This window comes from Paracoccus denitrificans (assembly GCF_900100045.1).
In the GTDB taxonomy this organism is placed as follows: Bacteria; Pseudomonadota; Alphaproteobacteria; order Rhodobacterales; family Rhodobacteraceae; genus Paracoccus; species Paracoccus denitrificans.
Window position 1 is genome coordinate 166661 of record NZ_FNEA01000006.1, and the last position, 57511, is coordinate 224171.

A 57511-nucleotide genomic window follows, 5' to 3' on the forward strand; every position below is an offset into this window, starting at 1 on the left:
CGCGACGATGCGGCGGTGGCATCGCCACCAGACCGCCTCCGAGCACATGATCGCCGAGCGCCGCTCGCGCCCCATCTCGATCAGGCGGCCAAGGCCCTCGCGGAACCGTTCCGTAAGCGCATAATCCGCGTAGTTGCGAAAGCTCCGATTCTTCCACAGCCCGTTAACCTCGGGGGCCGATGCCGCGGCCTTGCCCCGAAGGCCGCCAAGCGCGGCGATATGCTCGTAGCCGATCCGAAGATTGGACAAGACGGTGGGCAGCACATCCTTGTTGAACTGCGGGTTGGCCCTCGACATCGGGATTTTCCGGATATCGACGACGAGTTCCACCTGCGCCTCATGCAGAAGCCCGGCGAAGGTCGCGATGCTCCGGTTGGAATGGCCGATGGTAAAAAACGGCAGTTCCACGCGTCACCTTTGTCAGGCAAGGTCGAGGGCGCTACCCTTATGTGCGGCGATATGATCGGTCTTGTCGCTCTTGATCTCATATTGAGGGTCGTCTGCGGTCGCGCGATGGGTGTGGCCCTTGTAATCGAAATCGCTGGCATGGACCGCGATGATGGTGCCCGAGACCCGGCCAGCTTCGGAATTCCATCTGACGTGATCTCCGACCTTGAACCGCCTTGCCATCTTGGGACTCCTCTCCCGGGAAGGATCGCACAACGCCATCGCCCGGCTTTCCGCCGTCGGTTGCGACCGGCACGCGGATCGGGTCGCGCCCCCGGTTCGGCATGGGGCCTGAACCGGCCGCAACGAAATGAAGGCATCCGGCTTACCTTCACCGCATGAAGTCTGGTTTTGGCGAAGACGGTTTGCAACGGTCTTTTTTGCCGGTGCCGGCAAGGACGGCCCGATGCCCGCCGCAGCAATCGAAAAGCCCGGCCGGTCCGTCCGCGGCGGGATGGGCAAGTCGCCCTGTCGATGGCCCCAATGGACAAGCTGTCCCGCCAGAAAGACAGATTGTCCATTGAAATCAATATCCTGAATTCTACAGACTACCGCCACGACCCGAGAGGACGGGTCGTCCGACAAGCGTCCATGTCCGGCAAAGGGCAGGGCGGCGCGGATTTCGCGACCAGCTTTGCAGGTCGCGTGCGCATCCATTTCAGGGGAGGGGAATGATGACGGCCATAGAAGACGTTCCAGAATTCCGGACACCGTTGCTGTCTCGCGAACGCACGATAGCCCGGCCGGGCTTCAACCGATGGCTGGTGCCGCCTGCCGCCCTGGCGATTCACCTGTGCATCGGCATGGCCTATGGCTTCTCGGTGTTCTGGCTGCCGCTGTCGCGCGCCATCGGGATCGCCGATCCGGTCGCCTGCGAGGGGATGAGCCTGCTTTCGGCCCTGTTCACGACCAGCTGCGACTGGCGCATCGCCGATCTGGGCTGGATCTATACGCTGTTCTTCGTGCTGCTGGGATCCTCGGCCGCGATGTGGGGAGGCTGGCTGGAGGTCGCAGGACCACGCAAGGCAGGCGTCGTCGCCGCCTTGTGCTGGTGCGGTGGCATGGTCGTCTCGGGGATCGGGGTGATGACCCATCAATTGTGGCTGATGTGGATCGGCTCCGGGTTCATCGGGGGCGTCGGACTGGGCCTTGGCTACATCTCGCCCGTCTCGACCCTGATCAAGTGGTTCCCCGACCGGCGCGGCCTGGCGACGGGCATGGCGATCATGGGCTTTGGCGGCGGCGCGATGATCGGAGCCCCGCTGGCGGATCGGCTGATGAACCACTTCCAGTCGATGAGCGGCGTCGGCGTCTGGCAGACCTTCTTCGTCATGGCCGCGATCTATTTCGTCTTCATGATGGCCGGCGCCTTCGGCTATCGCGTTCCGCCGGCCGGCTGGAAGCCCGAAGGCTGGCAGCCCAAGGTTTCCGCCAGGCAGGCCGCGATGATCACCCAGCATCACGTCCATCTGCGGGATGCGCACAAGACCCGGCAGTTCTGGCTGATCTGGCTGGTGCTTTGCCTGAACGTCTCGGCCGGGATCGGGGTGATCGGCATGGCGTCGCCCATGCTGCAGGAGATCTTTGCCGGCCGGCTGGTCGGACGGCCGGAGTTGAGCTTTACCGAGCTGGACCCCAGCCAGAAGGCAGCCATCGCGGCCATTGCAGCCGGCTTCGCGGGGCTTTTGTCGCTGTTCAACATCGCGGGACGGCTGTGCTGGGCGTCGGCCTCGGACCGGCTGGGGCGCAAGACCACCTATTTCATCTTTTTCGGCCTGGGGATCGTGCTTTACACCCTGGCGCCCAGTGCGGCGCATACGGGCAACCAGGTTCTGTTCGTGGCGATGATCTGCGTCATCATCTCGATGTATGGCGGTGGATTCTCGACCGTGCCGGCCTATCTGGCGGATGTCTTCGGCACGCAGTTCGTGGGCGCGATCCATGGCAGGCTGCTGACCGCATGGGCGACGGCGGGGATCGTCGGCCCGGTCGTGGTCAACTATCTGCGCGAGGCGCAGATCGCGGCGGGCGTGCCACGGGCGCAGGCATACGACTACACGATGTACATCCTTGCGGGCTTTCTTGCCGTCGGCCTGATCTGCAATGCCCTGGTGCGGCCGCTGGATGAGAAATGGTTCATGAAGCCCGAGCAGGTCGCGGCCTTGCGGGCCAGCGATGCGACGGCGGGGCAGGTCCAGAGCGGTTCGTTCGGCATCGACCGCGGCCGGTTCGACTTGCCGGCGATGCTGGCCTGGGCTGCGGTCGGCATCCCGCTGGCATGGGGCGTGTGGACGACGGTGATGAAGACGGCGGCATTGTTCGGGTAAGGTGGCGATCCCCCATCGGCGGCCATGTCGGATGCGTGGCCGCACGAGCTTCTGCCCGTCATGCGGCCGGAAGCCAGATGCGGAAGGTGCTACCCCCGTTGTCGCTGCTGACGGCGATGGTGCCGCCTTGCCGCTCGATCAGCCTGCGGCAGATCGACAGGCCCAGGCCGGTGCCGCCGCTGCCGGCGCGGCTGGTGACGAAGGGTTCGAACAGGTTCTTCAGGATCGCGGCGGGTATCCCTTCGCCATCGTCGGCGACCTCCAGCAGCACGCCTGCCGCGCCGGCGCGATCCTCGTCCTGCCCGGCAATGCGGATCTCGCCGCCTTTCGGCATGGCGTGGACCGCGTTGACGATCAGGTTGACCAGCACCTGCTGCACGGCGATGCGACTGATGCGGACCGGACGATCCGAGCGGATGTCCTGGCGCAGCGAGACCGAGGAGCGCGCCAGCATATGCCCCACCAGCGGCACGCATTCGGCCACCGCCTGCGCAAGATCGGTGGCGGGATGGTCCTCGCCCGCCTGGTCCGCCCGCGCGAAGTCCAGCAGTTGCGTCACGATCAGCGAGATGCGCCGGATCTGATCGTCGATCAGCCGCAATTCGGTATCGGCGGGCGTGGCAGCATCGCCCAGCACTTCGCGCAGCACGTCCAGATTGCCCTGGATCACGGCCAGCGGGTTGTTGATCTCATGCGCGATGCCGGCCGATATTTCGCCAAGAGCGGCCAGTTTTTCGGACTGGACCAGCTGATAGGTCGCGGCCTCAAGCTCTTGCGCGGCCCGCCGCAGCGCCGCGGTGCGGTCTTCCACCTTCTGGTTCAGCTCGTCATTCCAGGCCCGCATCTGCCGGTCGTGGTCCTGGAGCTGCGCCAGCACGCCATCAAGGGCCAGGGCAAGTTCGGCGATTTCGTCGTCGCCGCGGCTGATGCCGGTGCGTGCCGCAAGATCGCCCGCGCCGACCTTTTCGAAGGTCGCCCCGATACGCTCAAGCGGACGAAAGATGCTGCGCGCCCAACGCAGGAACAACGGCACCGTCACCAGCGCCACCGACAGGAAGCCGATCAACACCCATCCCACCGTGCGGCGTTTCGCGGCGGCGAACGGATGTTCGAGGATGCCGACGTAAATCATCCCGACCGGCCTGCCGGCGCCGTCGCGAAGCGGGGCATAGGCCGAGACATACCAGTCGTCCAGAACCTGCGCGCGGTCCAGCCAGACCTGGCCCTGTCCGATCACGCGGTCGCGCACCGCGGTCGAGGCACGGGTGCCCAGGGCGCGGGCACCGCCGGGCACGGTCACGTTGGTGGCGATGCGAAGGTCGTCGAGAAACAGCGAGGTGGTTCCGTGACTGCCTTCGGGCAGGCTGTCGGAGCGATAGATCAGGGCGTTGATGCTGTCGACGACCGACAGGTTGCGGTTCAGCAGGATGCCTCCGACCATGGATGCGGCGGCATCCTCGCCGGGCAGTTTCGCCGCGACGATCGACTGCGCCACGATGCCCCGGGTCTCGATCGAGGACCGGCTTGCCGCCGCGCTGCCCGGCCGCTCCATTTCGGCGCGGACGGCAAGGGCCGGAGCGATGGCGTAAAGCTGGTCGCGGTCGAAAACCTCCAGCGTGTTCCATGCGCCTTGTGCGGGCGCCGGGTTCCGGGGCGGGACGGGATGGGCATCTTCCGGGCTCGATGCCACGATCCGGCCATCCGGGGCGGCCAGATACAGGTAGTCCAGCCCCAGCCTGTCGCGATATGTTTCCAGCAGCGCGCCCGGATCGGTCGTGCGGGCGAATTCCTCGGAGCGGGCCAGCATCTCTATCCGCTCGCCGGTCGTATCGAGGATGCGGCCCAGATATTGCCGGGCCACGGTCAGGTCGCTGTTGACCTTGACCAGCAGCAGCCGGTCCAGCTTGTGCGACCATTGATACAGGGTGACGCCAAGGAACAGGGGCAGGATCACCAGGACGGGGATCAGGGCGATTGCCAGCAGCTTGTGGCGCACCGAGCGGCGAAGCAGGGGCGCCGCTTCAGGCATTCCAGTCCGCCAGCCTGCGGTCGATGGTCTTGCGCGAGATGCCCAGCCGGGCGGCCGCCGCCTCGCGGTCGCCGTCGAAGGCCGCCACGGCGCCAAGGATCGCGCGGCGTTCGATCTCGGCAAGGGTGTGGCCGTCATTGTTGCCCACGGTGGCCGTCAGCGGGGTGAAGCGGCCCAGAATCAACGCGCGCTCGATGGCGTTGCGCAACTCGCGCACATTGCCCGGCCAGTCATAGGTCGCCATGGTTGCGCGCACCTCGGGGGTGATCGGGATCTTGGGCATGGCCAGGTTCCGGGACAGGCTGTCCATGAACATCGCCGCCAGGTCGAACATGTCGGCGCCGCGCTCTTTCAGCGCCGGCATGTGGATATGCAGCACGTTGATGCGATAAAGCAGGTCCGCGCGCAGCCGGCCCTCGGCCACGGCCCGGTCCAGATCGGTATTTGCGGCAAAGATCAGGCGCAGGTCGACCGTCGTTTCGCGTTCCGATCCCAAGGGCCGGATGCGGCGATCGTCGATCGCGCGCAAGAGCTTGGCTTGCAGGGCGACGGGCAATCCGGCGATCTCGTCCAGAAACAGCGTCCCGCCGCGCGCAGAGGTGAACAGCCCCTCGCGATTCCTGTCGGCGCCGGGAAACGCGCCCTTGATATGGCCGAAAAGTTCGTCCTCCAGCATGTCGTGCGGGATGGCGGCGCAGTTCACCGCGACAAACGGCATCTGCGCGCGCTCGGACAGCGTGTGGATCATCCGCGCCGCCACCTCCTTGCCCGAGCCCGAGGCGCCGGTGATCAGCACCGAGGACGGCGCCGGCGCCACGCGGGCGATCACCTGCCTCACGCGCTCGATGGCGGGCGACGTGCCGATCAACTCGTTCCGCAGCCGGCCCAGATCGACGTTGTTGCGCAACTCCTGTTGCAGGATCAGGTTCTCGCGCCGCAGCCTTTCGCCCTCCAGGCAGCGGTTGATGGTGTTCAGCAACTGATTGGCGCGAAAGGGCTTCAGCAGGAAATCCGAGGCGCCGGCCTGCAGCGCCTGGATGGCGGTTTCCAGATCGGCATAGGCGGTCATCAGGATCGCGGGCGGGAAAAAGCCCTGCGGGCGCTGTTCGCGCAGCCAGTCCACGCCGCGCTGACCCTCCATCAGATTGTCGAGGATGACCAGATCGAAAGCCGTCTCGGCGATCAGGGCGCTGGCTTCCGCCGTATTCGCGGCCAGCCGGATGCCGCGGCATTTCGAGGCCAGGATCCGTTCCAGAAAGTTCCGCATCCCCGGCTCGTCCTCGATCACGAGGATGGTGGCTTGCGCAAGTGCGTCATCGGGGGCGCCCTGGGGTGCGGGCACCGAGTCGGCTTCGGTTCGCATCGATGCTCTCCCTTGGCGGAAACAGTGGCACTCTCCCGTCTTGCTTTGCAAGCTTGGGATGGCATCGGATGCCGGGGAAGGGCCGTCGGTCAATGGACAGATTGTCCAAATCGGGCGGACAAACTGTCCATTGAAATCAATGGCCTTGTCTGTTGCGATCCAAGGGCAAGGCCAATCTGACCCTTCAGGAGAAACGCGCCGATGTCCGATCGCAAACCCGTCTACAAGGCCTATCACCATCCGGCCGGCGGCTGGGGGGCGGCGGCGGCGACGGCCAAGGTGCTGATGGAGCAAAGCGTGCTGACCAAGGGGTCGCGCGCACTGCTGTCGATGAACCAGCCGGGCGGGTTCAAATGCCCCAGCTGCGCCTTTCCCGATGCCGATTGCCGCAAGAAGCTGGAGTTCTGCGAGAACGGCGCCAAGGCGCTGGCGCATGAGGCGACGAAATTCCGCGTCACCCGCGATTTCTTCGCCCAGCACAGCGTCACCGAGCTGATGCAGCAATCGGATTACTGGCTGGAGATGCAGGGCCGACTGACCGAGCCGATGCGCTATGACCCCCGGACCGACCATTACGTCCCGATCGGTTGGGGCGATGCCTTCGCGCTGATCGGGCAGCACCTGCGCGCGCTGGAAAGCCCCCACCAGGCCGAATTCTATACCTCTGGCCGCACGCCGAACGAGGCGGCATTCCTGTATTCCGTCTTCGTGCGCGAATTCGGCACCAACAATTTCCCCGACTGCTCGAACATGTGCCACGAACCGACCAGCCGCGGCCTGCCGCCCGCCATCGGCGTCGGCAAGGGCACCGTGGTCATGGCCGATTTCGAACATGCCGAGGCGATCTTCATCATCGGCCAGAACACCGGCACCAACAGCCCGCGCATGATGACCAACCTGGTCGAGGCGCGCAAACGCGGCGTGCCCATCGTCACCATCAACCCGATGCCGGAACGCGCGCTGATCCAGTTCACCGAACCGCAGGACGTGATCCAGATGGCGACCTTCGGGTCCACGAAGATCTCCAGCGAATTCGTGCATGTGAAGATCGGCGGCGACCTGGCGATCCTGAAGGGCATGATGAAGGTGATCTTCGAGCGCGACGCGGCGGGCGAAGCGGCCATCGACTGGCCCTTCGTCGAGGCCCATACCACGGGCCTGGACGCCGTGCGGGCCGAGATCGTGGCGCTGGACTGGGCGGCGCTGGAGCAGCATTCCGGCATCGAAGAGGCGCAGATCCGGCGCCTGGCGGAAATCTACATCCGCTCGAACGCGACGATGATCTGCTACGGCATGGGGGTGACGCAACACCAGCAGGGGTCGCAACTGGTGCAGCAGATCGTCAACCTTTTGCTGCTGCGCGGCAATTTCGGCAAGCCGGGGGCGGGGATCTCGCCCATTCGGGGGCACTCGAACGTGCAGGGCGACCGCACCGTGGGCATCGACGAAAGGCCGTCGCAGGACTACCTGGACCGGCTCGCCGCCGTCTTCGGCTTCGAGCCTCCGCGCAAGTACGGCCATCATGCCGTCGAATCCGTCGAGGCCATGCTGCGCGGCGAGGCCAAGGTCTTTATCGGCCTGGGCGGAAACTTTGCCCGGGCCATGTCGGATACCGAGCGGACCTATGCCGCGATGCGCAAGCTGAACCTGAGCGTCGGCATCGCCACCAAGCTGAACCGGGGCCACCTTGTCCACGGCAGGGACGCGCTGATGCTGCCGGTGGTGGCGCGCTCCGAGATCATCCGCACCCTGGCCGGCGAACAGTTCGTCACCATCGAGGACGCCATGTCCAACGTCACCGCCTCGCGCGGGGTGCTGGAGCCCGCCGGCCCCGACTGCCTGCCCGAGGTCGAGATCGTTTGCCGCATGGCCCAGGCAACGCTGCCGGACAGCCGCACGCCCTGGGGTGAATATATCAACGACTACGGGGCGATACGCGACAGGATCGCCGATGTCTATCCGGCGATCTACGCGGATTTCAACAGCCGCATCAAGAATCCCCACGGCTTCCATCTCGAGGTGCTGCCGCGCCGGCGCATCTGGGCGACGCCGAACGGAAAGGCGAATTTCCTGTTGCTGCCGGGACTGGCGGTCAACGATCCGGTGGACGATCCGCAGATGCTCCGGCTGTCCACCATCCGCTCGCACGATCAGTTCAATACCACGATCTACAGCTACAACGATCGCTATCGCGGCATCTACAACGACCGGATGGTGCTGTTCATGAACGCGGGCGACATCGCCGCGCGCGGGTTGCGCGACGGCCAGCAGGTCGCGCTGGACACGATCAGCCCGGATGGGTTGCCGCGGCGCGTCGCGGGGTTGACGGTGGTGGAATATCCGATGCCGCGCGGGTCGGTCGCGGGATATTATCCGGAACTCAATCCGCTCCTGCCGCTTGACTACTACGACCGGATCAGCGGCACGCCCGCCGCGAAATCCATTCCCGTTCGCATCGCCACCTGATCCCCCGGAGGGGCAGCCATGTTCGAACATCTGGATGCCGTCATTCTGGCCCGCGTGCAATTCGCGTTCACGGTCTCGTTCCACTTCGTCTTTCCGGCCTTCTCGATCGGGCTGGCCAGCTATCTCATGGTGCTCGAGGCGCTGTGGCTGCGCACGGGCAGGGGGGTCTATGCCAACCTGTTCCGCTACTGGCTGAAGATCTTCGCGGTGGTCTTCGGCATGGGCGTCGTCTCGGGCGTGGTGATGTCCTATCAGTTCGGCACCAACTGGTCGGTCTTCTCGGAAAAGGCGGGGCCGGTGATAGGGCCGCTGATGGCCTATGAGGTGATGACCGCCTTCTTCCTCGAGGCGGGCTTCTTGGGCGTGATGCTGTTCGGGATGAACAAGGTCGGCAGGGGACTGCATTTCCTTGCCACCTGCATGGTGGCCCTGGGCACCATGATCTCGGCCACATGGATCCTTGCGGTAAACAGCTGGATGCAGACGCCGGCGGGGCACCTGATCAACGAACAGGGACAGTTCGTGCCGGGACCGTCCTGGTGGGCGATCGTCTTTACCGCAAGCTTTCCCTACCGGCTGGTGCATACGGTCATCGCGGCCTACCTGACCACGGCGCTGGCGGTGGGCGGGGTCGGCGCATGGCACCTGCTGCGCGACCGCGCCAATCCCGGCGCGCGCAAGATGTTTTCGATGGCGATGTGGATGGCGGCCGTCGTCGCGCCGATCCAGATCTTCGTCGGCGATGCGCATGGGCTGAACACGCTGGAGCACCAGCCCGCCAAGATCCTGGCCATCGAGGGCCATTACGAGCCCAGTCCCGACGGCGCCTCGCTGATCCTGTTCGGCATCCCCGACAGCGAAGCGCGGCGCGTGGACTATGCCATCGAGGTGCCGAAGCTCGGCTCGCTGATCCTGAAGCACGACCCGAACGCCCCCCTGCCGGGGCTGAACGATTTCCCGCGCGAGGACTGGCCGCCCGTCGGCATCGTGTTCTGGTCCTTCCGCATCATGGTCGGGCTGGGCTTCGCCATGCTGGGGCTGGGGCTCTGGAGCCTCTGGGCGCGCTGGCGCGGCACCCTCTACGACCGGCGCTGGCTGCATCGGGCGGCGCTTGTCATGGGGCCTTCGGGCTTCGTCGCCGTGATCGCGGGCTGGATCACCACCGAGGTGGGACGCCAGCCCTTTACCGTCTACGGCCTGATGCGCACCGCGGAATCGCATTCGCCGCTTGCCGCGCCCGCCGTGGCGGCCTCACTGATCGCCTTTGTCGTGGTCTATTTCTTCGCCTTCGGGGCGGGGATCTATTACCTGCTGCGGCTGATGGCAAAGCCGCCGCAGCCCGGCGAAACCCAGCCGCCCAGCCGACCGCAGCGCGCCGCCGGCATCACGCCCGCCGCGGTCGGCGCCGGCACGGAGCATTGACATGGAAAGCATCGATCTGACCGTCGTCTGGGCGCTGATCATCGGCTTCGCGGTCTTTGCCTATGTGGTGATGGACGGGTTCGACCTGGGTATCGGCATCCTGTTCCCGACGCTGAAGGTCGGCGAGGAACGCGACCAGGCGATGAACTCGATCGCACCTGTCTGGGACGGCAACGAGACATGGCTGGTGCTGGGCGGCGGCGGGCTGTTCGCGGCCTTTCCGCTGGCCTATGCGATCATCCTGCCGGCCACCTATCCGCTGATGATCGCCATGCTGCTGGGCCTGATCTTTCGCGGCGTCGCCTTCGAGTTCCGCTGGCGCGACCCGCGCCACCGCGCCTTCTGGGACCTGGCCTTCACGGGTGGTTCGGTCGTGGCGGCGCTGTCGCAGGGCATCGCGCTCGGCGCCATCCTCCAGGGCATCCGGGTCGAGAACGGGGCCTATGCCGGGGGCTGGCTTGACTGGCTCAGCCCGTTCAGCCTGCTGACCGGGATCGCGCTGCTGACGGGCTATGCGGCGCTTGGCGCGGCCTGGCTCAACTGGAAGACCGAAGGCGGCGCGCAGAGCCACGCCCGCCGCATGGTGCATCTGCTTGCGCCCGCCATGATCGCCATGCTGATCGCGGTCAGCGCCGCGACGCCCTTTCTCAACTACGACTATTGGCGGCGCTGGTTCGACTTTCCAGGGGTGCTGCTGACGGCGCAGGTGCCGCTTCTGGTTGCGATCTGCGCCTTGGTGCTGTTCCGCAGCCTGATCGCCGGCGCCGAGCGGCTGCCCTTCCTGATGCTTCTCGCCCTGTTCCTGTTGTGCTTCATCGGGCTGGGCATCAGCATCTTTCCCTATGTCGTGCCCCGCTCGGTGACGATCTGGGATGCGGCGGCACCGCTGCGCAGCCAGTCCTTCATGCTGGCAGGCGCGATGTTCATCATCCCGATCATCCTGATCTACACGGGATGGGCCTATTGGGTGTTCCGCGGCAAGGTCGGAACACACGGCTATCATTGATGGCGGGCGAGGCACCCCTGTGGAAGCGGCTGGCCTGGATGGCCGCGATCTGGACCGCCAGCGTTCTGGCCCTCGGCCTTGTGGCCATGGCCATCCGATGGGTGCTCGCGCCGTAAGCTCCCGCACCGACACCCGGCAAGAAACCGACACGACTCGCTGAACCAACGAGGAGGAACCAATGGCGACCGAAATGTGCCAGATCTGCGGCATCCGCCCCGCAGCCTATCATGTGACCGTCATGCAGGACGGCGAACGCAAGCAGATGGATATCTGCGAATACGACTATGCCCGGCTGACCCGGCAGCAAAGGCGCGCCTCGCCGCTGGAATCGCTGTTCGGCGGCGATCCCTTCGACGGCTTCTTCGATCGCGCCCGCGGCCTGATGGGCGACGCCAATGCCCCCGCCGGCCGGGCCGCCATGACCGATGCGCCCAGCGAGCGGCAATATGTGGACAGCTTCAGCGAGCAGACCAAGGCCATGCTGCAAAAGGCCGCCGAGCGCACGCAGGAAAGCGGCCGCCGCGACATCGATACCGAGCAGTTGCTCTATGTCCTGCCCGACAGCGAGGCGGTGCAGGCGATCCTGAAGCAGTTCAAGGTCAGCCCCGCCGACCTGCGGGCCGAGATCGACAAGCGTGCCCCCGAGCTGCCCGGCGCGGGACCCGAGGGCAGGGACAAGGATGAGGTCGGCGTCTCGCCTCGCGTGAAAAGCGCGCTGAACCGCGCCTATACGGCCGCGCGCGAACTGGGGCACAGCTATGTCGGTCCCGAGCATCTGCTGATCGGGCTGTCCGAGGTGCCGGACAGCCATGCCGGCACGCTGCTCAGGAAATACGGCATGACCCCGCAGGCGATCCGCCAACAGGTGGTCAAGGTGGTCGGCAAGGGTGCCGAGGACGGCCGGGTCGAAACGCCCACGAACACGCCGAACCTGGACAAGTTCAGCCGCGACCTGACCAAGCACGCGCGCGAGGGCAAGCTGGACCCGGTGATCGGCCGCGCGCAGGAGATCGAGACCACGATCGAGATCCTCGCCCGGCGCAAGAAGAACAACCCGGTGCTGATCGGCGAGCCCGGCGTCGGCAAGACCGCCATCATCGAGGGCCTTGCGCAGCGCATCGTCAACGGCGAGGTGCCCGAGGTCCTGCGCGACAAGCGGCTGATCGAGCTGAACATCAACTCGATGGTCGCGGGCTCCAAGTATCGGGGCGAGTTCGAGGAACGCGTCAAGCAGTTGATGGACGAGATCACCGCCCGGAAGGACGAGCTGGTGCTGTTCATCGACGAGGTCCACACCATCGTCGGCGCGGGGCAGGGCGGGGGCGAGGGCGGGCTGGACATCGCCAACACCTTCAAGCCTGCCATGGCGCGCGGCGAAATGAATCTGATCGGCGCCACCACCTTGGCCGAATACCAGAAGTACATCGAAAAGGACGCCGCGCTGGAGCACCGCTTCCAGCCGGTGCTGGTGCCCGAGCCGAGCGTCGATCAGACCATCAACATCCTGCGCGGCCTGCGCGACAGCATGGAGGCGCATCACAAGGTCACCATCCTTGACGAGGCGCTGGTGGCGGCGGCGGAACTGTCGGATCGCTACATCTCGGGGCGGTTCCTGCCCGACAAGGCCATCGACCTGATCGACCAGGCGGCGGCGCGGGTGCATCTGTCCACCACCTCGCGCCCCGCCGACCTGCAAGAGGCCGAGGCCGAGATCGCGGGCTTGAGACGCGAACAGGCCTATGCCACCTCGCGCAAGAATTTCGACAAGGCCAAGGAATTCGAAGCCCGGATCGGCGAGCGCGAGAAGGACCTGGAGGAAAGGACCGATGCCTGGAAGGCCAGGGTCGGCTCGTCCAGCGCCGAGGTGCAGGTGGGCGACATCGCCGACATCGTCTCGAAGCTGACCGGAATCCCGGTGAACGAGCTGACGCAGGAGGAAAAGGAAAAGCTGTTGCAGATGGAGGAGCGGCTGCATCAGCGCGTCATCGGCCAGGACCGCGCCATCGAGGCGGTCTCGGACGCCGTGCGCCTGGCAAGGGCCGGGCTGCGGCAAGGCAGCCGCCCCATCGCCACCTTTCTGTTCCTGGGGCCTACCGGCGTCGGCAAGACCGAGCTTGCCAAGGCGCTGGCCGAGGTGATCTTCGGCGACGAGGATGCCGTGATCCGCATCGACATGTCCGAATACATGGAGCGCCACGCCGTCGCCCGGCTGATCGGCGCGCCGCCCGGCTATGTCGGCTATGACGAGGGCGGGCAGCTGACCGAGCGGGTGCGGCGCAAGCCCTATTCGGTGATCCTGCTCGATGAGATCGAAAAGGCCCATGCCGATGTCTACAACGTGCTGTTGCAGGTCTTCGACGACGGCCGGCTGACCGACGGCAAGGGCCGGGTGGTCGATTTCAAGAACACGCTGATCATCGCCACCTCGAACCTTGGCTCGCAGGTGATCATGTCGGGCGGGGGCGAGATCACGGCGGCGGTCAGGGAGGGCGTCCAGGAGGTGCTGCGCCAGCATTTCCGGCCCGAATTCCTGAACAGGATCGACGAGATCATCATCTTCGACAGCCTCAAGAAGAACGAGATCGGCAATATCGTGCAACTGCAGCTCGACGGCATCCGGCAGACGGCGCTGGAGAAGGACATCGCCCTGCGTTTCGACGACAGCGTGGTGAACCATCTGGCCGAAGAGGGCTACCAGCCCGAATTCGGCGCGCGGGAATTGCGCAGGCTGATCCGGCGCGAGATCGAGGCGCCGCTGGCCAAGGAGATGCTGGCCGGGAAGATGGGCGAGGGGGATACGGTGACCGCCAACTGGAGCGACGGGGACGGCATCGGATTTGCGGTCGGGAAAGCGGCGGAGGACAAGCCCGCCGCGGCCGCAACCACCGCCCCCGCCGGCCCGACGACGCTGGACGCCGCCACGGCGACCGATGTGGTCGAGGACGAGGAGCGCAAGTTGCAGGGCGGCGCCGGGCAGGCTGCCGAGGCGACGAAGCTGATCGAGGACAAAGAGGCGGCAGGCGACAAACCCGCCTCCTGATTCGCTTGTCACGGAAATACCCCGGCGCCCCGGTGCCCCGGTGCCGGGCCAAGGCAACAGGAGCATGCATGGCCGACGACATCCGGTTCGCCGTCAAGGTCTTCGCGGCCTTGTTCGCGATCATGAACCCGATTGCGAATGTCCCGATCTTCCTGCCCCTGACCGAAGGCGGCAGCGACGCCCAACGGCATCGCACCGCCGTCGTGGCGATCATCGCGGTCGGCATCGGCTGCGTGGTCTCGGCGCTGGCCGGGGGTGCGGTGCTGTCGGCCTTCGGCCTGACGGTGGATGATTTCCGCCTTGCGGGCGGGCTGATGGTGCTGCTGATCGCGCTGTCGATGCTGAACGGGTCCGCCAGCGCGCAGCACAAGCCCGCGGATCACGAGATCGACGGGACCGCTCCTTCGGTCGCGATCTATCCGCTTGCGGTCCCGCTGCTGGTCGGACCCGGCACCATCGCCACGCTGATCGTCTTTGGCCATGCCGCGATCTCGCAGGGGCTCGAGATCGGGCTGGCGCTTGGCCTTGGCGGTTTCCTGGTGGTTCTGGCGGCGGCGCTTCTGACGGCGCCGTGGCTCGGCCATCATCTTTCCGCACAGGCGACGGCCGTCACCCGCCGGCTGATGGGCATGCTTCTGGCCGCCATCGCCGTCGAGATGATGACGACCAGTATCAGGGCCTTGTTCCTGTCGGGGCGATAGCGGATGCTTTCGCAAGCCGCCCGGACAGGCTTTACCGGACCCGTGCCAGCAAGGGAATGCCAATGACTCCGATCGCCAGCCAGCCCGCCGACGGGTCCCTGACCGCCAACGCCATCTTCCTGACCCTGTCGCTGCATGGGGAGGATGCCGCGCTGGACGGCTTTCGGGACCTCTGCGCCGACTTGCCCTCGCTGGTCAGGGCGGTGGGGTTTCGCAGCGCCGCCGCCGGCCTGTCCTGCGTCATCGGCATCGGTTCTGCCCTGTGGGAGCGTCTGGACATGGGCGCTCGGCCGCAGGGCCTGCATCCGTTCCGCGAGTTGGCGGGCGTCCACCACGCCCCCGCCACGCCCGGCGACATCCTCTTTCACATCCGTGCCGAGCGGCCGGATTTCTGCTTCGAACTGGCCAGCCAGATCCTGCGCCGCCTGGGCCCGGTCTCTTCCGTCGAGGACGAGACGCAGGGTTTCAAGTTCTTCGACAACCGCGACCTGCTGGGCTTTGTCGACGGCACCGAGAACCCGAACGGCGCCGACCGGACGGCGGCGGTGCTGATCGGTCCCGAGGATGCGGCCTTCGCCGGGGGCAGCTACGTGATCGTGCAGAAATACCTGCACGACCTTGCCAGATGGGAGGCGATGACGGTCGAGGCGCAGGAGCGGGTGATCGGCCGCCGCAAGCTGTCGGATATCGAGTTCCCGGAGGCCGAGAAGGCCAGTTTCGCCCATAACGTGCTGACCAACATCAACGACGACCGGGGCAACCAGTTGCAGATCCTGCGCGACAACATGCCCTTCGGCAGCCCGGCACGAGGGGAGTTCGGCACCTATTTCATCGGCTACGCCCGCGAGCCGGGGCGGATCGAGACGATGCTGGAGAACATGTTCGTCGGTCTGCCGCCCGGAAACTACGATCGCCTCCTCGATGTCTCGACCGCGGTGACGGGGGGCCTGTTCTTCGTGCCCGGTGCCGATGTGCTGGATGCGATCGGCGCGGGCCGGCCCGTGCAGCAACCGGCAGCAAAACCGGAACCCGCCGTGCGGACGGATGGCTCGCTCGGCCTTGGATCCTTGAAACAGGGGAACTGACATGGACAATCTTCATCGCAAACTGGCGCCGATCAGCGATGCGGCCTGGGCCCAGATCGAGGACGAGGCGGCGCGGACGCTGAAACGCTATCTCGGCGCGCGGCGGGTGGTGGATGTGCACGGCCCGGAAGGGTTCGGCCTGTCGGCGGTGGGCACCGGCCATCTGCGTCCCGCCACGGCGCTGGCCGAGGGCGTCGAAAGCCACCGGCGCGAGGTGAACCCGCTGCTGGAATTGCGCGTGCCCTTTACCCTGACCCGCGCCGCCATCGACGACGTGGCGCGCGGCTCGAACGACAGCGACTGGCAGCCGCTGAAGGACGCAGCGCGCAAGATCGCGCTGGCCGAGGACCGGCTGGTCTTTCTGGGCCATGGCGATGCGGGCATCAGGGGCATCCTGCCGGAAACCAGCAACCCCATCGTCGCGCTGCCCGCAAATGTCGCCGACTATCCCGAGGCGGTGGCCTCGGCGGTCAGCGAGTTGCGGCTGGCAGGGGTCAACGGACCCTATGCGCTGATCCTGGGAACGACGGCCTTCACCGCCGCCAATGGCGGCGCCGAGGACGGCTATCCGGTGCTGAAGCATCTGGAGCGGCTGGTCGATGTGCCGGTGGTCTGGAGCCAGGCGCTGGAGGGCGGGGCCGTCGTCACCACCCGCGGCGGCGATTTCGACCTGTGGCTGGGGCAGGACATCTCGATCGGCTATCTGTCGCACGACGCTGCATCCGTCACGCTTTACCTGCAGGAATCCCTGACCTTCCAGATGCAGACATCCGAAGCCGTGGTGGCGCTGAAGGCCTGACCACCGATGACGCCACGCTCGCAGCCCAACCTGCGCGATATCCTGCTTACCCTCAACGGTTCGATCATTCCGGTGATCCTGGGCCGCCTGACGGTGATCGGGGTGGTCTGCATCGCGGCCATCCTGGCGGCGCGGATGCATCCCGGCATCTTTGCCCGGATCAGCGCCATCCCCTTTACCCTGATCGGCATCGCGCTTTCGGTGTTCATGAGCTTTCGCAACAGCACCTGCTATGCGCGCTGGTGGGAGGGGCGCCAGCTTTGGGGGCAGGTGATCGTCGCTTGCCGTGGCATCGCGCGGGCCAGCGCCGGACTGGAATCCCAGACCCGCATGCGGCTGTTGCGGTCGCTTTGCGCCTTTGCGGGCGGGCTCTCCGCACGGTTGCGCCATCAGGACGAGATCGCTGCGATCGCCCGCTGGATACCGGCCGAGGATATTCGCGGATGCCGCAATCCCTCGGATCGCGTCTTGCGGATTGCCGGCGAAGAGCTCATCGCGGCGGTCGAGCACGGTCGGCTGGGCGACATCCGCTGGTCGGTGCTGGAGGGATATCTGGACCAGCTCTCGGCGGCGCAGGCGGCCTGCGAGCGGATCGCCTCGACCCCGGTGCCCTTCGCCTATTCCCTGCTTTTGCACCGCACCGCGCTGGTTTTCTGCCTGCTGCTGCCCTTTGCATTGGCGGGAGCACTGGGCTGGTGGACGCTCCTCCCCGTGCTTCTGGTGGCCTATACCTTCTTTGGCCTCGATGCCCTGAGCCATCAGCTGGAGGATCCCTTCGGCGGTTCGCCGAACGCCCTCCCGCTGGATGTCATGCGCCAGAACATCGAACGCGAGATGATGGATGCATTATCCGGCCCAAGGCCGCCCACCGTGCCGGAAGCCGTCGACGGCCGGTAGATCCGCCGCGGCCGCATGATGCCGACCGGCCATGCCGGAACCGGGGGGGGGGGGCGGATCAAGCCTTGCCGTGTTCCATCGCCGCCCGGTTCCTTGGCCCGGAAAAATTATCCGACGCGCCCCACCCACGGCGCTGCAAATTGGTCGGGGTCTGCCCGATTTGCGGGAAATTGTCGGACGAACTGCCTGAAGTTTCGCCAGTTCATGCCGCCCCATGATGGTCGGGGGCGCAGGAATTGGCGGCGTGCCGCCGATGTCCTCTAGTTCCCCTGAACCCGACGGCAACGACACAAGGGAAGACAGGGATGAACAGGATTATCAGCGCAGCCGCCGCTCTGGCGATTTCGACCGGGCTTGCGGGCATCGCTTGGGCGCAGGAAGGCGAGCCGATCAAGATCGGCGTGCTGCACTCGCTCTCGGGCACCATGGCGATTTCGGAAACCACGCTGAAGGACACCGTCCTGATGATGGTCGAGCGCCAGAACGCCAAGGGCGGGCTGCTGGGCCGCCCGCTGGAGGCCGTGGTGGTCGATCCGGCCTCGGACTGGCCGCTCTTCGCCGAAAAGGCGCGCGAACTGCTGACCGTCAGCGATGTGGACGTGATCTTCGGCGCGTGGACCTCGGTTTCCCGCAAGTCCGTGCTGCCGGTCCTGGAGGAGCTGAACGGGCTGATGTTCTATCCCGTTCAATACGAAGGCGAGGAAAGCTCGAAGAACGTCATCTATACCGGCGCCGCCCCGAACCAGCAGGCGATCCCGGCGGTCGATTACATGACGGAGGAACTGGGCGTCGAGAAATGGGCGCTTCTGGGCACCGATTACGTCTATCCGCGCACCACGAACAACATCCTCGACGCCTATCTGAAGGACAAGGGCGTCGCCGCAGGGGACATCTTCGTCAACTACACCCCCTTCGGGCATTCGGACTGGTCCAAGATCGTCGCGGACGTGGTGGCGCTTGGCGCGGACGGCAAGAAGGTCGGCGTCGTCTCGACCATCAACGGCGATGCCAATGTCGGCTTCTACAAGGAACTGGCGGCGGCGGGCGTCTCGGCCGAGGACATTCCGGTCATCGCCTTCTCGGTCGGCGAGGAAGAGCTTTCCGGACTGGATACCGCGAACCTCGTCGGGCATCTGGCCGCCTGGAACTATTTCCAATCCGCCGACACGCCCGAAAACGCCGCCTTCATCGAGGAATGGCACAAGTTCATCGGCGACGACAAGCGCGTGACCAACGACCCGATGGAGGCGACGATGATCGGCTTCAGCGCCTGGGTCGCGGCGGTCGAAAAGGCGGGCACCACCGATGTCGACCCGGTGCTTGACGCCATCGTGGGGATCGAGGTGCCGAACCTGACCGGCGGCACCGCGACGGTTCTGCCGAACCACCACCTGACCAAGCCGGTGCTGATCGGCGAGATCCGCGCCGACGGCCAGTTCGACATCGTCAGCCAGACCGAGCCGGTGCCGGGCGACGCCTGGACCGACTATCTGCCCGAATCCGCCGTGCTGGACGCCGACTGGCCGGGCAAGCAATGCGGCATGTTCAACACGCAGACCAACAGCTGCGTGCAGGTCCAGTCGAACTACTGACCGGCTTTCGGGGGCGGTGCAGCCGCCCTCTTTCGCCTCAAGACGGAAATGCCCATGACCTGCCGCCTGATCGCCTTGCTGCTGAACCTGTTCCTGGCCTTGCCCGCCGCCGCCAATCCGGCGCTGGAAGCGGTCATCGCCGACAACCTGGACCAGATCGAGCGCCCCTCGCGCCGCACGGTCGAGCCGGTGGTGGCCCGGATCGCCGCCACCGGACCCGAGGGGATGGCGCTGCTGTCGGCATGGGCGGGCCGCTCGCTTGGCCTGGCCGACGGGCGGCTGGTGATCGTCACGGGCGACGGCGCCACGGACGCGGTGACCGGGCAGGCCGTCACGGGCGCGGACCCGAAGATGCTGCGCCCCAATGCCGGGGTGCGCGGCGTGATCGAATCGGCGCTGGTCGCGGGCGAGATTGCCAGCCCCGACCGGGCGCGCCGCGCCGCCGCGCTGGCCAGCATCGCCCGCGACGGCACCGCCGAGCATCTGGCCGCCCTGCGCGCCGCCGCGCCCGAGCCGGACCCCGCTCTGGCCGCCCGCCGCGCCCGGATCGAAAAGCTGCTGACCATCCGCTTCGACGCCGACCCCGCCGCGCGGGTGACCGCCATTCAGGACATGGCGGGCGATGTCGGCCTTGATTTCCGCGCCGCGCTGAACCCTTTGCTCGCGACCCGGCGCGTGGCCTCGGCCGATGAGCCGCAGGGCGCCAACATCGCCCGTGAGTTGCGCGTGGGGTCGGACGATTTCCCGCGCGAGGCCGCCATCGCCCTGCTGACGGCGCAGGGGCTGGTCCAGCCGCGCCTGACTGCTGCCGACCAGCGCAATGCACTGGCCGCGCATATCGTCGATGGCAGGGTAGGCGGCGTTTCCGTCGCCGAACTGTCCGACCCGCAAGCCCGCGACCGCGCCTATGAGGCGCTGGAGGGGGCGGGAACCGTCCCGCCCGCCGCCACCGAGGCCGAGACCGAGGCGGCGCTGGCAGGCATCCGCTTCTTCGATGTCTATGCAGAGCCTGAGGCGGCCGTGACCGACGCCGCCCGCGCCGCGCAAAGGGGTGCGGAATGGCGGCTGGGGGCGATGAAGGGGATCGACCTTGGGCTGGACGCGCTGTCTCTTGCCTCGATCTACTTCCTGGCCGCAATCGGGCTGGCGATCACCTTCGGGGTGATGCGCGTCATCAACATGGCGCATGGCGAATTCATCATGATGGGCGCCTATACCGGCTATGTCGCGCAGACCTTGATCGCGGATCGCACCCTGTCGCTGGTGGCGGCGCTGCCGCTGGCCTTCGCGGTGACCTTTGCCGCAGGCGTGGTGCTTTACCGGCTGGTGATCCGGCACCTGGCGCATCGGCCGCTGGAGACGCTGCTTGCGACCTTCGGCGTCTCGATCGCGCTGCAGCAGCTTGCCAAGAACATCTTCGGCACGCAGGCCCGGCCGCTGACCGCACCCGCATGGCTGGAAGGCGCGATCACGGTGAACGACGTGGTCTCGATCTCGACCATCCGGGTGGCGATCTTCGTGCTGGCGCTGCTGTTCCTGGGCCTGTTCCTGTTCATCATGAAGCGCACGAGGCTGGGACTGGAGGTCCGCGCGGTGACGCAGAACCCCGGCATGGCCGCCAGCATGGGGATCAACCCGGACCGCATCGCCATGATGACCTTTGGCCTCGGCTCGGGCATCGCGGGGATCGCGGGCGTCGCCATCGGCCTTTTCGCCCAGGTCACCTCGGAACTGGGCCAGCAATACATCGTGCAAAGCTTCATGACGGTTGTGGTCGGCGGCGTCGGCAACATCTGGGGCACGCTGGCGGGCGCCGGGCTGATCGGGGTGCTGTCCAAGGTGATCGAATCCTTCAATCCCTCGAACACGCTGGCGGCGCAGACCTTCATGATCCTGTTCATCGTGATCTTCATCCAATTCCGGCCGCGCGGCATCATCCCGCAGCGCGGCCGTGCGGCGGAGGCGTGACATGACCCGGCAACCCTTCATCCTGCGCAATCCCTCGGTCCTGGTCGTCCTGGCATTGCTGGCCGCCTTTACCCTTGCCGTCACGCTGATGAGCACGGCCTACGGGTCGGGCGCCCTTCCGACCTCGACCGTCAAGGTGCTGGGCAAGACGCTGTGCCTGGCGCTGGCCGCCGTGGCGATGGATCTGGTCTGGGGCTATCTGGGCATCCTGTCCCTGGGGCAGATGGCCTTCTTCGCCCTGGGCGGCTACATGATCGGGCAATGGCTGATGTATGCCCGGACCGAGGCCATCGTCGCCGCCTCGCTTTCCGGCAACCCGATCCCGCCCACCGTGCAGGAGTTGCGCGAGGCCGTGGCCAACCAGATCTTCGGCGTCGTCGGCTCGGCGGACCTGCCGCTGGTCTGGACCCTGGCCCATTCGCTGACGGCGCAACTGGTCCTGGTGGTCGCGGTGCCGGGGCTGCTGGCGCTTGTCTTCGGCTGGCTCGCGTTCCGGTCGCGGGTCAACGGCGTCTACCTGTCGATCCTGACGCAGGCGATGACGCTGGCGCTGGCGCTGTGGCTGTTCCAGAACGACAGCGGCTTTCGCGGCAATAACGGGCTGTCGGGATTGCAGAACATCCCCGGCCTGGACGGGGTGGGGCAGGCGCGGCTGTCGGTCTGGTTCCTCTGGGCCTCGGCCGCCGCCCTGGCGCTGTTCTACGTCCTGGCCGCATGGGTGGTCGGCGGCAAGTTCGGCAGCGTCATCCGCGCCATCCGCGACGACGAGACCCGCGTGCGCTTCCTGGGCTATCCGGTCGAGGGCTTCAAGCTGGCGGTCTTTACCCTGGCCGCGATGATCACCGCGATTGCGGGCGCGCTCTATTACCCGCAGGCGGGCATCATCAACCCGGCGGAACTGATGCCCATCGCCTCGATCTACCTGGCGGTCTGGGTCGCCATCGGCGGGCGCGGGCGGCTTTACGGCGCGATGATCGGCGCCATCGTGGTCTCGCTGCTGTCCAGCTGGTTCACCGGCGGGCGGGCGCCCGACCTGAACCTGCCGGGCTATGCGGTCAAATGGGTGGACTGGTGGCAGGTGGCGCTTGGCCTGTCCTTCGTGCTGGTGACGCTGTTCGCCCCCAAGGGCATCGCGGGCATCTTCGACCGGTTGGCGGGCATCCTGCCGCCGCGCCGCCATGGCCGCGACCTTGGCCCCGACCAGGGCGCATTGCAGGAACAGGAGGCCAAGGCATGACCGCGCTTCTTGAAGTGGACGGGATCTCGGTCAGCTTCGACGGGTTCCGGGCGATCAACAACCTGTCCTTCAGCATCGGAGCGGCGGAACTGCGCGCGGTGATCGGCCCCAACGGCGCGGGCAAGACCACCTTCATGGATATCGTGACCGGCAAGACCCGGCCCGATTCCGGCGATGTGAAGTTCGGCGAAAGTTCGAAATCGCTGCTGAGGATGAACGAGGCGCAGATCGCCCGCGCCGGCATCGGCCGCAAGTTCCAGCGTCCCACCGTCTTCGAGGACCAAAGCGTCGCCGCCAACCTGACCATGGCGCTGAAGGCCAGCCGCGGCCCCTTTGCGGTGCTGTTCTGGAAACCCTCGGCGGCGTCGGCCGCGCGGGTGGCGGAACTGGCGGCCGAGGTCGGTCTGGCCGAGCACACCCACCGCAAGGCGGGCGAGTTGAGCCACGGCCAGAAACAATGGCTGGAGATCGGCATGCTGCTGGCCTCGGCCCCGCGCCTGCTGCTGGTCGACGAACCCGCGGCCGGCATGACGCTGGCGGAACGCGAGCAGACCACGGCGCTGCTGGTCCGGCTGGCGCAGACGCGCGCCGTGGTGGTGGTCGAACACGACATGGACTTCGTGCGCCGTCTGGATTGCAAGGTGACGGTGCTGCATCAGGGATCGGTGCTGGCCGAGGGCAGCCTGGACCATGTGACCCGCAATCCCGACGTGATCGAAGTCTATCTGGGGCGCTGAGACATGCTGGAAGCCAGAAACCTGACCCTTCACCATGGCGGCAGCCAGATCCTTCACGGCATCGACATCGACGCCCGGCCCGGTCGCGTGACCTGCGTGATGGGCAACAACGGCGTGGGCAAGACCTCGCTGCTGAGCTTGCTGGCCGGGCGGCATCCCCGCTCGGGCGGCACGATCCGCCTTGACGGGCGCGAACTGGGCCGGGTGACGGCCCAGCAGATGGCGCGGATGGGCGTGGGCTATGTGCCGCAGGGCAGGGCGATCTTTCCCATGCTGACCGTGCGCGAGAACATGGAAACCGGATTCGCCTGCCTGCCCCGCAACCAGCGCAGCATCCCGGACGAGATCTTCGACAGCTTTCCCGTGCTGGCCGAGATGGCGCATCGGCGGGGCGGCGACCTTTCGGGTGGCCAGCAGCAACAGCTTGCCATCGCCCGCGCCCTGATCACCAGGCCGCGCGTCCTGCTGCTGGACGAACCGACCGAGGGCATCCAGCCCAACATCATCGCCCAGATCGGCCGGGTCGTCGCCACGCTTCGCGAGCGGGGCGACATGGCCATCGTGCTGGTCGAGCAATATTTCGACTTCGCCTGGGATCTGGGCGACGACTTCCTGGTGCTGGAGCGGGGCAGGGCGGTGGCGCATGGATCGAAAGCCGATCTGCGACGCGAGGACCTGCACGCGCGCCTTGCGGGCCACGCCGCGGCATGAGGGATTTCCTTGCTCTTGGCCGGGAAAGAGAAACAGCCGGTCACAAGGGCTTTCGCTGCGGCACGCCCTGACGGCGCGTCCGCACCAACAGATCGCGGACGGAAGCACTGCCGGGTTGGATCTTCTGTTTCAGGTGGGAGCAACGATGCCCGGGGTCCGGGGTCCGGCCGAATGGGTGCGGATCGGCAGGTGTTGCGAGGCTGCGGTCCAGAGCGAAGCCGGCCAACAGATCCGCCCATTGCTGGACTGGTCGCGCAACCTGACACGATGGCGATCCGCTAAGATCTTCAGAATCCGCGGTTATCCTGGCGGCCGGGGCATCTTACAGTTGAATAATACCGATAACCGGGATTATGTAATATATCGAACATCAACCGCCAACCAATCATCCCACCCGGGCGCAAGCACTTCCTTTCCTCTGTCCCACAGCATAGTCTGCGAAACGAATCCACCGCAATTTCCGCAGCCACCACCCGCAAGACCAAGCGGCAATCACGAGCAAGGAGATTTCATGGCCGTTCGTCCTCCGGTTTGCGATTTCGGCGCCAAGGCGCCGGACTTCACATTGCCAGATCCCGATGGGCGCATGTTCTCGTTCAGCGACATCGCCGGGCCGAGCGGCACGCTGGTCATGTTCATCTGCAACCATTGCCCCTATGTGCAGGCCGTCATCGACCGCATCCGGCGCGACGCCGCCGAATTGCAGGGGCTGGGCGTGGGCGTCGTGGCGATCTCGGCCAACGACGTCGCCGAATATCCGCAGGACGCGCCCGAACAGATGAAGCTCGAGGCCGAAAGGCACGGCTTCACCTTTCCCTATCTCTACGACGAAAGCCAGGATGCCGCGCGCGCCTATGGCGCCGAATGCACGCCGGATTTCTTCGGCTACAATGCCGCGGGCGAATTGCAGTATCGCGGCCGGCTGGACGCCTCGGGCCGCAATCCGGCGCCGCCGGACGCCCGGCGCGAACTGTTCGAGGCCATGGCGCAGATCGCCCAGACCGGGCAGGGTCCGCGCGAACAGGTGGCCTCGATGGGCTGCTCGATCAAATGGAAGGCGTGAATGAACATCTGCTTTGCCCCCTGCCCCGTGGTTTTCGATCTTGACGGCACGCTGATCGACAGCGTGCCCGACATCCATGCCTGCGTGAACGCGGTCTTGCGCCTGCACGGCGTGGCTCCGCTGACGCTCGATCAGGTGCGCGGCTTCGTCGGCGGCGGCGTCGATCTGCTGTGGCGGCGGGTGATCGGCACGACCGGGCTGCCGGCCGAGGCGCATCGCGACCTGGTCGCCTCGTTCATGACCCGCTATCACGACGCCACCGGCCTGACCCGGCTTTATCCCAATGTCACCGAGGCGTTGGGGATACTGGCCGACCGCGGCTATCCGCTGGGGCTCTGCACCAACAAGCCGCTGGGGCCGACGCGGGCGATCCTGGACCATTTCGGCATCGCGCACCTGTTCGGCATGGTGATCGGCGGCGATTCCCTGCCCCAGCGCAAGCCCGATCCGGCGCCGCTGCGCGCGGCCTTCGCCGGGCTGGGCGCCGATCCCCTGAAGCCGCGCGGGGTCTATGTCGGCGACAGCGAATTCGACGAGGAATGCGCCAGCAATACCGGCGTGCCCTTCCTGCTGTTCACCCACGGCTATCGCAAGACTCCGGTCGAGCAGATGGCGCATCATGGCACGTTCGACGATTTCGCCCACCTGCCCCTGCTGGTCGAGGAGACTTCGGCCGTCGGCTAGCTCCGTCCGGGCGCGGCAACGCTTGACAGCCAGGCGAAACGGAACGATCCGTCGCCCCATGCCGCCATCCCGGCGCGACCCGAAGTCCAAGGAGTTCCGCATGGACCTGCGACAACTGACCCCCGATCTGGCCGTTGCGGCCCAGATCCGTCCCGAGGATCTGCCGGCACTGGCCGAGGCTGGCTTTCGCGTGCTGATCAACAACCGCCCCGACGAGGAGGTCGGCCCGGACGAGGATCACGAGGCCATGCGCGCGGCGGCCGAGGCGGCGGGACTGGAATACCACTTCAACCCCTTCACCCCGGGCCAGATCACGCCGCAGATGATCACCGCCCAGGCCGAGGCGCTGGCCTCGCCCGGCCCCAAGCTGGCCTATTGTCGTTCGGGCAATCGCTCGACCGTGCTTTGGGCGCTGGCGCGCGCCGGGCAAGAGCCGGTCGAGGAGTTGCTCCAGACCGCGGCGCGGGCCGGCTACGACCTTGCGGGGGTGCGGCCGCTGCTCGAATCGCTGGCCCGGCAGGACGGCTGACCGGCGCCGGGCCGGAACCTTGGCGGCCCTGGCGGGTTTTCCATGCGCCAGACCGCGACCGGACGGATTTCCCGCTTCGGCAGGCCCAGGGGAGGAATTGCCATGAACTCGATCATCTATCTTGTCGGCCTTGTCGTCGTGGTGCTGTTCATCCTGGGCCTTCTGGGCCTGCGCTGACGTCATTTGCGATTGACGCTGGCCTTTCGCGCCCCTCTGCGTTACCGGAGGCGCAAATTCTGAAAAAGGCCCCATATGGACATCCGCAATATCGCGATCATCGCCCACGTCGACCATGGCAAGACCACGCTGGTCGACCAGCTATTGAAGCAGTCGGGCAGTTTCCGCGAAAACCAGGCCGTGGCCGAGCGCGTGATGGACAGCAACGACATCGAGCGCGAGCGCGGCATCACCATCCTGGCCAAGGCGACCTCGGTCGAGTGGAAGGGCACCCGCATCAACATCGTGGACACCCCCGGCCACGCCGATTTCGGCGGCGAGGTCGAGCGCATCCTGAGCATGGTGGACGGAGTCTGCCTGCTGGTCGATGCGGCGGAAGGTCCCATGCCGCAGACCAAGTTCGTGACCTCCAAGGCGCTGGCCCTGGGGCTGCGGCCCATCGTGGTCCTGAACAAGGTCGACAAGCCCGCCGCCGACCCGGACAAGGCGCTGGACGAGGTGTTCGACCTGTTCGCGAACCTGGGGGCCAGCGACGAACAGCTTGATTTCCCGCATCTTTACGCCTCGGGCATCGGCGGCTGGGCCGACGAGACGCTGGAGGGACCGCGCAAGGACATGTCGGCGCTTTTCGACCTGGTGCTGCGCCATGTCGAGGCGCCCCGGCAGATCTCGCGCCAGGACGAACCCTTCCAGATGCTGGCGACCACGCTGGGCGCCGACCCCTTCATCGGCCGCATCCTGACCGGCCGGGTCGAGGCCGGCCGCGCCAAGGCCGGCGACACGATCAAGGCGCTGTCGCGCGACGGCGAGCGCATCGAGCAGTTCCGCGTCTCGAAGGTTCTGGCCTTCCGCGGCCTGACCCAGCAGCCGATCGACGAAGCGGTGGCGGGTGATATCGTCACCATCGCCGGCATGTCCAAGGCCACGGTGGCCGACACGCTCTGCGCGCTCGAGGTCGAGACCGCCCTGCCCGCCCAGCCCATCGACCCGCCGACGATCAGCGTCACCTTTGGCATCAACGACAGCCCGCTGGCCGGCCGCGACGGCAACAAGGTGCAGTCGCGGGTGATTCGCGAGCGGTTGATGAAAGAGGCCGAGACCAATGTCGCGATCAAGGTCGAGGACACGCCGGGCGGCGACGCCTTCGTCGTCTCGGGCCGCGGCGAATTGCAGATGGGCGTGCTGATCGAGAACATGCGTCGCGAGGGATTCGAGCTGTCGATCTCGCGCCCGCGGGTAATCTTCCGCGATATCGACGGCGTGCGCCACGAGCCGATCGAGGAAGCCATCATCGATGTCGACGACGAATATACCGGCGCGGTGATCGACAAGCTGACCGGGACCCGTAAGGGCGACCTGGTCGAGATGAAGCCCGCCGGCCACGGCAAGACCCGCATCGTCGCCCATGTCCCCTCGCGCGGGTTGATCGGCTACCAGGGCGAGTTCATGACCGACACCCGCGGCAACGGCGTGCTGAACCGCATCTTCCACAGCTGGGCGCCCTACAAGGGCGCGATCCAGGGTCGGCGCCAGGGCGTTCTGATCTCGATGGAGGACGGGGTTTCCGTGGCCTATGCGCTGTGGAACCTGGAAGAGCGCGGCAAGATGTTCATCGGCGCGCAGGAGCAGGTCTACCAGGGCATGATCATCGGCGAGCATTCGCGCGACAACGACCTGGAGGTGAACCCGCTCAAGGGCAAGAAGCTGACCAACGTGCGTGCCTCGGGCACGGACGAGGCGGTGCGCCTGACGCCCCCGGTGCGCATGTCGCTGGAAGAGGCCATCGCCTATATCGACGATGACGAACTGGTCGAGGTGACGCCCAAAAGCATCCGCCTGCGCAAGCGCTATCTGGACCCGCACGAGCGCAAGCGCCAGTCCCGCAGCGAAGGCTGAACTAATTTCAACGCCGATGGATTGCAGACTTTCGCATTGGCGAAACTCTGCTAGGCTTGGGACGAATTGGCTTTGGGAGCGGCTGATGGAAGGCCGGGGAAATATTTATCAGAGCGTGATTTTTGCCGCCCAGAAGCATCTGGAGGAGACTGGGCGGCTTCCCTCTGACCCGGGCGAACTTGCCCGATACGTCGAGGCGAACGAGGATGAGATCAGCAGCATGTTCAGCTCGACCGAAGAGCTGCATGAGGGCTTGGTCTATCACGCCGTCACGCTGCTGAACGATGCGCTGCGCCAGGGCGTGATCGCCGCCAATACCAGCGACCCGATCGAGCAGATGCATTCGATCGCGCACAGCTATCTGGACTGGGCTGAAAGCAACCCGACGCTGTTCCGGTTTCTGGTCGACGGGCTGAACGGCCCGATCCGGCCCGGCGGCACGCTGCACCGCTATGCCAGTTCGATGCGCGACCTCTATCACCGCAAGCTGACCGAGGCGCAGCGGCTCGGCATCCTGTCCGAAGATACCGATATCGACATCTCGACCATGATGCTGCATTGCCTGGTCAAGGGCGGAAACATGATGTTCCTGACCCGCAGCACCGACCCGTGGTTCGACGGCGATACCCGCTCGACCCGCGAACTCGCCGAACGGATCTTCGCCAAGTTCATGGACAACCTGGTCCGGGCCAATACGCCCACGGCCAAGGAAAAGGCCTGAGCGCCGCCCCGCTCAGATCTGGCGTTCGGGCAGGTTCACCACCAGCCCGTCGAGTTCCGGCGTCACCTTGATCTGGCAGGTCAGCCGCGAGCGCACCGGATCGGGCTGCCAGGCGAAATCCAGCATGTCCTCTTCCATCGGGTCTCGGGTCGGCAGCCGGTCCACCCATTCCGGGGCCACATAGACATGGCAGGTCGAGCAGGCGCAGGCGCCGCCGCAATCCGCATCGATGCCGGGCACGCCGTTGTCGCGCGCGCCCTCCATCACGGTCATGCCGGGTTTGACGTCGATTTCGTGGACGGTGCCGTTGTGCTCGATATAAGTGATCTTGGCCATGGGTGCCTTCCTTGCGCTTCCCGTCGCAGATAGGTCATTGCGCCGCGAGAGAAAAGCCCCGGCCAAGCGGCAGTTTCGCGCAGCCCGCCCAAGCCGGCAACGCCCCGCCCTGCGGCGGGACGGCCTAGAAAAGCGATTTCTGGCCCTTGGGCTCGCGCGGCTTGCGGGCGGGCTTGGCCGGTGGCGCGTCGGGACGCGCAGCCATGCGGCCATCCAGGAACTCGATCTCGAAGCGCGGGGTCTGCGCCGCCTCTGCCGCATGGGTCAACAGGCCCGAAGGTCCGTGCACGACGGCAAAGCCCCGACGCAGGGTTTCGCGATAGCCCAGCGTCTGGCGCAATCGGTCGAGCCGTTCCAGCGCATCGCGCCGTGGTGCCAGCAAGCGCCCCCCCGCGGCGGAAAGCCTTGCCGCCAGCCGGTCCAGCGTGCCGCGGTCGCGGACGATCTGGCGCGCGGCATCGGCCAGCATCCGCGCCCGGGCGCGCTCCAGCCGGCTGCCCAGGTCGGTCAGCCGCTCGGACCGGCGCTGGCCCAGCCGCGCGAGGCACAGCGGCAACCGCTGCGCCTGCGCCTGCAGTGCATCGCGCCGGTTGCGCAGCATGGCGCGCAAGGCCGACAGCGACAGCGGCAGCGCGTTCAGCCGGTCGCGGCGGGCGCGCACGAAACCGCGCAGCGCCGGTTCCAGCCGCTCGGCGAACAGGTCGAACCGCTGCCGCGCCGGGGCGGTCAGCGCCTGCGGCCGGCCAAGCGCGCGGCCCAGATCGCTCAGCCGCTGGCGCTGGCGCTGGTTGCGGGTCTGGGCGGCACGCATCATCCGGGCCTGGATCTCGGTCAGGCGTGCGGCGAGTTCGGCGCGCACCGGAACCGCCATCTCGGCGGCGGCGGTGGGCGTGGGCGCGCGGCGATCCGAGGCAAAGTCGATCAGCGTCGTGTCGGTCTCGTGCCCCACGGCCGAGATCAGCGGGATCAGGCTGTCCGCGGCGGCACGGACCACGGCCTCCTCGTTGAAACCCCAGAGATCCTCGAGGCTGCCGCCGCCCCGCGCGACGATGATCAGGTCCGGGCGGGGCAGCGGCCCGTCGGAAGGCAGCGCGTTGAAGCCCCGGATCGCGGCAGTGACCTGCGACGCGCAGCCCTCGCCCTGCACCGCCACCGGCCAGATCAGCACATGCGTCGGAAAACGGTCGCGCAGCCGGTGCAGGATGTCGCGGATCACCGCGCCCGAGGGCGAGGTCACCACGCCGATCACCCGCGGCAGGTAGGGCAGCGGGCGCTTGCGCGATTCGTCGAACAGCCCTTCGGCCGCCAGCGCCTTGCGGCATTTCTCCAGCATCATCATCAGCGCGCCGGCACCGGCGGGCTCGATCTCCTCGACGATCAGCTGGTATTTCGACTGGCCGGGGAACGTGGTCAGCCGGCCGGTGGCGATGACCTCGATCCCCTCCTCGGGGCGGGTGGACAGGCGCGCGGCCTGCCCCTTCCAGGTCACGGCGGCGATCACGGCGCGGTCGTCCTTGAGATCGAAATAGAGATGCCCGGACGAGGGGCGCGAGACACGGCCGATCTCGCCGCGCACGCGGACGCGGCCGAACTCGCCCTCGAGCACGCGCTTCACCGCCCCCGAGATCTCCGAGACGGTGAATTCATGCGCATTGCTGGCGGGCGTGTCTTCGAAAAGCTCCATGCCATCGGTTGTGGCGCGGGGGGCGGACGGGATCAAGGCCGGATTCTTGGGGATTGATCCGGGCCGGGCCAGTTCCTAGAAGTCGCCAGACATTCGCAAGGGGGCCTTTTCCGCATGAACATCCTGATCCTCGGCAGCGGCGGGCGCGAACATGCGCTGGCCTGGGCGATCCGGCAGAACCCGAAATGCGACCGGCTGTTCGTCGCGCCCGGCAATGCCGGGATGGAACCCCTGGCGCGACTGGCGGATCTGGACATCCTGTCCGGCCCCGCCGTGATCGGCTTTTGCGAGGAGAACGCCATCGACCTGGTGGTGATCGGCCCCGAGGCGCCGCTGGCCGCCGGCGTCGCCGACGAATTGCGCGCAGCGGGCATCCTGGCCTTCGGGCCGTCCAGGGCGGCGGCGATGCTGGAGGCATCGAAAAGCTTCACCAAGGAGGTCTGCGACGCCTGCGGCGCCCCCACCGCCGCCTGGGCGCGTTTCGATGCGGCCGAACCGGCGCGGGCCTATATCCGCGCGCAGGGCGCACCCATCGTCGTCAAGGCCGACGGGCTGGCCGCCGGCAAGGGCGTGACCGTCGCCATGACCGAGGCCGAGGCCATCGCCGCAGTGGACGACGCTTTCGGCGGTGCCTTCGGCGAGGCCGGCGCCGAGGTGGTGATCGAGGAATTCATGGCCGGCGAGGAGGCGAGCTTCTTCGTCCTTTGCGACGGCAAGGACTGCCTGCCCATCGGCACGGCACAGGACCACAAGCGCGCCTTTGACGGCGATACCGGGCCGAATACCGGCGGCATGGGGGCCTATTCCCCTGCCCCGGTGCTGACCCAGGCGATCCAGGACCAGGTGATGGAGCAGATCGTGCGCCCCACCGTGGCCGAGATGGCGCGGCGCGGCACGCCGTTCCAGGGCGTGCTCTATGCCGGGCTGATGATCGAACACGGCCGGGCGCGGCTGGTGGAATACAACGTCCGCTTCGGCGATCCGGAATGCCAGGTGCTGATGATGCGGCTGGGCGCGCAGGCGCTGGACCTGATCCTGGCCTGCGCCGAGGGCCGGCTGGGCGACATGGCGGTCAGTTGGGCCCAGGACCATGCCCTGACCGTGGTGCTGGCCGCGAAGGGTTATCCCGGCGCCTATGAGAAGGGCAGCGCGATCCGCGGGCTCGATGCGCTGCCCGAGGACAGCTTCCGCATGGTCTTCCATGCCGGGACGGCGCGGCGGGACGGGCAGATCGTCGCCACCGGCGGGCGGGTTCTGGCGGCGACCGGGCGCGGCGCGACGCTGGCCGAGGCGCATGCGCGCGCCTATGCGCTGGTGGATGCCATCGACTGGCCCGAGGGATTCTGCCGCCGCGACATCGGCTGGCGCGCGCTTTGAGTCGCCCCGCCGCCGGCACGGTCGCATGAGTATTTGAAGAACGAAGAAGTCCGGGGGGCGGTGCGGGGCGGCATCGCCCCTGCGGATTTCGGGGCGGGAAATTGCTTCGGCAGCGTGTTTTTCGTCTTTTCAAGCCGGTGGCGCGGGTCTTATAGTCCGCGCCATGACTCGGATGCAGCAGATCATTGCCACGGCCCGGCACGCGCATGACGGCGCGCGCCCTGCCGTGAATCCCCGCGGTCTCCTTCTTCTTACGCTGCGCTGAGCGGGTCTCCGGGCCGCCGCTCAGTCAGGTTCGTGCCCGGACCCCTGCGAGCATGAAGAAGGATTCCCCAAAATGACCGATCCGAACCGCGTATTGATCTTTGACACCACCCTGCGCGACGGCGAGCAATCGCCCGGCGCCACCATGAGCCATACCGAAAAGCTGGACATCGCCGAGATGCTAGACGAGATGGGCGTCGATATCATCGAGGCCGGTTTCCCCATCGCCTCGGAAGGCGATTTCACCGCCGTCTCCGAGATCGCCAGGCGCGCCAAGAACTCGGTGATCTGTGGCCTGGCACGGGCGCAGTTTCCCGATATCGACCGCTGCTGGGAGGCGGTGAAGCATGCGCAGAAGCCGCGCATCCACACCTTCATCGGCACCTCGCCGCTGCACCGCGCCATCCCCAACCTGGACATGGACCAGATGGCCGAGCGCATCCACGACACCGTGACCCATGCCCGCAACCTGTGCGACAACGTGCAATGGTCGGCCATGGACGCCACCCGGACCGAGCACGACTATCTGTGCCGCGTGGTCGAGATCGCGATCAAATGCGGCGCGACCACCATCAACATCCCCGATACCGTCGGCTATACTGCGCCGCGCGAATCCGCCGCGCTGATCCGCATGCTGCTGGAACGGGTGCCGGGCGCCGATACCGTCGTCTTCGCCACGCATTGCCACAACGACCTGGGCATGGCGACGGCGAACTCTCTGGCCGCGGTCGAGGCGGGTGCGCGCCAGGTCGAATGCACCATCAACGGCCTGGGCGAACGCGCCGGCAACACGGCGCTGGAGGAGGTGGTGATGGCGCTGAAGGTGCGCCACGACATCATGCCCTATACGACCGGCATCGACACCACCAAGATCATGGGCCTGTCGCGGCGCGTTTCGCAAGCCTCGGGCTTCCTGGTGCAACCGAACAAGGCGGTGGTCGGCAAGAACGCCTTCCTGCACGAATCCGGCATCCACCAGGACGGCGTGCTGAAGAATGTCGAGACCTTCGAGATCATGAAGCCCGCCGATATCGGCCTGAACGAGGCCAATATCGCCATGGGCAAGCATTCCGGCCGCGCCGCGCTGCGCGCCAAGCTGAAGGATCTGGGCTATGAGCTGGGCGACAACCAGCTGAAGGATGTCTTCATCCGCTTCAAGGCGCTGGCCGACCGCAAGAAGGAGGTCTATGACGACGACCTGGTCGCGCTGGTCCAGGATGCCGCGACGAATACCGAGGACGACCATCTGCAGGTCAAGCATCTGCGCGTCGTCTGCGGCAGCGACGGGCAATCGGCCGACCTGACCATGCTGGTCGGCGGCGAGGAGCAGACCGTCCATGCCGAGGGCGACGGTCCGGTCGATGCCTGCTTCAACGCCGTCAAGGCGATCTGGCCGCATCGGGCGCGTCTGCAGCTCTATCAGGTCCATGCCGTGACCGAGGGCACCGATGCCCAGGCCACCGTCAGCGTGCGCATGGAGGAAGAGGGCCGCATCGCCACCGGCCAGGCCTCGGATACCGACACCATCCTGGCCAGCGTCAAGGCCTATGTCGGGGCGCTGAACCGGCTGAAGGTGCGCCGCGACATGGTCGGCGAAGGCGCCGATGCCAAGCAGGTCAGCATGTATTCGCACTGATCCCCTGCGAAACCACGGACAAGGGGCGGCGCTCAGGCCGCCCCTTTGCGTTCCACGAATCCAAGGTCGATGCCTTGCAGGAAGGGGAAGTCCTCGGCCAGTTCGCGCTGGAATTCGGCCGGGCCGAGCTGCTGGAACCATTTCGGGAACCTGGCGACGATGGTGGCGACGGAATCGCCCTCGTCCCAGCGGGTCTGCACATAGCCGAGGCCGTCCACATCGGTGAAAGCCGGGAAATACCTGGGCAGCTGGAAATGGTTGTAGGCATAGATGCAGCGCCCCGGCCCGCGCATGCGCACCGCCGCCCCCGCGCCCAGAAACGGCTGGTGCGCGCGCCAATAGCTGATCGGCTCGCCTTCGTAGCTGCCCATGACCAGCCCCTGCGGATAGCTGATGGCGAAGGCCGGCAGGTCGGAAAAGCGCCGGGCATGGCGGCGGATGCGGGCGACGTGATGGCAGCTGAAGGCATCGTCGTCGTCGACGCGGAACTGGATCACCGGCCGGCCCGCGGCCTCGGCCGCCTCGCGCAGGGGCTCGCGCAGCGCGTTCACCGTCTCGCGCTTGTCCGAGACGATCAGCCGGATCTGCGCCAAGCCCGCGCAAAGATCGCGCAGCCGGTCCAGCCATGGGCGCGGCATCTCGGGCGAGGTCAGCAGCCAGAAACGGAAATCCGGGTCGGTCTGCGCCCTGACCGAAGGCAGGCAAAGCGCCTCGAACGCGGCAAAGCGGCGCTCCAGCCGCTCGGGCGCGTAAAGCATGGCGCGGCGCCGTGCCATCAGATCGGCAATGTCGCCGCCCTGCGCCGCGGTTCCGGCCCAATCGCAGCGGCCCAGAAAGGAAAACCGGCAGATCCCAACGATTTCGTCCCGCAAACCCTGCACCTTTCACCACGACCAGAACCGGCGGCAGCCTAGCAGGCCGCAGCATCCGGTCAAGCGGCGGGGCCTGTGTCCCGGATCGCCGGCCCGCAGGACGGGACGCATCATTTTTCCGGTTTCCCCGCGCCCGGGCTCGGCCTATATGTCCAGCACCTTCGACGGGGCGACTCGCCGGGGCAATCGGGCAATGGCCGTTCGCAAAAGGACGGCAGAAACGGCCGTCATGGCAGGGACGGCGGAAGGGGTAGTTCACATGGCCTTTGGCGGGTTGTTTTCCACCGATATCGCGATCGACCTCGGGACCGCGAACACGCTGATCTATGTCAAGGGCAAGGGCGTCATCCTGAACGAGCCTTCGGTCGTCGCCTATCACGTCAAGGACGGCAAGAAGCAGGTGCTGGCCGTGGGCGAGGACGCCAAGCTGATGCTGGGCCGCACGCCCGGCAGCATCGAGGCGATCCGGCCGATGCGCGAGGGCGTCATCGCCGATTTCGACAGCGCCGAGGAAATGATCAAGCATTTCATCAAGAAGGTGTTCAAGCGCACCAGCTTCTCGAAGCCCAAGGTCATCGTCTGCGTGCCCCATGGCGCCACGCCGGTCGAAAAGCGCGCCATCCGCCAGTCGGTGCTGTCGGCCGGGGCGCGCCGCGCCGGGCTGATCGCCGAGCCGATCGCGGCCGCCATCGGCGCCGGCATGCCGATCACCGAGCCGACCGGCAGCATGGTCGTCGATATCGGCGGCGGCACCACCGAGGTCGCGGTGCTGTCCTTGGGCGACGTGGTCTATGCGCGTTCGGTCCGCATCGGCGGCGACCGCATGGACGATGCGCTGATCAACTACCTGCGCCGCAACCACAACCTGCTGATCGGCGAATCCACCGCCGAGCGGGTCAAGACCAGCATCGGCACCGCCCGCATGCCCGACGACGGGCGCGGCGCCACGATCATGGTGCGCGGCCGCGACCTCCTGAACGGCATTCCCAAGGAGATGGAGATCACCCAGGCCATGGTCGCCGAGGCGCTGGCCGAGCCGGTGCAGCAGATCTGCGAGGCGGTGATGGTGGCGCTGGAGGCGACGCCGCCCGACCTGGCCGCCGATATCGTGGACCGGGGCGTGATGCTGACCGGCGGCGGCGCCATGCTGGGCGAGCTGGACCTGGCGCTGCGCGAGCAGACCGGGCTGATGATCAGCCTGGCCGACCAGCCGATGAGCTGCGTGGCGCTTGGCACCGGCAAGGCGCTGGAGTTCGAAAAGCAGCTGCGCCACGTGATCGACTACGACAGCTGAGCGGGTTCGGCCCATGGCGCGCAAGGGCCCAGATTACGCGGCTCCGGTCCGCCGCATCCTGGTTTCGCTGCTGGTGCTGGTGCTGCTGGCGGTGTTCCTGTTCTGGCAGATCGACAGCCCCAGGGCCGAACGGATGCGCGCGGCCTTCATCGACCGCTTCGTGCCCAGCTTCGACTGGGTGATGGCGCCGGTGACCAAGGTCTCGCGCATGGTGGCGGGGTTCCAGTCCTATGCCCGGCTCTACGAGCAGAATCAGGAATTGCGCCGCGAGTTGCAGAAGATGTCGGCCTGGAAAGAGGCCGCGGTTCAGCTCGAGCAGGAAAACGCCAAGCTGCTGGCGCAGAACAATGTGAGGATCGACCCGGCGCTGACCTCGGTCTCGGGCGTGGTGCTGACCGACAGCGGCACGGCCTTCCGGCAATCGGTGCTGCTGAACGTGGGCGCGCGCGACGGCATCGTCGACGGCTGGGCGACCATGGACGGGCTGGGGCTGGTCGGGCGCATCTCGGGCGTGGGGCAGACCACCAGCCGGGTGATGCTGCTGACCGATCCCTCCAGTCGCATCCCGGTGACCATCCTGCCCTCGGGGCAACATGCGCTGCTGACCGGGGACAACACCACCCTGCCGGCGCTGGATTTCATCGAAAGCCCGGAAAACCTGCGTCCCGGCGACCGGGTGGTCAGCTCGGGCGACGGAGGCGTGTTCCCGCCGGGCCTGCCGGTGGGCCAGGTGGCGCTGGCCAGCGACGGCCGGCTGCGGGTGCGGCTGGCCGCCGATTACGGCCGGCTGGAATTCCTGCGCGTGCTGCGCAGCCATCCGGCCGAGCAACTGGCCGATACCGGGCTGCTGATCCCGCCCCCGGCGACCGAGTTCATCGGCCCGCCCATGCCGCCGCTGGCCGATCCGCAGGACGCCGAGGCCGGGAACGGGGACGCAGATGATTGAGCCCGCCGGCCGCCAGCGGATCGTGGGACAGGCGCTGTTCGTGGCGCTGTTCCTGGCGATCCTGTTCTGGCGGCTTCTGCCGCTGGCGCCGGGCCGCATCGGCTGGCCGGGACCGGACCTGGCGTTGTGCCTGGTGCTGGTCTGGGTGCTGCGCCGCCCCGAACAGGTGCCGGTCCTGACCATCGCCGCGCTGTTCCTGATCGAGGACATCCTGCTGATGCGGCCCATCGGCCTGGGCGCCGCGCTGGCCGTGATCGGCACCGAGGCCGCAAGAAAGCGCGAGCAGCGTTGGCGTGAACTGCCTTTCATGGTTGAATGGCTGCGGGTGGCGATGCTTCTGGCGTTGATGATGGTGGCGAACCGCGTCCTGCTGGCGATCTTTTTCCTGCCCCTGCCGCCGCTTGGGCAGGTAATCCTGCAATTCATCGCGACGGTTGCCGCCTATCCGCTGGTCGCGGGACTTGCCGGCTGGGCGCTTGGCCTGCCGCGGGGCCGCGTCGAACGAGACACGAGGCATCGCTGAGCCATGCGCAAGTCGGAACGCGAAATCGTCGAAAGCGGCCGCCTGATCACCCGCCGGGTGCTGATGCTGGGCGCGATCCAGGCGGCGGTCGTCTCGGCGCTGGGGCTGAAGCTGCGCTCGATGCAGGTCGAGCATGCCGACGAATACCGCATGCTGTCGGACGGCAACTCGATCAAGATCCGGCTGCTGCCACCGGCGCGCGGGCTGATCCTGGACCGCCACGGCACCATCATCGCGGGGAACGAGCAGAACTATCGCGTCACCCTGACCCGCGAGGAGGCGGGCGACGTCTCGGCCGTGATCGCGCGGCTGCGTCACATCATCCCGATGAGCGACCGCCAGATCGCCGATATCCTGGAAGAGATCCGCAAGCGCAGCGCCGTCACCCCGGTTCTGGTCGCCGACCGGCTGAGCTGGGCCGAATTTTCCTCGATCGCGCTCAACGCCCCTGCCCTGCCCGGCGTCACGCCCGAGGCCGGGCTGTCGCGCAGCTATCCGCGCGCCGGCGATTTCGCGCATGTGCTGGGCTATGTCGGCCCGGTCTCGGATTACGACCTCTCGAAGATCGAGAACCCCGACCCGGTGCTGCGCCTGCCCGAGTTCCAGCTGGGCAAGGTCGGCATGGAGGCGAAGCTGGAGGAACCTCTGCGCGGCAAGGCCGGTTCGCGCCGGGTCGAGGTGAACAGCGCCGGGCGCGAGATGCGCGAGCTGTCGCGGCAAGAGGGCCAGCAGGGCGCCACGGTTCAAACCACGCTGGATGCGGGCCTGCAGAATTTCGCCACCCAGCGGCTGGGCAGCGAAAGCGCCGCCGCGGTGGTGATCGATGTCACGAATGGCGACATCCTGGCGATCTCCTCCTCGCCGGTCTTCGATCCGAACAAGTTCGTGCGCGGCATCTCGGGGCCGGATTACCGGGCGCTGATGAACCACGACCACCGGCCGCTGGCCGACAAGACCGTGCAGGGCGTCTATCCTCCCGGCTCGACCTTCAAGATGGTGACGCTTCTGGCCGGGCTGGAGGCGGGCGTGATCAATGCCGGCTCGCGCTTCTATTGCCCCGGCTATACCCAGGTCGCCGGGCGGCGTTTCCATTGCTGGAGCCGCGGCGGCCACGGCATGGTCGACGCCCTGGGCAGCCTCGAACATTCCTGCGACGTCTATTATTACGAGCTGGCGCAGCGCGTCGGCATCGACCGCATCGCTGCCATGGCGCGCAAGCTGGGCATCGGCGTGCGCCATGAGTTGCCCATGTCCGCCATCGCCGAGGGCATCGCCCCGGACCGCGCCTGGAAACGGGCCCGCTACGACCAGGAATGGCAGGTCGGCGATTCATTGAACGCCTCGATCGGCCAGGGCTATGTGCTGGCCTCGCCGCTGCAACTGGCGGTGATGACGGCGCGGGTCGCGACGGGACGCGCGGTCTCCCCGCGGCTGGTGCGCGCCATCGACGGCCAGCCCGAGCCGGTGCCGGAATGGCCCGAACTCGACATCAACCCGCTGAACCTGCGCACGGCACGGGCAGGCATGGATGCGGTGATGAACGGCAGCCGCGGCACCGCGCGGCGGGCGCGCATCATCGCGCCGGAATGGCAGATGGCGGGCAAGACCGGCACCAGCCAGGTGCGCAACATCACCGCCGCCGAACGCGCGCGCGGCGTGATCTCGAACGAACAACTGCCCTGGAACCGCCGCGACCACGCGCTTTTCGTCTGTTTCGCGCCCTATGACATGCCGCGCTATGCGGTTTCGCTGGTGGTCGAGCATGGCGGCGGCGGCTCGGCCGTGGCTGCGCCCATCGCCCGCGACATCCTGCTTTACGCACTGGCGGACGGGCTGCCGCCGCTGACCGCCTATCCCGAGAGCGAACGCGCCAAGGTCCAGGAAATATGGTCGCGCATGAACCTGACCCCCTCGGCCCGCAAGGGCGAGGGCCGCGCGAGGGCCTGACGCATGAGCTATCTGAACTATCACGTCGCGCAGGTGCCGACGGGCTGGCGCAAGATCCTGCACCTGAACTGGCCGCTGGTGTTCCTGGTCACCGCCGTCAGCTGCATCGGCTTTCTGATGCTCTATTCCGTCTCGGGCGGCGATATCGACAGATGGGCCGGCCCGCAGATGGAGCGCTTTGCCGTCGGCATGGTGCTGATGTTCGCGCTGGCCTTCGTGCCGATCTGGTTCTGGCGCTCGATCTCGGTGGCCTCCTATGTGATCTGCGTGGGCCTGCTGGTGCTGGTCGAGGTGATCGGCCATGTCGGCATGGGCGCGCAGCGCTGGCTGGTGCTGGGGCCGGTGCGCATCCAGCCGTCCGAGCTGACCAAGGTCGCCTTCGTGATGACTCTGGCGGCCTATTACGACTGGCTGCCGGTCGAAAAGGTCTCGCGCCCGTTCTGGGTGCTGATCCCGGTCATCCTGATCCTGCTGCCGACCGGGCTGGTGCTGATGCAGCCCGACCTGGGCACCTCGATCATGCTGGTCGCCGGCGGCGGCATCGTCATGTTCGCGGCGGGCGTCAGCCTGTGGTATTTCGCCGGCGTCATCGCCATCGTCGTCGCCGGCGTCACCACAGTGATGGAAAGCCGCGGCACCGACTGGCAATTGCTGCACGACTATCAGTTCCGCCGCATCGACACCTTCCTCGACCCGGGCTCGGACCCGCTGGGTGCGGGATACAACATCGCGCAGGCGCAGATCGCGCTGGGATCGGGCGGCTGGTCGGGGCGCGGCTTCATGCAGGGCACGCAATCGCGGCTGAACTTCCTGCCCGAAAAGCACACCGACTTCATCTTCACCTCGCTGGCCGAGGAATTCGGCTTCGTCGGCGCCTTCAGCCTGCTGATGCTCTATGTGCTGATCCTGGGGTTCTGCATGTATTCGGCGCTGACCAACCGCGACCGCTTCGCCAGCCTGCTGACCATTGGCATCGCCGGGACGTTCTTCCTTTACTTTTCCATCAACATGGCCACGGTGATGGGCATGCTGCCCGCCAAGGGCTCGCCCCTGCCCCTGGTCAGTTACGGAGGAACCTCGCTGATGATCCTGTTGATGGCCTTTGGCATCGTCCAATCCGCCCATGTCCATCGCCCCCGGGGCTGAGGCGCGGCGATGAAGGTCCTGTTCGCCGCCCCCGCACGGCTGTGGGATGCCTGGTCCCCCGCCCTGCGCAATGCCTGCTCCGAGATGGAGCTGTGCCGCGAGGGCGATCCCGCCGGCTTCGACGCGCTGATCTATGCGCCGGGCTATCCCGAGGACGGCACGGTGCTGGATTTCACGCCCTTCACCCGCGCCCGGCTGGTGCAAAGCCTCTGGGCCGGGGTCGAGCGCATCGTGACCAATCCGACCCTGACCCAACCGCTCTGCCGCATGGTCGATCCGGGGCTGGCGCAGGGCATGGTGGACTATTGCGCCGGCTGGGCGATGCGGGCGCATCTGGGCATGGACCGCTATGCCCAGGACGGCATCTGGCGCAACCACCTGACCCCACCGCTGGCACGCGAGCGCGGCGTGACCGTGCTGGGCATGGGCGAGTTGGGCCGGGCGGTGGCATCGGCGCTGACGGGTCTGGGCTTTCGCGTTACCGGCTGGTCGCAATCGGGGCGCCCGGTGCCGGGGATCGAGGCTCTGGCCGGCGCGGCCCTGCCCGAGGCACTGCGCCGCGCCGAGGTGCTGATCTGCCTGCTGCCCGACACGCCCGAGACGCGCAACCTGCTCGACGCCGACCGGCTGGCGCTGCTGCCGCAGGGCGCGACGGTGATCAATGCCGGGCGCGGCACGCTGATCGACGAGAGGGCCTTGCTGGCCGCGCTGGACCAGGGCCGGCCGGGCCATGCCGTGCTGGACGTTTTCCGCAGCGAGCCCTTGCCGCCCGACCACCCGTTCTGGGCCCATCCCGGGGTCACCGTCACGCCCCATGTCGCGGCCGAGACCCGGCCGGTCAGCGCCGCCCCGGTCGTGGCCGAAAACCTGCGCCGCGCCATGCGGGACGAGCCGCTTCTGCATCTGGTGGACCGGACGCGCGGCTATTGACGACCCGGCGCGGCATATTTTGCGGCCGCAATCCCGGGCATCCTGACGTTTTGCGCAACTTGCGCGCGCAGGGAAGCCGCCGGATAACGAAAGCGTATGGTAACGGCCCCGTGCCGATGGAGCGATTTTCATGACGATCACCCCTGTTCTTCTGGCCGGAGGCTCGGGCACCCGGCTTTGGCCCGTCTCGCGCAAGAGTTTTCCCAAGCAGTTCGCCCCGCTGGTGGGCGATGACAGCCTGTTCCAGGCCTCCGCCCGCCGCCTGTCAGGTCCGCGCTACGGCGCGCCGCTGGTGATGACCAATGCCGATTTCCGCTTCATCGTCGCCGAACAGCTGGACCAGATCGGCATCGCGCCGGCGGCGATCCTGATCGAGCCCTCGGGCCGCAACACCGCCCCCGCGATCCTTGCCGCGGCGCTTCGCGCGGCCGAGACGGACCCCGATGCCGTGCTGCTGGTCGCGCCGTCGGATCATGTCGTGCCCGATACCGAGGCATTCGGCCGCGCCGTCGATCTGGGCCTGCCCGCGGCACGGGCCGGCCGCATCGTCACCTTCGGCATCACCCCCACCCGCCCCGAGACCGGCTATGGCTATATGGAGGCCGAGGGCGGCAACGGCGGCGAAGGCCCGCTGGTGCTGAAACGCTTCGTCGAAAAGCCGGATGCCGAGAATGCGGCACGGATGATCGCTCAGGGCGATTTCCTGTGGAACGCAGGCATCTTCCTGTTCGCCGCCCGCACCATGGTCGAGGCATTCGAAACCCATGCGCCGGAATATCTGGGCCCCGTGCAGGCGGCGCTGACCGAGGCGCGCATGGACCTGGGTTTCCTGAGGCTTGCGCCCGAGCCCTGGGACGGGCTGCCGGACCGCTCGGTCGACTACGCCGTGCTGGAAAAGGCCGGCAACCTGTCGGTGGTGCGCTATTCGGGCCATTGGTCGGATCTGGGCGGCTGGGATGCGGTCTGGCACGAGATCCAGCGGGACGAACCGGCCGAGCGCGGCGCCGTGGTGGATGGGCGCTCGACCGCGATCGACTGCGACAACGTGCTGTTGCGGGCGCAGGACGAGGGGATCGAGGTCGTCGGCATCGGCCTTAGGGACGTGATGGTCGTGGCCACCGACGACGCCGTGCTGGTGGCCGGCATGGACCGCGCGCAGGAGGTGCGCAAGGCGGTCAGCGCGCTCAAGGCCAAGGGCGCCCGCCAGGCCGAGCATTTCCTGCGCGATCATCGCCCCTGGGGCTGGTTCGAGACGCTGGCGCTGGCCGACCGCTTCCAGGTCAAGCGCATCGTCGTCAATCCCGGCGCGGCGCTGTCGCTGCAATCGCATTTCCATCGGTCCGAGCATTGGATCGTGGTGTCCGGCACTGCGCGGGTGACGGTTGACGAGACGGTGACGCTGCTGACCGAGAACCAGTCGATCTATGTGCCGCTGGGCGCGGTCCACCGGCTGGAAAACCCCGGCAAGGTGCCGATGGTGCTGATCGAGGTGCAGACCGGCGTCTATCTGGGCGAAGACGATATCGTGCGCTACGAGGATGTCTATTCGCGCGGCTGACCGCCGCTCGCGGCATCGTGCAGGGTGCGACGGCTTGCGGTGCCGACACCGGCCGTCTAACCATGGCCGGCGATGAAATGGATGACCAAATCGCTGATCCCGGCCGCAGTGCTGCTGATGCTGGGCTCGCTGGCGGCGCGCGCCGAGCAGCTGACCGTGCAGTTGCGCGGCCCGGCGCTGGCCGAATCCGCCGGATTCCTGATCGCCAAGGCGCGCGGCTATTACGCCGAGGAAGGGCTGGCCGTCCGGCTGCGCCCCGCCGACCCCGCGGCCCCTCCCTTCGAGGCGCTGGCGCGGGGCGAGGCGGATCTGGCGGTGGAATGGATGCCCACCGCACTGGTCGCGCGCGAGAACGGCCTGCCCGTGGTCAATATCGCACAGATCTTCGCCCGGCCGGCGCTGCGGCTGACCTGTCGGCGCGAGGCGGGCATGGCAGGCGCCGCCGATCTGCGCGGCAAGACCGTCGGCAGCTGGTTCGGCGGCACGGAATATCCGCTGCTGGCCTGGCTGAACCGGCTGGGATTGGTGGCCGATGACAGCCTGTCCGGCGTGGCGTTGCCGGCGCAATGGCCAGGGACCGAGATGCTGCGCCAGAAACAGGCCGCCTGCATCAGCACGCTCAGCTATGATCCGGCCCCGGACGAGGGGCTGGTCGAACTCGACCCGCAGGACCAGGGCGCCGCGGTGCTGGAGGACGGGCTTTACGTCCTGGCCGGCACGCTTGCCGCCCCCGAGGCCGAGGAACGGCTGGCAGGGTTCCTGCGCGCCAGCATGCGCGGCTGGCGCGAGGCGGTCGCGCAGCCCGAGGACAGCGCCCGGCTGATCCTTGGTCCCGATCCCGACCCGGGCGCCTTGCAACGGCAGGCCGGGATGCTGCGTCGCATCGGCGGGCTTCTTGCCGCCGACGGTGCGCTGGATGAGGCCGGATACCGCCGCACGGTCGAGACCCTCCGCACCGGCGGCCCGCGCTCGGTGCTGCGCCGCGAACCGCGCGGCGCCTTCACCCATGCGATCAGCGACCGCGCCACCCTGCCCGAAGACGCCGCCGCGACCGCAACCGCCGACCCTACAACCACCGGACCCGACGTCGCGCCGCTGCGCTGATCTGCCCCGGGCAGCCCCCCTTGCCGGTCCCGCCCGGCGCGGGCAAGAGAGGCGCATGAGCGACATTCCTTCCAAACGCCACAGCCGGATCGAGGACGCGCAGGGGCTGGCCTATGGCAGCTTCATGGCCGCGACCGGCGTGCTGCTGCTGACCCATATGGGCTTCGTCACCGGCCAGACGGCTGGGCTGGCGATCCTGATCTCCTATGCCACGGGCTGGAGCTTCGCGCCGATCTTCTTCGTGGTGAACCTGCCCTTCTACTGGCTGGGCTATCGCCGGCTGGGGCTGGGCTTCATGCTGAAATCCTTCATCGCCGTGGCGGCCATGTCGGTGCTGGTCACCATCCTGCCGCCGGCATTGCAATTCGGCCATGTCCATCCGGCCGTGGGGGCGCTGCTGGTGGGTTTCCTGACCGGCTCGGCGCTGCTGGCGCTGTTCCGGCACGGCGCCTCGCTGGGCGGGATCGGCATCGTCGCGCTGTATTTGCAGGATGCGACGGGCTTTCGCGCCGGCTGGACGCAGCTGATCTTCGACGCCTGCATCTTTGCCTGCGCCTTCATGCTGCGGGACTGGCAGACGGTGGCCTGGTCATTCCTGGGTGCGCTGGTGCTGAACCTGGTGATCGCGATCAACCACCGCCGCGACCGCTATGTGGTCTAGGGGCGGCGCTCAGGCCGCCACCCCCAGCGCGCGTTTCACATTGGCGGTCCAGCCCAGCAGCCGCTTGTCGCCTTCGACGATCGCCGGGCGCTTCATCAGCGAGGGCTTGGCCGAAAGCATCTGCAAGGGCGTGCCGGCGCGCTCGTCCTCGGACATGCCGCGCCAGGTCAGGCTGGCCCGGTTCACCAGCTTTTCGCCGAATTCGGCAATCATGCGCCGCCATTCGTCCTGATCCAGCGGCGCCTTGGCCACGTCGCGGAAATCCACCTGCCAGCCCGCGGCCTCCAGCTCGGCCTGCGCCTTCTGGCAGGTCGAGCAATGGCCGAGGCCATACATCTCAAGCCGCCCCGCCATCAGACGAAGGGCACCAGCGGCACGCCGCAGGCCGCAAGGGCCAGAAGCGCGCAAAGGGAAAGGGTATGTCTCACGATTCGCTCCTTCTTCGGGGTTCGCGGCTTTATCGGCGAGACGCGCGGCCGGCGCTAGTGGCCGCCGTCATGCAGCCGCGCCCGGATGCGCCGCATGCCCAGCCAGACGCCAAGCACGGCGATGGGGGTCAGTGCGGCGACCAGCACCGCCTTGTCGATATGCAGCGCATGGGCCAGCGGGTAGAGCGCATAGCCCAGCAAACCGACCGCGTAATAGCTGATCGCCACCACAGACAGCCCCTCGACCGTGTGCTGCAGCCGCAATTGCAGGTCGGCGCGCCGGTCCATGCGTTGCATCAGCTCCTGGTTCTGGGCGCTGCGCTGGACATCGACGCGGGTGCGCAGCAGTTCGCCCGCCCGTTCGCTGCGGTCCAGCATGGCGGCCAGCCGCTTTTCGGCCGATTTTGCGGTGCGCATCGCCGGCAGATAGCGCCGGGCCATGAACTCGGTCAGCATCTGGCCACCCAGGAAGCGCGTCTCGCGCAGCGAGGCGACGCGGTCCATGACGATGGCCTCATAGGCCGCATTGGCGCCAAAGCGGAAGGCATGCTGGGTCGCCGCGCTTTCCAGCCGGGTCGAGACCGAAAGCAGGTCTTGCAGCACCGCCTCGGCCGGACGGCTTTCGTCGCTCATGCCCTGCACGATGTCGCTGAGCTGCGGATCCAGCGCATTGAGCTGCCGGGTCAGGTCGCGCGCGCGGCCAAGGCCCAGCATGGACATTGCGCGATAGGTCTCCAGGTCCAGAAGCCGCTGCACGATGCGCCCGATCCGGCCGGGCTGCGTGTCGGGCTTGACGAACAGCGCAAAGCGCATCCAGCCGGCAGGATCGATGCGGAAATCGCCGGCCACCACCGCCGCCTCCTCCAGCACCCAGACCGAGGCAAGGCTGTCGGCCGCGAACCAGTCCGACAGGCGCGGCAGGATGTCGGCCGGGTTCTCGGGCAGGAAATCGACCTGGATCATCACCGCCGCGATGCGCTTGCCGGGTGCGTCATGCTGCCAGTCCTCGGGAAAGATCGCCCCGGCCGAGGGATCGAAGGGGCGCGGCGGCAGGCCGGGCGCAAAGGCGGCATAGGTGACGAACTCGGTATGGCTTTCCCAGCGCAGCTGGTGGCGGCCAAGCTGGGCCGTGTAATGCCCGGCGCTGGTGTCGGGGCGTGGCGCGCCGTGCCGGGCGCAAAGCGCGGCCAGATGCGCGACATCCCTGCCCCGGTCGCGGTTGGCCGCGTCGCGCGGTTCCTTGATCGCCAGGAATACCGCGGTGCAGGGCGCCTTGAGCCGCGGCGAGGGCCGGGCGTGCAGCTCGTTCACCAGGCCGTAGCGCTGGGGGTGTTCGTCTTCGTCGTTCATGGGCGCATGATGGGCGGGCGGCATTTTTCCCGCAACAGGAAAACCCTGCGATGTCGCGGCTTTGGCAAATCTGCCACGCTGCGGGCATCGCATCAGGATTTCGTGAAGGCCCGCCTCATTGCCCGGCAGGCGTCGGACGGGCAGAATGGCGCAAAACACACCGTATCGAGGGGCGCGGATCAATGATGGGCTGGCTGGGACGTATCGTCGCACTTGCGGTTCTGCTGGGGCTTGCCGCCTGCGGTCCCAGCAAGTTCAAGACCTATTCCGGCCCGCCCGTGACCCAGGTCGTCGTCAACAAGGGCGCGCGGCAGATGCTGCTGCTCAACGGCAACACGGTGCTGAAGGCCTATCGCATCGGGCTGGGCAACGAGCCCCTGGGCCACAAGCAGTTCGAGGGCGACGGCAAGACCCCCGAGGGGCTCTACTACATCGACCGCCGCAACCCCGACAGCCGCTATCACCTGTCGATCGGCATTTCCTACCCCAATCCGCATGACGCGGTGCTGGCCAGCGAACTGGGGCGCAGCGCCGGCAGCGACATCTTCATCCACGGCCAGGGCCCCGAGGGGCGGGCGCTGTCCAGGCTGCGCCAGGACTGGACCGCAGGCTGCATTGCCGTCACCGATGCCGAGGTCGAGGATATCTATGCCATGGTGCGCGACGGCACGCCGATCATGATCACGCCCTAGTCGTTCAGTCCCGGTCGGTGAGCCGGTGCCACGCTGGCCGAGGGGCCGCATCGCCAGGACCGCATGATGCTGCTGGTCGATATCGGCACCAATGCCGGGACCGTGCTCGAGCCGCATCTCCAGCAGCTTTTCGTCGATGCCATGGCCCTGCCGAACCGGGTCGACCCGTTCCCGAACCTCGCCGGAGAGGTGAAGCTGCCGCCGCAGCGCCCCCGGCGACGAACGCGTGGCCCGGCGCCGGCGCAGGTGAACCCGCTGCGGCAAGGACGCGAACCTTCGGCAGCGCTGGGATTTGCGACAAAATGTCCTGCGCCGCGAAGATACGCCTGTGGCGCATGGACAATCCTCGACCCCGGCATGCACATTGGAACGCCGGATGACCCATCCGCGCTTTCAGACCACAGCGGCTGCCAATACCTGATGCTTCGCCACCCGATCCATGGGCTGTGGCTCGCGCCGCATCGCCCCCTGTTTCTTCTTGCGGGCCTCTGGGCGGTGCTCGTCCCGCTGGTCTGGCTGGTGCCGCCGGGAATGGGCCCGGACCCGCTGTCGTGGCACCGGCACGAATTGCTGTTCGGCATGGGCGGCGCGGCGGTCGGGGGCTATCTGCTGACCGCGCTGCCCGCATGGACGGGCCGGCCCCGGGTTGCGCCGGCAGCAACGGCGACCATGGTGGCACTTTGGTTTACCGGGCGGCTGGCCTTTCTCCTCGGCATGCCGCCGCCTTTTGCAGCGATTGGCGCGGCGGCCTATTTCCTCGCCCTGGGCGGCCTGCTTTCCCGGGAGGTCGCGAGGGCGAAAGCCTGGCGGAAGCTGCCGCTTGCACTGGCGCCGTTCGGCCTGGGTTGCCTCGAGCCGCTTGCGACGGGCGGTTTCGGCCCCGCCGCCGAAAGCGCCGCGCAGCAGTTGGCACCGCTGTTCTTTGCGCTGCTCATCAGCCTTGTCGGCGGCCGCGCCGTTGCCGCCTTCACCCGCCGCTGGACCTCGGCATCCTTGGGCAACCCATCCTTCGCCGACCCACGCTGGCTTTCGGGCGGCGGGTTTCTGGCACTGCTCACCGCCATCGCAGCGCTGCTTCAGGATGCCTCGGTGCTTGCCGGAGCGCTTCTTGTCGTCTCGGGCCTGCTGCAACTGGCCCGCATGCTCGCCTGGCGCAGTTGGCGCTGCGTCCGCTATCCGGCGCTGCTGCTATTGCACCTGGCCTGGCTATGGCTGCCCGTGGGCCTGATCCTGGCGGGCATGGCGCAGCTTTCGGCAGGCGGTCCTGGCATGGCCACGGCCCTGCACGCCATGACGATGGGCGCCATGGGCACGATGATGCTTGCGATCATGGGACGGGCGGCCATGGCCCGAAAGGGCGGAAGGCTGCTCGTGTCGCGCCCGCTTGCCGTCGCCTTCTGCCTTATTCACGCCTCGGCGCTGATCCGGCTGCGGATGTGCTGCGGCGATCCAGAGGCCTTGCTGCACCTCGCGGCATCGATCTGGATGGCGGGATGGGCGCTGTTCCTTTGGGATTTCCGCCATGCGCTGCAGGGACCGATCCCAAGGCCCGTTCTCAGCGCGCGCAATCGGCCCTGACGATCCGGCCGCCACAATGGAAAGCGCCGACAGCGCAGGACAGCCATGGCCCGGCCCGAATGACGGGTTTGAAGCGCGGGACATGGGTGACATATAGTCCCGGGGACGGGGCGGTTCACATTCCGGCCAGGGGAATTCGAGGGTGGGGCCGAAACCATGAATGGCAGCACGGATACGACCGCAACGAAGCAGGAGCAGGGCACGCCCGGAGAGGTCTTCGCCGCCTTTCTCAAGCTTGGCCTGACCTCCTTTGGCGGGCCGATCGCGCATCTGGGCTTTTTCCGCGACGAGTTGGTGATCCGCCGGAAATGGCTGTCCGACCACGCCTATGCCGATCTGGTCGCGCTGTGCCAGTTCCTGCCCGGCCCGGCCTCCAGCCAGGTGGGCTTTGCCCTGGGGCTGATGCGGGCCGGATGGCTTGGGGCCCTGGCGGCCTTTGCCGCCTTCACGCTGCCCTCGGCGATGATGCTGGTTGCCTTTGCCCTGACGGCGAGCGCCGTTTCCGGGCCGGTCGGCGCCGGCGCCCTGCATGGGCTCAAGATCGTTGCCGTCGCCATCGTGGCGCAGGCCGTCTGGGGCATGGCGCGGACCCTGTGCCCGGATCGCGAACGGGCGAGCATCGCGGCGGGGGCCGTCGCCCTGCTGGCCTTCCTGCCCGGCACCTTCGGCATGCTGGGCGCCATCGTCCTGGGCGCCGGCGCCGGGCTGATTCTGTGCCGGGAAAGCGCGGCGCCGATCGGCGGCCATGTCTCGATGCCGGTCAGCTACGGCCAGGCGGCGATCAGCCTTGTCGCCTTCGCGGCGCTGCTGGTCCTGCTGCCGCTGGTTGCCGGCGGATCGGGCAGCCTGGCCGTCTTCGACAGCTTCTATCGGGCCGGTGCGCTGGTCTTTGGCGGCGGCCATGTGGTGCTGCCGCTCCTGCAAGCCGAGATGGTCGATACGGCCCGCATCCCGGCGGATACCTTCCTGGCCGGCTATGGCGCGGCGCAGGCGGTGCCGGGGCCGCTGTTCACCTTTGCCGCCTATCTGGGCGCGGTGCAGGGGCCCGAACCGCACGGCCTTGCGGGGGCGACCATCGCCCTTGTCGCGGTGTTCCTGCCCGGCTTCCTGATCCTGACCGCGATCCTGCCGTTCTGGGATCGGTTTCGGAGGATGTCGGCGATGCAATCGCTCATGCGAGGCGCCAATGCCGCCGTCGTCGGCATCCTCGGCGCGGCCCTTTATGCGCCCGTCTTCACCAGTGCCATCGGCAGCATGCGGGATTTCGCCCTGGCGCTTGCCTGCTTCGTGGCGCTCATCGCCTGGAAGGCGCCGCCCTGGGCGGTCGTGCTGCTGGCCGCCGCCGGGGGCATCGCGCTCGCCCCTGCCGGCTGAACCGCGGCATGGTGGTCGAGGCAAGCGAGCAAGGCATTGCAACCGTGTTTCGACCAATGGTCGAGCAAAGCCCACCGCATACGCGCATGGCTTGTATGGCAGACCTGTTCAAAAGGGCATATACTCATCGGCGGCGCCTGGGATTAACAATCCGCGTAAGATGTTGACCCCAAGCTTCCACCTCATGTACCTGCCACCCATCATCCATGACGCGCTGATCGATTCCGCCGAGACCGAGGGCTATGTCCCCGGCACCATCGAAAGCGTCATGCGCTTCGGTCCGCATTCACGCTGGCGTGCGGGAGTGATCGTCGCCAGTTCGGCCAAGCATTCGCAGGCCCTTGCCACGCGTTGCGCGCTGCTGATCCCGCGCAAGGGCAAGCGGACGCGCAAGCTGGCGCTGCATCCCTCGCTGCCGGCCGATGTCATCAAGTCGATGCTGGACGCAACCTGACCGACCCGGCCGGGCCAAGAAAAAAGCGGGCCGTTCGGCCCGCTTTCTTCGTTTCGCGCTGTCCGCCCCCTCACTCGATCATGGGGAGCAATTGGTCGATGGATTTCTTGGCGTCGCCATAGAACATGCGGGTGTTTTCCTTGTAGAACAGCGGGTTCTCGATGCCGGAATAGCCGGTGCCCTGGCCGCGCTTGCTGACGAAGACCTGCTTGGCCTTCCAGACCTCCAGCACCGGCATGCCGGCGATGGGCGAGTTCGGATCCTCCTGCGCCGCCGGGTTCACGATGTCGTTCGAGCCGATCACGATCGCCACGTCGGTATTCGGGAAGTCCTCGTTGATCTCGTCCATCTCCAGCACGATGTCATAGGGCACCTTGGCCTCGGCCAGGAGCACGTTCATGTGCCCGGGCAGACGGCCCGCCACAGGATGGATGGCAAAGCGCACGTTCTTGCCCTTGGCACGCAGCTTGCGGGTCAGCTCGCTGACCGATTGCTGGGCCTGCGCCACCGCCATGCCGTAGCCCGGCACGATCACGATCTCGTCGGCATCGTTCAGTGCCGCCGCCACGCTGTCGGCGTCGATGGCCACCTGCTCGCCCTCGATCTCCATCGCCGGGCCGGTCTCGCCGCCGAAGCCGCCCAGGATCACGCTGACGAAGTTGCGGTTCATGGCCTTGCACATGATGTAGCTCAGGATCGCACCCGAGGAGCCGACCAGCGCGCCCACCACGATCAAGAGGTCGTTGCCCAGCGTGAAGCCGATGGCCGCCGCCGCCCAGCCGGAATAGCTGTTCAGCATCGACACCACCACCGGCATGTCGGCGCCGCCGATGCCCATGATCAGGTGATAGCCGATGAAGAACGCCAGCAGCGTGATCAGCGCCAGCCACAGCACCGGCGCCCCGGCGGTGCAGTAGAGGATCACCGACAAGAGCGACAGCGCCGCCGCACCGGCGTTCAGCATATGCCCGCCGGGCAGCTTCCTGGGCTTGCCGTCGATCTTGCCGGCCAGCTTGCCGAAGGCCACGATCGAGCCGGTGAAGGTCACCGCGCCGATGAAGATCCCCAGCGCCACCTCGACCTTGAGCATGGCGATCTCGGCCGGGGTCTTGTGCGCCAGAACCGCGGCGAAGCCGTGGAACTCGGCCGCCGCGTCGGCGGCGCGGGCGCGCAGCACCCGGCCCAGCTCGAACTGGGCGTTGAAGCCGATCAGCACCGCGGCCAGGCCGACGAGGCTGTGCATGGCCGCGACCAGCTGCGGCATCTCGGTCATCTGCACCCGCTTGGCCACGACCCAGCCGATGGCGCCGCCGATGGCCAGCATGATGAGCGTCAGCCCCCAATTGCCGTAGCCCGGCCCGATCAGCGTTGCCACGACGGCCAGCGCCATGGCGGCAATGCCGTACCAGACCGCGCGCTTGGCGCTTTCCTGGCCCGAAAGCCCGCCCAGGGACAGGATGAACAGGACGGCCGCGACCACATAGGCGGCGGTGGTGAATCCGTATTCCATGCGCCCCTCTCCCTTACGACTTCTGGAACATGGCGAGCATCCGGCGCGTGACCAGGAAGCCGCCGAAGATGTTGACGCCCGCCATCAGCACCGACAGCGCCGCGAGAAGCACCACCAGCCAGCCGCCCGAGCCGATCTGCAGAAGCGCGCCGACGATGATGATCGACGAGATGGCGTTGGTGATCGCCATCAAGGGCGTGTGCAGCGAATGGCTGACGTTCCAGATCACCTGGAAGCCGACAAAGACCGCCAGCACGAAGACGATGAAATGCGACAGGAAGCTCGCGGGCGCGAACAGCCCCACCAGCAGCATCAGCACCGCGCCGACGCCGAGCAGCGTCACCTGGCTGCGGGTCTGGGCGCGGAACTCGGCGATTTCCTTGTCGCGCCGCTCCTCGGGGGTCAGTTCCCTGGGCTTTTCCTTGGGCTTCGCGGCGGCGATGGCTGCGATCCTGGGCGGCGGCGGCGGCCAGGTCACGTCGCCGTCGAAGGCGACGGTCGAGCCGCGGATCACGTCGTCCTCCATGTTCTGGACGATGACGCCGTCCTTGCCCGGCGTCAGGTCCGAGAGCATGTGGCGGATATTGTTTCCATAGAGTTCAGAGGCTTGCGCGCCCATCCTCGACGGGAAATCGGTATAGCCGATGATGACCACGCCGTTTTCGGTGACGATGCGCTCGTCCGGGACGGTCAGGTCGCAGTTGCCGCCGCGCTCGGCCGCCAGATCGACGATGACCGAGCCGGTCTTCATCGCCTCGACCATGTCGGCGGTCCACAGCTTGGGCGCGTCGCGGCCGGGGATCAGCGCCGTGGTGATGACGATGTCCATCTCGGGCGCGAGTTCGCGGAACTTCTCAAGCTGCTTTTCCCGGAACTCGGGGGACGAGGGCGCGGCATAGCCGCCGGTGGCGGCCCCGTCCTGGACCTGGTCCTGGAAATCCAGATAGACGAATTCCGCGCCCATCGATTCGATCTGCTCGGCCACCTCGGGGCGGACGTCGAAGGCATAGACCTGCGCGCCCAGGCTGACCGCCGCGCCGATGGCCGCAAGCCCCGCGACGCCGGCGCCGACCACCAGCACCTTCGCCGGCGGCACCTTGCCCGCCGCGGTGACCTGGCCGGTGAAGAAGCGGCCGAAATTGTTCGCCGCCTCGATCACCGCCCGGTAGCCGGCGATATTGGCCATCGACGACAGCGCATCCATCTTCTGCGCGCGCGAGATGCGCGGCACCATGTCCATGGCGATGGCGGTGACGCCCTGCTCGCGCGCCAGCTCCAGGAGGTCCGGGTTCTGCGCCGGCCAGAAATGCGAGATCAGCACCTGGCCGCGCCGCATCTGCCGCAGCTCGCCCTCGTTCGGCGGGCGGACCTTGACCACCACGTCCACATCGCCGATCAGCGCCGCGGCATTGGGCTCGACGGTGACGCCCGCGGCCTCATAGGCGGTGTCGGAAAAGCCCGCACGCACCCCCGCGCCCGCCTCGACGTAAACCTCATGCCCAAGCTTGCGCAGATGCGCCGCAGAGGACGGAGTCACCGCCACCCGAGCCTCCCCCTCAAAACTCTCCTTCAAAGCGCCGATCTTCACGAGGCCACCTCCCATGTTAGCGTCTTTCAGCGTTCCCCATAGCAGAGCGCAACAATCTTTCACAAGGGCGTGACGGCGCGTGCGATCCCGAAATGTTACGCCACGTCAGAATCGTAATCGCTGACCAGAAGGTGCAGCGGCGCCTCGTCCTCGACGACATTCGCGAACCGGCCGATCGGGGCTGCGAAGATATTATCGGTCAGGTCGTCGTTCACCGTCGAGACCTCGCCGATCAGCACCGGCCCGCCCTCGGCCCAGAACTCGTGCCAGTCGCCCGGGCGCAGCGTCACGGATTCGCCCGGCGACAGCCGCAGCACGCCGCCCGGCGCGATCTCGCGCGGGATGCCGTCGCAATCGACCCGGCAGGGCGCGTTGCGGTCCATGCGCCCCTGCGCGTCCGAGCCGCAAAGCCGGATCGCCAGCGTGGCACCCCAGCGGTTGATGATATCCTCGGTCTTGATGACATGGGTGTGCATCGGGCTGATCTGGTTTTCCTGCGAGATCAGCAGCTTTTCGGCATAGACCATGCCCCTGCCCGCCTGCAGGTCGGCCAGCCGGCCGTTGCGCAGGGTGAACAGGAACAGGCCCAGCCGATCGAAATCGCCCTGGCCGTAATCGGTGATGTCCCAGCCCAGCCGGCCCTCGCGGATGGCGGGGGTGGCGCGCGTGCGGAACTCCCCGGGGCTCCAATGCGCAAAGGGCGGCAGGTGAAAGCCTGCCTTGCCGATCAGCTCGGCCGCCTCGGCCATGATGCGGTTGATGCGCGAGCGTTCCATGATGCCCTCCCTAGATCCAGCGCCTGACCTGCATCCTATAGCGGTCATAGGCGGAACCGAAAGCGGCGGCGATGACGGCCTCTTCGCGCAGGATGAAGCGGCGTTGCAGGAACAGGGCGAAGGCGGGCACCGTGACCAGGCCCGCCGGGGTCCGCAGCGCCAGCATCAGCCCGGCCAGCAGAATCAGGTCGCCCAGATAGATCGGATTGCGCGAGAAGCGGAACGGGCCGGTGGTCACCAGCGCCTCGGGGCGGCGGCCGGGCATGACGGTGGTGCGCGCCCGCGCCATGGTCAGCGCCGCCCAGAGCATCAGGGCCAGCGCCGCCCCGATCAGCAAAAGGCCCGCCCATCGCAAGGCGACGGGCAGGCCCAGCGGGACCAGCCATCCCAGCACCGCCCCGGCCGATGCGAACAGCACCAGCTAGGCCGGCGGCAGGGCGGCCAGCCGCGCGATCACGCGGCCTTTTGCGCCTGCTCGGCCTTGGCCTGCAGGCGGCGGGCATGCAGCACCGGCTCGGTATAGCCCGAGGGCTGCATGCGGCCCAGGAAGACCAGGTCGCAGGCCGCCTGGAAGGCCACGCCGTCATAGCCCGGCGCCATCGGCGCATAGGCCGGATCGTCCGCATTCTGGCGGTCCACCACCACGGCCATCTTGCGGAAGGCGTCCATCACCTGCCCGTCCGATACGATGCCGTGATGCAGCCAGTTCGCCAGCGACTGGGCCGAGATGCGCAGCGTGGCGCGGTCCTCCATCAGCCCGACATCGTTGATGTCCGGCACCTTCGAGCAGCCGACGCCCTGGTCGATCCAGCGTACGACATAGCCCAGGATGCCCTGGCAGTTGTTCTCCAGCTCGCGGGTGATCTCGGCCTCGCTGTAGTTGCGGCCGCCGGCCAGCGGGATGGTCAGCAGGTCGTCCAGCCGCGAGGGCCGGCGCAGCGCCGCGATCTGGGCCTGGCGGGCAAAGACATCGACCTTGTGGTAATGCGTCGCATGCAGCGTCGCGGCGGTCGGGCTGGGCACCCAGGCGGTATTGGCGCCGGCCATGGGATGGGCGATCTTCTGCTCCAGCATCTCGGCCATCCGGTCCGGGATCGCCCACATGCCCTTGCCGATCTGCGCCTTGCCGGCCAGCCCGCAGGCCAGGCCGATATCGACGTTGCGATCCTCGTAGGCCGAAATCCAGGGCTGCGCCTTCATCTCGCCCTTGGCCAGCATGGCGCCCGCCTCCATCGAGGTGTGGATCTCGTCCCCGGTGCGGTCGAGGAAGCCGGTGTTGATGAAGGCCACGCGGTGCTTCGCGGCGCGGATACATTCCTTGAGGTTAGCCGAGGTGCGGCGCTCCTCGTCCATGATGCCCAGCTTGACGGTATGGCGCGGCAGGCCCAGCACATCCTCGACGAAGTCGAAGATCTCGCAGGCGAAGGCGACCTCCTCGGGCCCGTGCATCTTGGGTTTCACCACATAGATCGATTGCGTGACCGAGTTCTTCGGCCCCTCGCGGTCCAGGTCGCGCTTGGCGCAAAGCGCGGTGACCATGGCGTCCAGCAGCCCCTCATAGACCTCGCCCCCGTCGCGATCCAGCACGGCGGGCGTGGTCATCAGGTGGCCGACATTGCGCACCAGCATCAGCGCGCGGCCCTTGGCGGTGACTTCCGAGCCGTCGGGCGCAGTGAAGGTCACGTCGGGATTGAGGCGGCGGGTAAAGGTCTTGCCGCCCTTCTCGACCTCTTCGGCCAGGGTGCCATCCATCAGGCCCAGCCAGTTGGCATAGGCCAGCGCCTTGTCCTCGCCATCGACGCAGGCGACGGAATCCTCGCAATCCATGATCGCCGACAGCGCCGATTCGATCACGATGTCCGAGATGCCCGCCTTGTCCTGCGCGCCGACCGGCGTGGACGGATCGATGACGATGCGGATCAGCAGCCCGTGGTTCTTCAGGAAGATGTCGGTCGGCTTTTCGGCCTCGCCGCGATGGCCGGCGAACTTGGCCCCTTCGCGCAGCGCCGGGACCAGCGCGCCATCCTTGACCGACAGCCCCTCAATCGCGGCCCAGGAACCCTCGGCCAGCGGCGCGGCCGTATCGAGGAAATCACGGCCCCAGGCAATGACGCGGGCGCCGCGCGCGGCGTCATAGCCCCTGCCTTGCGGCAGGTCGCCCAGGGCATCGGTGCCGTAAAGCGCGTCGTAAAGGCTGCCCCAGCGGGCATTGGCCGCGTTCAGCGCATAGCGCGCATTGGTGATCGGCACCACCAGCTGCGGCCCGGCGATGCTGGAGAATTCCGGGTCGGTCTCGGGGGTCTCGATCTGGAAATCCTCGCCCTCGGGAACCAGATAGCCGATCTCGGCCAGGAAATCGCGGTATGCGCCGGTATCCTTCGGCTCGGCGCGATGGGCGATGTGCCAGCCGTCGATGGCCGATTGCAGCTCGTCGCGCCGGTCCAGCAGCGCGCGGTTGCGGGGGCCGAACTCGTGGATCAGCATCGAAAGCCCCTCCCAGAACCGGCGCGGCTCGACCCCGCTGCCGGGCAGCGCACGCTCGTTGATGAAGGCGGCAAGCGTCTCGTCCACCCGCAATCCTGCCTT

At 67.3% G+C, this 57511-nt stretch carries 51 protein-coding genes (2 of these 51 cut by a window edge); 37 read left to right on the forward strand and 14 right to left on the reverse strand.

Annotated elements, in window-relative coordinates; all coding sequences use genetic code 11:
- Window positions 1-408: the 5' portion of a DUF488 domain-containing protein gene (locus tag BLT64_RS06940; protein ID WP_011750238.1), read on the reverse strand. 141 nt of this gene lie to the left of the window's left edge; the window shows 408 of its 549 coding nt (coding positions 1-408); the start codon lies at window positions 406-408; its stop codon lies beyond the left edge, outside the window.
- 12 nt (window positions 409-420) lie between these two features.
- On the reverse strand, window positions 421-630 hold the full coding sequence (locus BLT64_RS06945; RefSeq protein WP_011750239.1) for a hypervirulence associated TUDOR domain-containing protein: 210 nt from the start codon (window positions 628-630) through the stop codon (window positions 421-423).
- Window positions 631-930: 300 nt separating this feature from the next.
- Between BLT64_RS06945 and BLT64_RS26260 the strand changes: the two genes are divergently transcribed.
- Both BLT64_RS26260 and BLT64_RS06950 read left to right on the forward strand, forming a co-directional pair.
- Complete coding sequence (locus tag BLT64_RS26260) at window positions 931-1122, forward strand: hypothetical protein (protein WP_128493062.1); 192 nt, start codon at window positions 931-933, stop codon at window positions 1120-1122.
- The gene (locus BLT64_RS06950) at window positions 1119-2774 is read left to right on the forward strand and encodes an OFA family MFS transporter (protein WP_128493063.1); all 1656 of its coding nucleotides are present in this window, start codon (window positions 1119-1121) and stop codon (window positions 2772-2774) included. Before BLT64_RS26260 ends, BLT64_RS06950 begins: the two co-directional genes overlap by 4 nt.
- A 58-nt stretch (window positions 2775-2832) precedes the next feature.
- On the opposite strand, the gene BLT64_RS06955 is transcribed toward BLT64_RS06950, so the two are convergent.
- Complete coding sequence (locus BLT64_RS06955) at window positions 2833-4803, reverse strand: sensor histidine kinase (RefSeq protein ID WP_011750241.1); 1971 nt, start codon at window positions 4801-4803, stop codon at window positions 2833-2835.
- The gene (locus BLT64_RS06960) at window positions 4796-6166 is read right to left on the reverse strand and encodes a sigma-54-dependent transcriptional regulator (RefSeq protein ID WP_011750242.1); all 1371 of its coding nucleotides are present in this window, start codon (window positions 6164-6166) and stop codon (window positions 4796-4798) included. The genes BLT64_RS06955 and BLT64_RS06960 overlap by 8 nt, the downstream gene beginning before the upstream one ends.
- A gap of 201 nt (window positions 6167-6367) precedes the next feature.
- Between BLT64_RS06960 and BLT64_RS06965 the strand changes: the two genes are divergently transcribed.
- The 20 genes from BLT64_RS06965 to BLT64_RS07055 all read left to right on the forward strand — a co-directional run bounded on the left by BLT64_RS06965 (window position 6368) and on the right by BLT64_RS07055 (window position 28897).
- Window positions 6368-8632, forward strand: coding sequence for an FdhF/YdeP family oxidoreductase (locus BLT64_RS06965; protein WP_011750243.1), 2265 nt, complete (start codon window positions 6368-6370; stop codon window positions 8630-8632).
- An 18-nt stretch (window positions 8633-8650) separates the two neighbouring features.
- Window positions 8651-10054 carry a cytochrome ubiquinol oxidase subunit I gene (locus tag BLT64_RS06970; protein ID WP_011750244.1) on the forward strand — a complete coding sequence of 468 codons (1404 nt, stop codon included), beginning with the start codon at window positions 8651-8653 and terminating at the stop codon, window positions 10052-10054.
- Between the two features lies 1 nt (window position 10055).
- Window positions 10056-11060 carry a cytochrome d ubiquinol oxidase subunit II gene (gene cydB / locus BLT64_RS06975; RefSeq protein WP_011750245.1) on the forward strand — a complete coding sequence of 335 codons (1005 nt, stop codon included), beginning with the start codon at window positions 10056-10058 and terminating at the stop codon, window positions 11058-11060.
- On the forward strand, window positions 11060-11176 hold the full coding sequence (locus BLT64_RS06980; RefSeq protein WP_018001191.1) for a DUF2474 domain-containing protein: 117 nt from the start codon (window positions 11060-11062) through the stop codon (window positions 11174-11176). The genes cydB and BLT64_RS06980 overlap by 1 nt, the downstream gene beginning before the upstream one ends.
- Before the next feature lie 62 nt (window positions 11177-11238).
- Window positions 11239-14100: an ATP-dependent Clp protease ATP-binding subunit gene (locus tag BLT64_RS06985; RefSeq protein ID WP_011750246.1), complete on the forward strand. Its 2862-nt coding sequence runs from the start codon at window positions 11239-11241 to the stop codon at window positions 14098-14100.
- A 68-nt stretch (window positions 14101-14168) separates the two neighbouring features.
- Window positions 14169-14801, forward strand: coding sequence for a MarC family protein (locus BLT64_RS06990; protein WP_011750247.1), 633 nt, complete (start codon window positions 14169-14171; stop codon window positions 14799-14801).
- Window positions 14802-14863: 62 nt separating this feature from the next.
- Window positions 14864-15886 (forward strand): Dyp-type peroxidase, encoded by a 1023-nt coding sequence (locus BLT64_RS06995; RefSeq protein ID WP_011750248.1) that lies wholly within the window; start codon window positions 14864-14866, stop codon window positions 15884-15886.
- Window position 15887: 1 nt separating this feature from the next.
- Window positions 15888-16685, forward strand: coding sequence for a family 1 encapsulin nanocompartment shell protein (locus BLT64_RS07000; RefSeq protein ID WP_011750249.1), 798 nt, complete (start codon window positions 15888-15890; stop codon window positions 16683-16685).
- Between the two features lie 6 nt (window positions 16686-16691).
- Window positions 16692-17582 (forward strand): bestrophin family protein, encoded by an 891-nt coding sequence (locus BLT64_RS07005; RefSeq protein ID WP_011750250.1) that lies wholly within the window; start codon window positions 16692-16694, stop codon window positions 17580-17582.
- Window positions 17583-17887: 305 nt separating this feature from the next.
- Complete coding sequence (urtA, locus tag BLT64_RS07010) at window positions 17888-19174, forward strand: urea ABC transporter substrate-binding protein (protein ID WP_011750251.1); 1287 nt, start codon at window positions 17888-17890, stop codon at window positions 19172-19174.
- Window positions 19175-19228: 54 nt separating this feature from the next.
- Complete coding sequence (gene urtB / locus BLT64_RS07015) at window positions 19229-21142, forward strand: urea ABC transporter permease subunit UrtB (protein ID WP_041530643.1); 1914 nt, start codon at window positions 19229-19231, stop codon at window positions 21140-21142.
- 1 nt (window position 21143) lies between these two features.
- Complete coding sequence (gene urtC, locus BLT64_RS07020) at window positions 21144-22379, forward strand: urea ABC transporter permease subunit UrtC (RefSeq protein WP_011750253.1); 1236 nt, start codon at window positions 21144-21146, stop codon at window positions 22377-22379.
- On the forward strand, window positions 22376-23116 hold the full coding sequence (gene urtD / locus BLT64_RS07025; RefSeq protein WP_011750254.1) for an urea ABC transporter ATP-binding protein UrtD: 741 nt from the start codon (window positions 22376-22378) through the stop codon (window positions 23114-23116). The genes urtC and urtD overlap by 4 nt, the downstream gene beginning before the upstream one ends.
- A 3-nt stretch (window positions 23117-23119) precedes the next feature.
- Window positions 23120-23827, forward strand: coding sequence for an urea ABC transporter ATP-binding subunit UrtE (urtE, locus tag BLT64_RS07030; RefSeq protein WP_011750255.1), 708 nt, complete (start codon window positions 23120-23122; stop codon window positions 23825-23827).
- Window positions 23828-24338: 511 nt separating this feature from the next.
- Window positions 24339-24890: a thioredoxin family protein gene (locus BLT64_RS07035; protein ID WP_011750256.1), complete on the forward strand. Its 552-nt coding sequence runs from the start codon at window positions 24339-24341 to the stop codon at window positions 24888-24890.
- Window positions 24891-25574 (forward strand): phosphoglycolate phosphatase, encoded by a 684-nt coding sequence (gph, locus tag BLT64_RS07040; protein ID WP_011750257.1) that lies wholly within the window; start codon window positions 24891-24893, stop codon window positions 25572-25574.
- A gap of 100 nt (window positions 25575-25674) precedes the next feature.
- Window positions 25675-26103 (forward strand): protein tyrosine phosphatase family protein, encoded by a 429-nt coding sequence (locus tag BLT64_RS07045; protein ID WP_041530438.1) that lies wholly within the window; start codon window positions 25675-25677, stop codon window positions 26101-26103.
- A 42-nt stretch (window positions 26104-26145) separates the two neighbouring features.
- Entirely contained in the window at window positions 26146-26280 is a 135-nt protein-coding gene (locus BLT64_RS27595; RefSeq protein WP_260155044.1) for a hypothetical protein, read from the forward strand.
- A 75-nt stretch (window positions 26281-26355) separates the two neighbouring features.
- Entirely contained in the window at window positions 26356-28176 is a 1821-nt protein-coding gene (gene typA / locus BLT64_RS07050) for a translational GTPase TypA (protein WP_011750259.1), read from the forward strand.
- Between the two features lie 85 nt (window positions 28177-28261).
- Window positions 28262-28897: a TetR/AcrR family transcriptional regulator gene (locus BLT64_RS07055; protein WP_011750260.1), complete on the forward strand. Its 636-nt coding sequence runs from the start codon at window positions 28262-28264 to the stop codon at window positions 28895-28897.
- A 12-nt stretch (window positions 28898-28909) separates the two neighbouring features.
- On the opposite strand, the gene BLT64_RS07060 is transcribed toward BLT64_RS07055, so the two are convergent.
- Both BLT64_RS07060 and xseA read right to left on the reverse strand, forming a co-directional pair.
- A complete protein-coding gene (locus BLT64_RS07060; RefSeq protein ID WP_011750261.1) occupies window positions 28910-29233 on the reverse strand; it encodes a 2Fe-2S iron-sulfur cluster-binding protein in 324 nt (107 codons plus the stop codon).
- A gap of 124 nt (window positions 29234-29357) precedes the next feature.
- Window positions 29358-30917 carry an exodeoxyribonuclease VII large subunit gene (gene xseA / locus BLT64_RS07065; protein WP_011750262.1) on the reverse strand — a complete coding sequence of 520 codons (1560 nt, stop codon included), beginning with the start codon at window positions 30915-30917 and terminating at the stop codon, window positions 29358-29360.
- Window positions 30918-31031: 114 nt separating this feature from the next.
- On the opposite strand from xseA, the gene purD reads away from it, so the two are divergent.
- Entirely contained in the window at window positions 31032-32294 is a 1263-nt protein-coding gene (purD, locus tag BLT64_RS07070; protein ID WP_011750263.1) for a phosphoribosylamine--glycine ligase, read from the forward strand.
- A gap of 337 nt (window positions 32295-32631) precedes the next feature.
- Window positions 32632-34194: a 2-isopropylmalate synthase gene (locus tag BLT64_RS07075; RefSeq protein ID WP_011750264.1), complete on the forward strand. Its 1563-nt coding sequence runs from the start codon at window positions 32632-32634 to the stop codon at window positions 34192-34194.
- A gap of 32 nt (window positions 34195-34226) precedes the next feature.
- On the opposite strand, the gene BLT64_RS07080 is transcribed toward BLT64_RS07075, so the two are convergent.
- Window positions 34227-35066, reverse strand: coding sequence for a putative rhamnosyl transferase (locus tag BLT64_RS07080; protein ID WP_011750265.1), 840 nt, complete (start codon window positions 35064-35066; stop codon window positions 34227-34229).
- Window positions 35067-35325: 259 nt separating this feature from the next.
- On the opposite strand from BLT64_RS07080, the gene BLT64_RS07085 reads away from it, so the two are divergent.
- The 9 genes from BLT64_RS07085 (at window position 35326) to BLT64_RS07125 (ending at window position 45175) form a co-directional block, all read left to right on the forward strand.
- On the forward strand, window positions 35326-36360 hold the full coding sequence (locus BLT64_RS07085) for a rod shape-determining protein (RefSeq protein ID WP_041530439.1): 1035 nt from the start codon (window positions 35326-35328) through the stop codon (window positions 36358-36360).
- 13 nt (window positions 36361-36373) lie between these two features.
- A complete protein-coding gene (gene mreC / locus BLT64_RS07090) occupies window positions 36374-37306 on the forward strand; it encodes a rod shape-determining protein MreC (protein WP_011750267.1) in 933 nt (310 codons plus the stop codon).
- Window positions 37299-37829, forward strand: a complete 531-nt coding sequence (locus BLT64_RS07095) for a hypothetical protein (RefSeq protein ID WP_011750268.1) — start codon at window positions 37299-37301, stop codon at window positions 37827-37829. Before mreC ends, BLT64_RS07095 begins: the two co-directional genes overlap by 8 nt.
- 3 nt (window positions 37830-37832) lie before the next feature.
- Window positions 37833-39776: a penicillin-binding protein 2 gene (mrdA, locus tag BLT64_RS07100; protein ID WP_011750269.1), complete on the forward strand. Its 1944-nt coding sequence runs from the start codon at window positions 37833-37835 to the stop codon at window positions 39774-39776.
- Window positions 39777-39779: 3 nt separating this feature from the next.
- Window positions 39780-40922, forward strand: a complete 1143-nt coding sequence (gene rodA / locus BLT64_RS07105) for a rod shape-determining protein RodA (protein WP_011750270.1) — start codon at window positions 39780-39782, stop codon at window positions 40920-40922.
- Between the two features lie 9 nt (window positions 40923-40931).
- On the forward strand, window positions 40932-41852 hold the full coding sequence (locus BLT64_RS07110; RefSeq protein ID WP_011750271.1) for a 2-hydroxyacid dehydrogenase: 921 nt from the start codon (window positions 40932-40934) through the stop codon (window positions 41850-41852).
- Window positions 41853-41982: 130 nt separating this feature from the next.
- Window positions 41983-43410, forward strand: coding sequence for a mannose-1-phosphate guanylyltransferase/mannose-6-phosphate isomerase (locus tag BLT64_RS07115; RefSeq protein WP_011750272.1), 1428 nt, complete (start codon window positions 41983-41985; stop codon window positions 43408-43410).
- 81 nt (window positions 43411-43491) lie between these two features.
- On the forward strand, window positions 43492-44514 hold the full coding sequence (locus BLT64_RS07120; RefSeq protein WP_128493064.1) for an ABC transporter substrate-binding protein: 1023 nt from the start codon (window positions 43492-43494) through the stop codon (window positions 44512-44514).
- Between the two features lie 55 nt (window positions 44515-44569).
- Window positions 44570-45175, forward strand: coding sequence for a YitT family protein (locus BLT64_RS07125; RefSeq protein WP_011750274.1), 606 nt, complete (start codon window positions 44570-44572; stop codon window positions 45173-45175).
- 9 nt (window positions 45176-45184) lie between these two features.
- Here the strand turns inward: BLT64_RS07125 and BLT64_RS07130 are convergent, their stop codons facing one another.
- Together BLT64_RS07130 and BLT64_RS07135 are read right to left on the reverse strand one after the other, a co-directional pair.
- Entirely contained in the window at window positions 45185-45529 is a 345-nt protein-coding gene (locus tag BLT64_RS07130) for an arsenate reductase family protein (protein ID WP_041530440.1), read from the reverse strand.
- Between the two features lie 128 nt (window positions 45530-45657).
- Window positions 45658-46953 (reverse strand): DUF3422 family protein, encoded by a 1296-nt coding sequence (locus BLT64_RS07135; protein WP_041530644.1) that lies wholly within the window; start codon window positions 46951-46953, stop codon window positions 45658-45660.
- 182 nt (window positions 46954-47135) lie between these two features.
- Between BLT64_RS07135 and BLT64_RS07140 the strand changes: the two genes are divergently transcribed.
- From BLT64_RS07140 to BLT64_RS07155, 4 genes are all read left to right on the forward strand, one after another.
- The gene (locus BLT64_RS07140) at window positions 47136-47645 is read left to right on the forward strand and encodes a L,D-transpeptidase family protein (RefSeq protein WP_011750277.1); all 510 of its coding nucleotides are present in this window, start codon (window positions 47136-47138) and stop codon (window positions 47643-47645) included.
- A gap of 63 nt (window positions 47646-47708) precedes the next feature.
- On the forward strand, window positions 47709-49223 hold the full coding sequence (locus BLT64_RS07145; protein WP_011750278.1) for an NnrS family protein: 1515 nt from the start codon (window positions 47709-47711) through the stop codon (window positions 49221-49223).
- Window positions 49224-49379: 156 nt separating this feature from the next.
- Complete coding sequence (gene chrA, locus BLT64_RS07150; protein WP_011750279.1) at window positions 49380-50597, forward strand: chromate efflux transporter; 1218 nt, start codon at window positions 49380-49382, stop codon at window positions 50595-50597.
- A 184-nt stretch (window positions 50598-50781) separates the two neighbouring features.
- Window positions 50782-51051 (forward strand): hypothetical protein, encoded by a 270-nt coding sequence (locus BLT64_RS07155; protein WP_041530441.1) that lies wholly within the window; start codon window positions 50782-50784, stop codon window positions 51049-51051.
- Window positions 51052-51121: 70 nt separating this feature from the next.
- On the opposite strand, the gene BLT64_RS07160 is transcribed toward BLT64_RS07155, so the two are convergent.
- The 5 genes from BLT64_RS07160 to BLT64_RS07180 all read right to left on the reverse strand — a co-directional run.
- Window positions 51122-52561, reverse strand: coding sequence for an NAD(P)(+) transhydrogenase (Re/Si-specific) subunit beta (locus BLT64_RS07160; RefSeq protein WP_011750281.1), 1440 nt, complete (start codon window positions 52559-52561; stop codon window positions 51122-51124).
- Between the two features lie 13 nt (window positions 52562-52574).
- On the reverse strand, window positions 52575-54149 hold the full coding sequence (locus tag BLT64_RS07165) for a Re/Si-specific NAD(P)(+) transhydrogenase subunit alpha (RefSeq protein WP_011750282.1): 1575 nt from the start codon (window positions 54147-54149) through the stop codon (window positions 52575-52577).
- A 95-nt stretch (window positions 54150-54244) separates the two neighbouring features.
- A complete protein-coding gene (locus BLT64_RS07170; RefSeq protein ID WP_011750283.1) occupies window positions 54245-54925 on the reverse strand; it encodes a D-lyxose/D-mannose family sugar isomerase in 681 nt (226 codons plus the stop codon).
- A gap of 10 nt (window positions 54926-54935) precedes the next feature.
- Window positions 54936-55343: a methyltransferase family protein gene (locus tag BLT64_RS07175; RefSeq protein WP_011750284.1), complete on the reverse strand. Its 408-nt coding sequence runs from the start codon at window positions 55341-55343 to the stop codon at window positions 54936-54938.
- A gap of 35 nt (window positions 55344-55378) precedes the next feature.
- Window positions 55379-57511 carry the 3' portion of a malate synthase G gene (locus BLT64_RS07180; protein ID WP_011750285.1) on the reverse strand. It continues 15 nt past the right edge of the window, so only the last 2133 of its 2148 coding nucleotides appear in the window; the start codon falls outside the window, past its right edge; its stop codon occupies window positions 55379-55381.

Bases quoted from the DNA above. Each gene is read 5' to 3' on its own strand.
- BLT64_RS07145 (WP_011750278.1), top strand. From the start codon at position 47,709: ATGATGCTGCTGGTCGATATCGGCACCAATGCCGGGACCGTGCTCGAG.
- BLT64_RS06960 (WP_011750242.1), bottom strand. From the start codon at position 6,166: ATGCGAACCGAAGCCGACTCGGTGCCCGCACCCCAGGGCGCCCCCGAT.
- BLT64_RS07160 (WP_011750281.1), bottom strand. From the start codon at position 52,561: ATGGAATACGGATTCACCACCGCCGCCTATGTGGTCGCGGCCGTCCTG.
- BLT64_RS07135 (WP_041530644.1), bottom strand. From the start codon at position 46,953: ATGAACGACGAAGACGAACACCCCCAGCGCTACGGCCTGGTGAACGAG.
- BLT64_RS07075 (WP_011750264.1), top strand. From the start codon at position 32,632: ATGACCGATCCGAACCGCGTATTGATCTTTGACACCACCCTGCGCGAC.
- BLT64_RS07060 (WP_011750261.1), bottom strand. From the start codon at position 29,233: ATGGCCAAGATCACTTATATCGAGCACAACGGCACCGTCCACGAAATC.
- urtC (WP_011750253.1), top strand. From the start codon at position 21,144: ATGACCCGGCAACCCTTCATCCTGCGCAATCCCTCGGTCCTGGTCGTC.
- BLT64_RS07085 (WP_041530439.1), top strand. From the start codon at position 35,326: ATGGCCTTTGGCGGGTTGTTTTCCACCGATATCGCGATCGACCTCGGG.
- purD (WP_011750263.1), top strand. From the start codon at position 31,032: ATGAACATCCTGATCCTCGGCAGCGGCGGGCGCGAACATGCGCTGGCC.
- BLT64_RS07115 (WP_011750272.1), top strand. From the start codon at position 41,983: ATGACGATCACCCCTGTTCTTCTGGCCGGAGGCTCGGGCACCCGGCTT.
- BLT64_RS06970 (WP_011750244.1), top strand. From the start codon at position 8,651: ATGTTCGAACATCTGGATGCCGTCATTCTGGCCCGCGTGCAATTCGCG.
- BLT64_RS07120 (WP_128493064.1), top strand. From the start codon at position 43,492: ATGACCAAATCGCTGATCCCGGCCGCAGTGCTGCTGATGCTGGGCTCG.
- rodA (WP_011750270.1), top strand. From the start codon at position 39,780: ATGAGCTATCTGAACTATCACGTCGCGCAGGTGCCGACGGGCTGGCGC.
- BLT64_RS06955 (WP_011750241.1), bottom strand. From the start codon at position 4,803: ATGCCTGAAGCGGCGCCCCTGCTTCGCCGCTCGGTGCGCCACAAGCTG.
- BLT64_RS27595 (WP_260155044.1), top strand. From the start codon at position 26,146: ATGCGCCAGACCGCGACCGGACGGATTTCCCGCTTCGGCAGGCCCAGG.
- BLT64_RS07170 (WP_011750283.1), bottom strand. From the start codon at position 54,925: ATGGAACGCTCGCGCATCAACCGCATCATGGCCGAGGCGGCCGAGCTG.
- cydB (WP_011750245.1), top strand. From the start codon at position 10,056: ATGGAAAGCATCGATCTGACCGTCGTCTGGGCGCTGATCATCGGCTTC.
- urtD (WP_011750254.1), top strand. From the start codon at position 22,376: ATGACCGCGCTTCTTGAAGTGGACGGGATCTCGGTCAGCTTCGACGGG.
- BLT64_RS07095 (WP_011750268.1), top strand. From the start codon at position 37,299: ATGATTGAGCCCGCCGGCCGCCAGCGGATCGTGGGACAGGCGCTGTTC.
- BLT64_RS06990 (WP_011750247.1), top strand. From the start codon at position 14,169: ATGGCCGACGACATCCGGTTCGCCGTCAAGGTCTTCGCGGCCTTGTTC.
- BLT64_RS07000 (WP_011750249.1), top strand. From the start codon at position 15,888: ATGGACAATCTTCATCGCAAACTGGCGCCGATCAGCGATGCGGCCTGG.
- urtB (WP_041530643.1), top strand. From the start codon at position 19,229: ATGACCTGCCGCCTGATCGCCTTGCTGCTGAACCTGTTCCTGGCCTTG.
- BLT64_RS06950 (WP_128493063.1), top strand. From the start codon at position 1,119: ATGATGACGGCCATAGAAGACGTTCCAGAATTCCGGACACCGTTGCTG.
- BLT64_RS07005 (WP_011750250.1), top strand. From the start codon at position 16,692: ATGACGCCACGCTCGCAGCCCAACCTGCGCGATATCCTGCTTACCCTC.
- BLT64_RS07045 (WP_041530438.1), top strand. From the start codon at position 25,675: ATGGACCTGCGACAACTGACCCCCGATCTGGCCGTTGCGGCCCAGATC.
- urtA (WP_011750251.1), top strand. From the start codon at position 17,888: ATGAACAGGATTATCAGCGCAGCCGCCGCTCTGGCGATTTCGACCGGG.
- BLT64_RS06985 (WP_011750246.1), top strand. From the start codon at position 11,239: ATGGCGACCGAAATGTGCCAGATCTGCGGCATCCGCCCCGCAGCCTAT.
- mreC (WP_011750267.1), top strand. From the start codon at position 36,374: ATGGCGCGCAAGGGCCCAGATTACGCGGCTCCGGTCCGCCGCATCCTG.
- BLT64_RS07055 (WP_011750260.1), top strand. From the start codon at position 28,262: ATGGAAGGCCGGGGAAATATTTATCAGAGCGTGATTTTTGCCGCCCAG.
- BLT64_RS07035 (WP_011750256.1), top strand. From the start codon at position 24,339: ATGGCCGTTCGTCCTCCGGTTTGCGATTTCGGCGCCAAGGCGCCGGAC.
- BLT64_RS07110 (WP_011750271.1), top strand. From the start codon at position 40,932: ATGAAGGTCCTGTTCGCCGCCCCCGCACGGCTGTGGGATGCCTGGTCC.
- BLT64_RS26260 (WP_128493062.1), top strand. From the start codon at position 931: ATGGACAAGCTGTCCCGCCAGAAAGACAGATTGTCCATTGAAATCAAT.
- chrA (WP_011750279.1), top strand. From the start codon at position 49,380: ATGAATGGCAGCACGGATACGACCGCAACGAAGCAGGAGCAGGGCACG.
- mrdA (WP_011750269.1), top strand. From the start codon at position 37,833: ATGCGCAAGTCGGAACGCGAAATCGTCGAAAGCGGCCGCCTGATCACC.
- BLT64_RS06945 (WP_011750239.1), bottom strand. From the start codon at position 630: ATGGCAAGGCGGTTCAAGGTCGGAGATCACGTCAGATGGAATTCCGAA.
- gph (WP_011750257.1), top strand. From the start codon at position 24,891: ATGAACATCTGCTTTGCCCCCTGCCCCGTGGTTTTCGATCTTGACGGC.
- BLT64_RS06965 (WP_011750243.1), top strand. From the start codon at position 6,368: ATGTCCGATCGCAAACCCGTCTACAAGGCCTATCACCATCCGGCCGGC.
- xseA (WP_011750262.1), bottom strand. From the start codon at position 30,917: ATGGAGCTTTTCGAAGACACGCCCGCCAGCAATGCGCATGAATTCACC.
- urtE (WP_011750255.1), top strand. From the start codon at position 23,120: ATGCTGGAAGCCAGAAACCTGACCCTTCACCATGGCGGCAGCCAGATC.
- typA (WP_011750259.1), top strand. From the start codon at position 26,356: ATGGACATCCGCAATATCGCGATCATCGCCCACGTCGACCATGGCAAG.
- BLT64_RS07125 (WP_011750274.1), top strand. From the start codon at position 44,570: ATGAGCGACATTCCTTCCAAACGCCACAGCCGGATCGAGGACGCGCAG.
- BLT64_RS07155 (WP_041530441.1), top strand. From the start codon at position 50,782: ATGTACCTGCCACCCATCATCCATGACGCGCTGATCGATTCCGCCGAG.
- BLT64_RS07130 (WP_041530440.1), bottom strand. From the start codon at position 45,529: ATGGCGGGGCGGCTTGAGATGTATGGCCTCGGCCATTGCTCGACCTGC.
- BLT64_RS07140 (WP_011750277.1), top strand. From the start codon at position 47,136: ATGATGGGCTGGCTGGGACGTATCGTCGCACTTGCGGTTCTGCTGGGG.
- BLT64_RS06995 (WP_011750248.1), top strand. From the start codon at position 14,864: ATGACTCCGATCGCCAGCCAGCCCGCCGACGGGTCCCTGACCGCCAAC.
- BLT64_RS06980 (WP_018001191.1), top strand. From the start codon at position 11,060: ATGGCGGGCGAGGCACCCCTGTGGAAGCGGCTGGCCTGGATGGCCGCG.